The sequence below is a fragment of the Lachnoanaerobaculum orale genome (assembly GCF_003862485.1).
In the GTDB taxonomy this organism is placed as follows: domain Bacteria; phylum Bacillota; class Clostridia; order Lachnospirales; family Lachnospiraceae; genus Lachnoanaerobaculum; species Lachnoanaerobaculum orale.
Map to the genome: position 1 here is coordinate 1,139,999 of NZ_RRCM01000001.1, position 57,671 is coordinate 1,197,669.

The window sequence follows — 57,671 nt, forward strand, 5'->3', positions numbered from 1 at the left end:
GCATTTTAAGGATATTGAAAATATAAAGAATGCCACTGTGGAGGAGCTTATGAGTGTGGAAGGGATGAATAAAAAGGCGGCTGTTGCGGTAAATGAATTTTTTATAAAAGCAAAACAAAATGTCTGACTATAGGTTGACATTAAAAAATAAAAAGGAGATTTTTATGTTAAGACATATCGTAATGTGGAAGTTTAATGAGGGGATAAATATCCCGAGAGTAGGCGAGGAAATAAAGACAAGCTTACTGGCACTGTGTGAAAAGATGGATGAAGTGGTAAGAGCGGATGTTGTATACAACACGCTTCCTACAAGTACACATGATATGATACTTTCGATGGATGTATTGGATAAGGCGGCTTTGCAAAAGTATGCAACCTCAAGAGAACATGTAGAGATTGCAGATACATTGATAAAACCGAACACAAACTCAAGAGTGGCTATTGACTATATGGTATAAATAAGATTTAAAGAGACTTATATGCATGATTTTATGTGTATAAGTTTTTTTGTATTTAAAAATATGCAACAATCACTGTATTTATAGGCCTTCTCACATTTGCTATTTAAAAAATTCATGTTATAATGTTTTTTGTATACAGTGATAAGGAATTATCAATGTTGGTAGTAGTGTTGTTTGCCATAATGATTCTTTACTAAAATTGAAAAGTATATCATTGGCGGATTAGCTTAGTAATGAAGGAGAAAGTATGGGGAAAAAGGGTTTTATATTTTTACCCGGTGGATTCAATAGTGTAATTGAAGAATTATCAAAAAAGTATCGTATATATGCACCTGTGCTCAAAGAAAAGGAAGGCAGATTTACAGATACCGATGTAGTTCGATATGATTTTGTAAATGAAGTGGCGGACATTGAGCTTGAGAAGAAGTCCGATTATTCATTTAAGGAGATTTTAACTCCGCTTTCACAGACATTATTTTTCTTCACGGAAAATGATGTGAAGGAAGCAAATGTTGATGAGAGAGAGGTCTTGGTATTCTTAAGAAGTTGCGATTTGAATGCATTAAAAAGACTTGATCAGATTTATCTTAAAAACGGTAGAGAAGAAGACTATTTCTATGCCCGTATCAGAGATAAGGTGAAGTTTGTACTTATGGGTTGCGCTCACTCATATGAGGACTGTTTCTGTGTGGATATGGGTACAAACAGAGCTGATGACCTTGATTTCAGTTTTTCGGTTGACTATATTGACAACAAATTCAGATGTCAGCTTAAGGATGAGACTCTCAGTTCTATATTTGAAAATAATGCTCTTAAAGAAGAAGATGTTACACCTATGTTTGTAACAGAGAATGAGACAAGAGTTAAGTTGCCGGGAGAGGTACCTCTTTCGATATTTACATCCGATATGTGGGATGAATATACTGCAAGGTGCATAGGATGCGGAAGATGTAACTATGTTTGTCCTACCTGTACCTGCTATACAATGCAGGATGTATACTATACGGATAACGGCAAAGTCGGTGAGAGAAGAAGAGTCAATGCTTCATGTATGGTAGACGGATATACCAATGTGGCAGGCGGCGGAGAATACAGAAAGAAACACGGAGACCGTATGAGATTTAAGACTATGCATAAGATTTATGACTTTAGAAAGCGTTTCGGCTACAATATGTGCGTAGGCTGCGGAAGATGTGATACGGTATGCCCTGAGTATATTTCATTCTCAAATATTATTAACAAAGTAACAGCTAAGGTAGAGGAGGTGCAAAATGAGAACTAATCCTTATATTCCATTTCCGTCAAAAATTTTAGATGTTATTAAACATACAAAGAAAGAATACACTTTCAGAATGGAATTTCACGGTGATGTAAAGCCGGGACAGTTCTTTGAGGTTTCTATACCTAAGTTCGGTGAGGCGCCTATTTCCGTAAGCGGAATTACCGAAAACAGTGTGGATTTGACTATACGTAAGGTAGGTAGAGTTACAGATGAGGTATTTGAAAACTATGTCGGAGATACATTATTCCTTCGCGGACCTTACGGTAACGGCTTTGATGTAGATAAATATACGGACGGTGAGTGTGTGGTGGTAGCAGGCGGTACAGGTGTTTCTCCTGTTCGCGGTGTTATAAATGCTCTTGCTGCAAGTAAAGATTCTAAAGATAAGCATGTAATACTGGGATTCAGAAGCCCTTCGGATATGCTATTCAGAGATGATATTGCAGACTGGGAAAATAAGATTGACCTTATCTTAACAATGGATAAGGAAGCACAAGGTTACACCGGAAATGTCGGACTTGTAACCAAGTTTATTCCTGAGCTTAAGTTGAAGAATATTGAAACGGCACAGGCTGTAGTGGTAGGACCTCCTCCAATGATGAAATTTTCGGTAATAGAGCTTTTGAAGCTTGGATTTAAAGAGGAGAACATTTGGGTTTCTTATGAGAGAAAGATGTGTTGCGGTATAGGAAAATGCGGACATTGTAAGGTAAATGACACTTATATATGCTTGGACGGACCGGTATTTAACTATGTTGACAGTAAAGCTTTGATTGATTAGAGAGGTGAATAATGGATATAAATGTAAAAAAACTTAAGAAAAACGCCTTTCGTGTATCTAAAGTGCGTGGTGAAACAGCATCAAGAGTAAGAATGCCGGGCGGTTATATAGATGCCGAAAGTATGAAAAGAATATCTGAAATTGCCGATAAGTACGGCAACGGAAGTATATTTATAACAAACCGTCAAGGTGTTGAGATTCCGGGAATTAAGATTACAGATATGGATGCCGTAAACAAGGAAATTCAGCTCATTATCGACCATGAGGGTACAAATCAGGAAAAGAGAGATACAGGCTATGCCGCATCCGGAACAAGAAATGTGGTTGCCTGTCCGGGAAAGAGACTTTGCCCTTTTGGTAACTATGACACCACAGAGTTTGCAAGAAAGATGGAGAAGCAGATCTTCCCTAACAACCTGCACTTTAAGGTAGCTTTTACAGGTTGCTCAAACGACTGCGCAAAAGTTCGTATGAATGACTTCGGTATTATGGGAATGACGGAGCCGCAGTATAATCCTGACAGATGCGTAACTTGTGAGGCATGTGTAAAGGGATGTAAGCAAAAAAGTGTCGAGGCTTTAAGAGTAGTTAACGGCAAGATTGAAAGAAATACCGAAAAATGTATAGGATGCGGTGTATGTATTACAGTATGTCCTACAAGAGCATGGACAAGAAGTAAGGAAAAATACTACAGACTTGTTTTGCTTGGAAGAACAGGAAAGAAAAACCCGAGACTTGCAGAGGACTTTATCAAATGGGTTGATGAAGACAGCATTTTAAAGATTGTAAAGAATGCGTATGCCTATGTTGAGAGATATATTGATACAAATGCTCCTGACGGTAAGGAACATGTCGGATATATTGTAGACAGAACAGGTTTTGAAGAGTTCTATAAGTGGATTATGGAAGGTGTAACCTTAGGACCTAAGGCTGAGGTTGCAAAAACTATGTACTGGGGCGGAAAACATTACGACCACGAATAGATTTTTGTTTAAAAACAAAAACAAACCTCATTGTATGCAGAATAGTACACAAAATACAATGTTTATCATTTGCATTTATTTTTTAAATTGGTATAATGAGAATCGAAGAAATAATTATATATTATTTATTATAAACAATTACTTAGTAGGAGGAATAAAATGGCTAAGAGACAAATGAAGACCATGGATGGTAATCAGGCAGCTGCTCATGCATCGTATGCTTATACTGATGTTGCTGCAATTTATCCGATAACACCATCATCTGTCATGGCAGAGCACACCGACGAGTGGGCAACAGACGGTAGAAAGAATATTTTCGGCCACACTGTTCAAGTAACAGAAATGCAATCAGAGGCAGGTGCTGCAGGTGCAGTTCATGGTTCTCTTTCAGCTGGAGCTTTGACAACAACATATACAGCTTCACAGGGCCTTCTTCTTATGATCCCAAATATCTATAAGATGGCAGGAGAGCAGCTTCCGGCAGTTATCAATGTTTCTGCTCGTGCTATTGCAACACATGCACTTAGTATTTTTGGAGATCATTCAGATGTTTATGCTTGTCGTCAGACAGGTGCCGCAATGCTTTGTTCATCATCAGTTCAGGAAGTTATGGATTTAACACCTGTTGCTCATCTTTCAGCAATAAAGGGAAAAGTTCCGTTTATCAACTTCTTTGACGGTTTCAGAACATCACATGAGATTCAGAAAATTGAAACTTGGGATTACGCAGATCTTAAGGATATGGCTGATATGGATGCTGTCGCAGCTTTCAGAAAGAATGCACTTAATCCTAATCATCCTGTAGAGAGAGGATCGGCACAAAACCCTGATATCTTCTTCCAGGTAAGAGAAGCAAGCAATCCTTATTACGATGCATTACCTGCAATTGTTCAGGACTATATGGACAAGGTTAATGCTAAAATCGGTACAGATTACAAATTATTTAACTACTACGGTGCTGCTGATGCTGAGACAATCATCATCGCTATGGGTTCAGTTAACGATACAATAGAAGAGACAATTGATTACCTTTTAAAGCAGGGTGAGAAGGTCGGAGTTGTTAAGGTAAGACTTTACAGACCTTTCAATGCACAGGCACTTGTTGATGCTATTCCTGACAGCGTTAAGAGAATCGAAGTTCTTGACAGAACAAAGGAACCGGGATCACTTGGTGAGCCGTTATGGCTTGACGTTGTTGCAGCACTTAAGGGAACTAAGTTTGATGCTGTTCCTGTATTCAGCGGTCGTTACGGTCTTGGATCAAAAGATACAACACCTGCTCAGATAGTTGCAACATTCCACAACACAGAGAAGAAGAGATTCACAATCGGTATCAACGATGATGTTACACATCTTTCACTTGAGCAGGGTCCTTCACTTGTTACAACACCTGAGGGAACTACAAACTGTAAGTTCTGGGGTCTTGGTGCCGACGGTACTGTAGGTGCAAACAAGAACTCTATCAAGATTATCGGTGATAACACAGATATGTATGCACAGGCATATTTTGACTATGACTCAAAGAAGTCAGGCGGTGTTACAATGAGCCACTTGCGTTTCGGTAAGAAGCCTATCAAGTCAACATATCTTATTCATAAGGCAAACTTTGTAGCATGTCACAATCCTGCATATATCAGAAAGTACAACATGGTACAGGAACTTGTTGACGGCGGTACATTCCTGCTTAACTGTACATGGTCTGATGCAGAGCTTGAAGAGCATATCCCTGGACAGGTTAAGAAGTATATCTATGACCACAAGATCAACTTCTATACAATCGACGGTGTAAAGATCGGTATTGCTACAGGTATGGGACCTACAAGAATTAACACAATTCTTCAGTCCGCATTCTTTAAGCTTTCAGCTATCATTCCTGAGGATCAAGCAATTGACCTTATGAAGAAGGCTGCTGAAAAGACTTATGGAAGAAAAGGTGAGGATGTAGTTAAGAAGAACTGGGCAGCTATCGAAGAAGGTGCTAAGAACGTTCATAAGGTAGAGGTTCCTGCAAGCTGGGCTGATGCAAAGGATGAGGGACTTGATTATCCTGTACATACAGAGGGTAGAGAGGATGCAATAAAGTTTGCAAATACTATCCAGACAGCTGTAAGTGCGCAAGAGGGTAACAATCTTCCTGTATCAGCATTCGTTGACTACGTTGACGGTACAACACCTGTAGGTACATCAGCATATGAGAAGCGTGGTATTGCTGTAAATATGCCTATCTGGAACAGTGATAACTGTATTCAGTGCGGTTTCTGTTCATATGTTTGTCCTCATGCTGTTATCAGAACAGTTGCTCTTACAGAAGATGAGGCTAATGGTGCTCCTGAGGGAATGAGCGTACTTCCAATGACAGGTATGCCAAACTACAAGTTTACAGTAGCTGTATCAGCTCTTGACTGTACAGGTTGTGGTTCTTGTGCTAATGTATGTCCTGGAAAGAAGGGCGAGAAGGCTCTTACAATGCAGAGCATGCCTGAGAATGTTGAGCGTCAGAAGTGGTTTGACTATGCAACAGCTACACCTGAGAAGCCTGAGGTTATTGCCAAGTTTAAGGAGACTACAGTTAAGGGTTCACAGTATAAGAAGCCTTTACTTGAGTTCTCAGGAGCTTGTGCAGGTTGTGGTGAGACACCTTATGCAAGACTTATCACACAGCTCTTCGGTGAGAGAATGTACATTTCAAATGCTACAGGTTGTTCATCAATCTGGGGTAACTCTTCACCTTCAACACCTTATACAGTAAACGCTAAGGGACAGGGTCCTGCTTGGTCAAACTCATTGTTTGAGGATAATGCCGAGTTCGGTTACGGTATGTTCCTTGCTAACGAGGCACTCAGAAACGGTCTTAAGACAAAGGTAGAGGCAATTGCCGAGAACGGTTCAGATGAGCTTAAGGCAGCAGCTAAAGAGTACCTTGATACATTTACAGTAGGTGCACTCAACGGAAGCGCAACAGACAGACTTGTAGCTGAGCTTGAGAAGCTTAATACACCTGAGGCTAAGGAAATCCTTGACAATAAGGAATTCTTATCAAAGAAGAGCCAGTGGGTATTCGGTGGTGACGGTTGGGCTTACGATATCGGTTTCGGCGGTCTTGACCATGTAATTGCCAGCGGTAAGGATGTAAACATCATGGTATTTGATACAGAGGTTTACTCAAATACAGGTGGACAGAGTTCAAAGGCAACAAAGACAGGTGCTGTAGCACAGTTTGCTGCCGGCGGTAAGGATACAAAGAAGAAGGATCTTGCAAGTATTGCAATGAGCTACGGTTATGTATATGTAGCACAGATCGCTATGGGTGCTGATTACAACCAGACTGTTAAGGCATTAGCTGAGGCTGAGGCTTATCCGGGTCCGTCACTTATTATCGCTTATGCTCCATGTATCAACCACGGTATCAAGAAGGGTATGAGCAAGGCTATGACAGAGGAGAAGCTTGCAGTTGAGTCAGGTTACTGGAACAACTTCAGATTCAACCCTGCTGCAGAGAACAAGTTCACTCTTGATTCAAAGACACCTACAGGTGACTACCAAGAGTTCCTTAAGGGTGAGGTTCGTTACGCATCTCTTGCACTCAAGGATCCTGAGAGAGCAGCTAAACTCTTCGAGAAGAATGAGGAAGATGCTAAGGAAAGATTTACATACCTTGAGAAGCTTGTAACTCTTTATTCAAAATAAGATAAATTGATATTTTTATATAAAGTAACAGATAGATTCTGTTAAGTGTACAAACGGAAGCCGCTTTTGCGGTCAAAGGGAGTCGGTACTTTAAGTGCCGGCTCTTTTTGTATTAAAATGTTTTATTTACTTGTTATAATTGTGAACTTGGGATAAAATAGAAGTATAAAGTTAGACTGGGAGACAATATGTATAAAGATAATGAAATATGGGTGGCAAGCGACGGCGAGACCAAATTATGTATAAAGACAAATTTTGCAAACAGGCACGGACTGATAGCGGGTGCAACCGGAACAGGTAAGACAGTAACCCTAAAGGTTATGGCGGAGTCATTTTCGGATGCCGGAGTGCCGGTATTTTTCTCAGATATTAAGGGAGATTTGTCAGGTATGTGTAAGCCGGGAGAAGAAAAGGAGAGCATTACCAAGAGAGTATCTGAGCTCGGACTTGGCTCAGACTTTAATTTTAAGGCTTATCCTACCTGTTTTTGGGATATTTTCGGCAAGAGAGGGTTACCTCTTAGAACGACTATATCCGAGTTCGGACCTATGCTCTTATCAAAACTGCTTGAACTTAATCAGATACAGAGTGATATCTTAAATATAGTATTCAAGATTGCAGATGATGAGGGGCTTTTGCTGCTTGATCTTAAGGATCTCAAGAGTATGTTAAACTATGTAAGTGAGAATGCGGCAGACTATAAGGCCGAATACGGAAATATAGCACCCCAGAGTGTAAATGCGATAATGAGAGGACTTGTATCACTTGGAGATAAGGGCGGAGATATATTCTTCGGTGAGCCTGCCATAGATATAAGAGACTGGTTTGTGACAAAGGACGGCAAAGGTATGATAAATATCTTGGATGCCACAACCATTATAAACGATCCGAGCATATATGCTACATTTATGCTGTGGATGCTTGCGGAACTTTTTGAAATAATGCCTGAAGTAGGCGATCTTGATAAGCCGAAGATGGTATTTTTCTTTGATGAGGCACACCTTTTGTTTAAGGATATGCCTAAGGCACTTCTTCAAAAGATAGAACAGGTTGTAAAGCTTATAAGATCAAAGGGCATCGGTGTATACTTTATCACACAGAGTCCGAGTGATATACCTGGTGAAGTGCTTTCACAGCTTGGAAATAAGGTACAGCACGCACTTAGAGCGTATACACCTGCAGATCAAAAAGCTATAAAGGCTGCTGCAGCAAGCTATAGATCAAATCCGGATTTTGATACGGAGGAAGCTATTACAAACTTGGGCATAGGAGAGGCGGTAGTCTCATTTATAGGTGATGACGGTGCTCCTGCCATGGTCAGAAAAGCGAAAGTACTTCCGCCGCAGTCATATCTCGGAGTAATCGACGATATGCTTAGAGCAACAGTTATTTCAATGTCGGATCTTGCAGCTAAGTATAAGGATATGGTTGACAGGGATTCAGCATACGAGTTTTTACAGAGATTACAGGTGGAAACTTCAAAAAAGCAGGAAGAAGAAAAACAGGCCGAGATAGACAAAAAAGAGGCCGAAAAGCAGGCAAAGCTTGCACAAAAAGAAGCTGAAAAGCAAGCAAGAGAGGCCGAGAAGGAAGAAAAGAAGAAAAAAGACGCCATAAAGAAGGGCGTAGCAAGCGTGGCAGGAACTGCCGCAGGCACTATAGGAAGACAATTGGGTAAAACACTTGGAAAATCAGGTGGAAAGTTCGGCTCAAGTCTGGGTGGAAATCTTGGAGCAAGCCTTGGAAGGGGTATACTTTCCACACTGTTCAAATTATAAAAATATGAATATACGTGAAGATGTAGAACTTAGAGAGGAGTTGACTCTCAGTAAATATGCAGCTCTCAGTAAGAATACTTTGGGAAGAGACAGATATGAAGAGCCCTGTGGTATAAGAACCGTATATCAAAGGGACAGAGACAGGATACTTCATTCAAAGGCTTTCAGAAGATTAAAGCATAAGACTCAAGTATTTTTAGCCCCTGAGGGAGACCACTATCGTACTAGGCTTACACATACTCTTGAGGTAGCACAGATTGCAAGAACCATAGCTAAGTCACTTAGACTTAATGAAGATTTGACAGAGGCTATTGCACTTGGACATGACCTCGGGCATACACCTTTCGGTCACTCGGGAGAAGATGTATTAAATGAAGTCTGTTCATACGGATTTGCACACTATGAGCAAAGCGTAAGAATAGTTGAGTTTCTTGAAAAATCCGGAAAGGGACTCAACCTTACAAAAGAGGTAAGAGACGGCATATTAAATCACAGAACCAGTGGAAATCCGTCCACACTTGAAGGACATGTAGTCAGGTTGTCAGATAAAATCGCATATATCAACCATGATATTGACGACTCTATCAGGGCACATATATTGGTGGAAGATGATATACCCGGTGAATACAGCGATATATTGGGACATTCGGTCAGAGAGCGACTGAATAATCTTATACATGGAGTTATAGAAGAAAGTATAGATAAACCGCAAATCTCTATGAATAAAGAGAAGTATAAGGCAATGATGGGGCTTAGAACATGGCTTTTTAAGAAGGTATACCACAATGAAGTGCCTAAGTCACAGGAAGGCAAGGCAAAGGCTATGATAAAGTCACTTTTTGATTACTATATGTTGCATACAGACAAGCTTCCGGATGAATATATCTATTTTATAAAAGAGTTAAATCAGGATATGGAACTTGTAGTATGTGACTATATTGCGGGTATGACAGATTTATATGCGATTGAAAAGTTTAAAGATTTATTTGTTCCGAAGTCTTGGGATGTATATTAAGGAGGCGAGGCTTGTATTATTCAAATGATATAATAGATGAGGTCAGGTCCGCAAATGATATAGTGGATGTGATTTCAAGCTATGTGAAAATACAAAAAAAAGGTGCAAATTATATGGGGCTATGCCCCTTTCATTCAGAAAAGTCTCCTTCATTTTCGGTATCACCGAGTAAACAGCTTTTTCATTGCTTCGGTTGCGGTGTAGGAGGAGATGTAATCACATTTATCAGGCAGTATGAGAACTATTCGTTTGGCGAGGCGCTTTCACTGCTTGCAAAGAGAGCAAATATTGAACTGCCGCAGTTAAGTGACAGTGATAGAGCACAAAACGATGAAAAAAATATCATACTTGAAATAAACAAGACGGCAGCCAGATACTTCTATGATACTCTTTTTTCAAAAGACGGCAAGGAAGGGCTTGACTATTTTAACTTAAGGGGACTTGACGCTAAAGATATAACACATTTCGGACTTGGATTTTCAAAAAAGACTCCAAACGATTTATATAAATATCTGAAAGAGCAGGGCTACGATGATGCTATACTCAAAAAAAGCGGACTTATAAATATTGATGAGAGAGGTGCAAGAGACAGATTTTGGAACAGAGTAATGTTTCCTATAATAGATGCAAACTCCAGAGTAATAGGTTTTGGAGGAAGAGTGATAGGCGACGGACTTCCAAAGTATGTCAATTCACCTGAAACGATTGCATTTGATAAAAGCAGGAATCTGTACGGCTTGAATTTTGCAAAGAGAACAAAAAGAGACTTCTTTTTACTGTGTGAGGGATATATGGATGTTATAGCACTTCACAAGGGAGGTTTTGAAAACTCGGTTGCAAGTCTGGGTACCGCACTTACCCCACTTCATGTAAAGCTTTTATCAAGATATACAAAAAAAGTAGTACTTACATATGACTCTGACGGAGCCGGTATAAATGCCGCAAAAAGAGCAATTCCACTTTTAAAAGAAGAGAATATAAATGCAAAAGTACTCTCAATGGCACCGTACAAGGATCCGGATGAGTTTATCAAAAATCTTGGCAGTGAGGAATTTGAGAGGAGGATCGATGCCGCCGACAATGCGTTTCTTTGGGAAGTGGAAATACTGAAAAAAGACTATAATCTGAATGAACCGGATGAGAGAACAAACTTTTATAGAGAAGTTGCAAGGATGTTAAGTACATTCAGTGAGAAACTTGAACGAGAAAATTATACTCATGCGGTAGCAAACAGGCTGATGATTGACTACAAATCACTTTTTGATATGGTAAATTCCTACGGCTTTGCTTCAAACACATTGAAAAAAGAAGAACCGAAAGAGAAGAAAAAAACGGATGACGGATACACAAAGGCACAGGGACTGTTACTTACATGGATAGTTGAAGAAGTGGAACTTTTTGACAAGATAAGTGAATATGTTTCACCGATTCACTTTGGTGAAGGATTTTACAGAGATGTTGCAACAAGGATATTTGAAAAGATAAAACATGGAGATTTTAATTTTTCAAATATTTGTGACGACTATACAGATGATATAGAAAAGCAGAAACTGCTTTCAAAAATACTGAACACTAATCTTGGGACAAACCTCAGTGATGACGAGAAGAAGAAGGCAATCACTGAAAGTATACTAAAAATCAGACAGGCGAGCTTAGACGAGAAGAGTAAAAATGCAAAAGGAATTGAGGAGTTTCAAGAAATCATAAAAGAACAGGCGATTTTGAGAAAGCTTCGTGTGGATTTAGATTAGTGGAGGAAGTATGAGGGGGAAGAATATAGAAAATGAGTTTGAAAAAATACTCAAAAAAGATGTTGACGGAAAATTGACCACTTTGAAAATTCAAAGAATCTTCTCTGAAAATGATATCCCGAAAGAATACCTTCCGGAGTTTATAGAATTCCTTGAAAAAAAAGATATTACTGTAGAAGAAGAGGATGATAAGGAACCGACAGATTTTGACTGTGAGTCGGATCCTGAGGAGTATATACTTTTAAAGGATACTGAATTTGAAGATGAGTTTGACGAAGAAGATATCAAGGATCTGAAAGATATAGATTTGAATATTTTGGAAAGTTTGGATGACTATGTCGCAATAGAAGATCCTATAAAGATGTACCTGAAGGAAATCGGCAAAATACCTCTTCTAAGTGTGGATGAGGAGATGAATCTTGCAAAGAAAATTTGTGCTCCGGATGAGAATGTCAGAAAAGAAGCCAGAAAGAAAATGGCGGAGTCCAATCTCAGACTTGTAGTAAGTATTGCAAAAAGATATATGGGCAGAGGGATGCAGCTTTTGGACCTTATACAGGAGGGAAACCTGGGACTTTTGCGTGCTGTTGAAAAGTTTGACTATCAAAAAGGATTCAAATTTTCAACTTATGCCACATGGTGGATAAGACAGGCAATAACGAGATCTATTGCCGACCAGGCAAGGACTATAAGGATTCCGGTACATATGGTGGAAACTATCAACAGGCTTATAAAGATACAAAGAAAGCTTGTTCAGGAGCTTGGAAGAGAACCTAAGCCTATTGAGGTGGCTAAAGTCATGGGAATTCCTGTGGCTAAGGTTAGAGAAATAATGAGTTTTGCACTTGAGCCGGTATCTATGGAGACTCCTATAGGGGATGAGGATGATTCACACCTTGGAGATTTTTTACAGGACGCAAACGCCAAAATTCCTGTCAATTTTGCAATGGATGTGCTTTTACATGACCAGTTGATGGAGGTTATAAAGTCACTGACTGAAAGAGAACAAAAGGTCATACTCCTAAGATTCGGACTTGAGGACGGGAAGCCAAGAACACTTGAAGAGGTCGGAAAGGTCTTCGGTATCACAAGGGAGAGAATCAGACAGATAGAGGCAAAAGCACTCAGAAAGCTTCGCAATCCGTCAAAGGTAAAAAGATTAAAAGATTTTTTGGAATAGAGGATAAGATGAAGTTGTCAAAGAGGTTGCAGACTATTGCCGATTTTGTGAAAAAAGGTGCAGTAGTTGCAGATATAGGTACAGACCATGCACATATACCTATTTATCTTATAAAAAATAATATCATATCTAAAGCCTATGCCTGTGATATAAATGCAGGGCCGTTGGAAAAAGCAAAGGAAAATATAAATTACTACGGAGTAAAAAATATTGAACTCAGGCTTTCAAACGGCCTTGAAAAACTTAAAACAGATGAGGCTGATACATTTATTATAGCGGGTATGGGAGGAGAACTTATTATTGATATTTTAGATAGAGGACAAGGTTTCTTCGACAAGAAAAATACTTTTATACTTTCACCCCATACAAAAATAGAAGAAGTAAGAAATTACCTTTTAAGAAAAGGTCTTAAAATACTGAAAGAAGATATGTGTATTGACGAGGGCAAGTTCTATACCGTTATGGAAGCCGTATATATGGGTAAGACTTTTTCTTATACAAAGGGTGAACTGCTTTTTGGAAAATATCTGATTGATAATAAAAATCCTGTCCTTTTTGAGTATCTCAAAAAGGAAAAGCAAAAGTACTTAAGTATCATTTCAGCTGATGGCATAAATGATACAAGAAGAAGGGAACTTAAAGACAGACTTGACATAATTGAGGAGACAATAAATGAAATGCAGTGAGATTTTTGAATATTTAACTAAGCTATATCCTCTTGAGCTTGCTATGGACTGGGATAATTCAGGATTTTTACTTGGAAAAAGTGATAAAGAGGTAAGAAATGTCTTGGTAGTACTTGATATTACAAATGAAGTACTTGACTACGCCGGAGCAAAGAGTATTGATTTGATTGTGTCACATCACCCGATTATTTTTTCAGATATAAAGAGAATTACAGATGACACACTCCTTGGAAACTATATTTTAAAGATACTTAAAAATGATATTTCTGTGATTGCAATGCATACAAATTTTGATATTGCAAAGGGCGGCATGGCGGATATCTGCAGTGAGAGGCTTGGACTGAGCAATACCTGTGTATTTGAAATAACAAATATATGTGACGGAGAAGAGCTTGGTGTAGGTAAAATAGGCGACTTAAAAAAAGATATGTCACTTGATGAACTTATCGAACTTGTAAAGGCAAAGTTTAATTTGAAGCATGTAAGTGTCTTTGGAAGGGAAAATATAAACTCTAAAATAAGAAGAGTTGCAATAAGCCCGGGCTCAGGTAAGGGAATGTATAAGTACGCTATAAAAAGAGCGGATGTCCTTATAACAGGTGATATTACACATCATGAAGGACTTGATGCAGCCAATGACGGGGTCTGCATTATAGATGCAACACATTATGGACTTGAGCATCTTTTTGTAGAAAAAGTAAAATCAGATTTGATTAGGCTTAATAATATAGAGATTTTTGAGTATAAGAATACAAATCCGATTGAGATAGTGTAGGGTATGTAAAAATACTACCGTAAAAAATCCGGTAGTATTTTTAAATTTTTCTATTTAAAAATTTATAGACATATGTTATATTGGATACAATATAAATTGTTAGAGGGAGGTGAGTAGGAATTTTAAATTTTATATATAAACATTTCAAGAAGATCTTAGCGGTCTTTTTTGTATGTTTACTTGCTTACCTGTTTAAAGATACACTTGCAAATATAGCAACACCGTCAAACTCCGAGTTTAGGGATATGGTGATAACACCTGACGGCACAGTGGCAACACCGACAAATGCCGGAAGGTATGAGGTAAATCTTGACGGTATAAGTGTAATAGTCAGTGCACCTGAAGGAAGTTTTGACAGAGAAGTTTTTCTTAAGGCATCCAGAGTGGATGATAACGAAGATGTAAAGAGATTACTTTCAAAAAATTTAAATATTGATACGGATTCAAAAGAAACACTCACCGAGTCTGAAGATAAAGAAAGCGAAAATACCGAAGAAAATATAGATAATGTAGAAAACTCGGCTACCGAGGAGCCTTTTACAGATGAAGGAAGTTTAGACAGCGATGTGACTGAGGGTGAAGAATATGTAGACAGCACCATATCTTTAGATATTCATTTTGAAGATGAAAGCGGTAGTGAGGTGGAACCGCTAAAACAGGTGTATGTAAATATAAAGCTTGACAGCGGACTGATACCTAAAGGAATAAATCCTGAGGATGTGCAAATATATCATATAAAGGATGATGAGAGTATAAGTAAAGTAGATGATATTGCTCTTACCAAAGATAAGGATGATGACAGTATCACCACTAATTTCAGTACCGACAGCTTTTCAACATTTGCATTACATTGGGGATCGGCAAACAGCAGATTCTATGTAAATGTAAAATATGTCGATACAAACGGAAATGAGATAACCGCAGATCCGAGTAAGCTTGAACTGTTTAAAAACAATAATAACGGAGTATTCGGCAATGACAATGATAAAATAACCCCGAGAGAACTTGATACCGGCATTGTCGGTATGAGGTATAAATATGCCAGGGTTGTAATGTCAAACGGAACTGTAGTAAATAATGTACTGCAAATAGAAAGAGAAACAAGCCTTATAAAGGGACTCAGGTATACGGTGGACGGTACCAATTGGGTAGTATTTTCATCCACTGAAATGAGAAATCTTGAACTTGTATATGAGCCTGAAAGCAGGACTATTTCAAACCGAAGAATAAGGACTGATATAAGCAAAACTGTAGAAGATCCGGATAAGGACGGAATCTATGACCTTACACTTACAATAAATAATCAGACCGGAAGTACCTCAAACAGAACGAATATGGATGTACTGTTCTTACTTGATACTACAAGCAGTATGAGTGAGGGTATCTCAGGCAGCGGTACGGATCCTAAAATATCTTCAGTTTACAGTGTACTTAGAAACGTAATAAGAAATAATTATTTTGACAGCAGTAAATATAATGTTAACTATGCATTGGTAGGAATTGACAGTGATCCGCATCTTTATCAGAACTGGACAAGTAACGGAAATACACTTATAAGTAAAATTCCTGTAAGTCCGAATAATGTAAGCAGAATAAATTATGAAAAGGGATTTGTTAAGGCAAACGAGATTTTTAGAAACGGTAGAAGCGATGCGCAAAAGGTTCTTATCTTTATTACGGACGGAAACCCTACTTACTATACCAATCATAATACAGGTTGGAATGAAGGTCATGTAATTAACAGATACAGTACAATGGCGATGCTTCACGGACAGTTCGCATTGTATGCTATAGATTTGGACTATTTCTTTTCAATAGGTCTTGGAAATCAAGGAGATTATGATAAGCTCAAATTATTGACAAATTCAAATGACTCTGACAGTCCTGTAAGAGGATATAAGGGTATCACCCTGCCTACTCCGGGAGTGGAGGTAGGTGCAAGTCCATATTCGGCAGGAAGTAAAAATGATTTTTTAAACAGGATGAGGGAAATAGTCAATGTTTTAAAAAATCCGAGGGTGAGTAATGTTGTATTGGAGGATAAACTGAGTCAATATGCAATGATTGCCAAAGATCCTTCAGGTAATCCGTATCCGCTTGAGATAGAAGTGTTGGGACCGACAGGTATACATACCGGTAATTATATAGCTACAAATATGTACAGACTGTTTTCTACTCCGAGAAACAGCCTCGCCGATATTGTATCGTCATATAATGCTTCTACAAAGACTATAAGACTTGAGTTTCCGTATGCTTATACCTTGGAGACCGGGTATACATATATGATTAAGGCGAAGATACAGACTACACAGCAGGCAAATGCCATATACTCAAGTACAGGACATTTCCAAAAAAAACAGTAACGGAAGTGATGTGGTGGGAGACCCGGGAACAGGTTCAAAGTCATCAAATCAAAAAGGATTTTATTCAAACGATTTGGCCACACTTACATATAAATATAAGGACAAGGAAATAGTTGAGACGTTCAAAAAGCCTGTTATACAGCCATATATCAAACCTGTACCTACAGGGGTCTCATTCAAGATGACTTATGCTATAATATTCATATCAGCGTCAATTTTTTCTGTTCTAATATTCTTCTTTAGAAGAAAGAGAGATTAGTACATAAATAAAAATATAAAAAGATTGGAGGATTTTATATATAGAGGAAAAGGAAAAAATCAAAAAAAGAAGTATGGCGGAGCTGAAGTCTTTTATTTTAAGACTGATAACACTTGCTGTGATGATTTATGTACTGATATTCATTATATTCGGTGTAAGGATTTCACCGAATAATGAGATGTTGCCAAGAGTCAGAGCGGGAGATTTGCTGTTTTTCTATAGACTTGAAAATAAGTTCAAGTCGGGGGATGCCGTCTGTTATAAAGTAGACGGTGAAAAGTATGTTGGAAGAGTGGTAGGTGCTTCCGGAGACAGTATTGATATAGACGACAACGGAAATGTTATATTAAACGGGGCAGTACTGGTAGAGAATGATATCAAAGGCAGCACAGGAAAATACGACACAAATGTTACATATCCGATAGTGCTTGGAGAAAATGAATACTTTATACTTGCAGACAACAGAACACTTGCAAAGGACAGCAGGTATTTCGGAGTTATAAACAAGAAGAGTATTGAGGGTAAAATAATTATTGTTATAAGAAAGGATAATATATGATGTTAAAAAGAATTATGACTTTTGCGGCGGTGTCCGCCATGACAGTTGCATTGGCAGGCAGTGCCATGGCAGCAGAGACAACAAAGCAGTTAAAGCCTGCAACAGGTGTACCTAATAAGATTAAGTTCACCAAGGAAATGAAAATATACAATGTAGACGACACTACAGGCGGTAGTGCAAAGGCACCTGATGTAAAGTATACATATACTATCACAGGAAGTAACGGCGGTGGCGGAAAGACTCCTGTCAGCGGTACAGACGGCGGACTTACCGTTATTCCGGGAACAGCAATGCCTACCATTTCATCAGCCGAGTTCAGTCACAATGATACAATTACAAACCACCTTATTAAAAAAGATGTTACTGTAGACTTTACAGAGCAGTTCAACGAAGACGGTATTGACGATATAACTGTACCGGGTATCTACAGATATGAGATTACAGAGACAGGTGATTTTAACCTTACTGCAAGCCAGCATGACTATACAGGAGATGTGAGCCAGCTTACAGGAGGTAAGGAGAAGAGATATCTTGATGTATATGTAGGATACAATGCGGCAGGAAAGCTTGAAGTAAAGACAGCCGTTATGATGAAAAAGGATACTACAGTTACAGATAACTCAAAGACTACAGGTTATATTGATGATTTAAGCGGTGCGCTTACAACAGATAACAAGGATGATGTAAGTACATTCAAGACAAGAGATATTATCCTTCAAAAGGATGTTGCAGGTAACATGGGTTCTACGACAGAAGAGTTTAAGTTTACTATCGACCTCAGCAATATCGGTGTAGGTATGGACTATGCGGTATCTTCTACAAACGCTTCAAACCCTACATCTATCACCGGTGTTACAGCCAATACTTATTCTTTGACAAATGTTAAGTTAAAGAGCGGTCAGACTATAAAGATTTCAGGTCTTCCTTCTACAGCCAAGTACAAAGTTACTGAGGATGTGAGTGTTGTAGGACCTGCAGGATATAAGACAACTCACGGTATCAATGTTGCAAGAATTACAGCGCCTACATCTACCGCTCAGTATGCAAATGTGGCAGCTGTGACTGCAGTTACTCCTGTAAAGGCTGATGATACCGTTGCAGATACAATATTCTTCTTAAACTATCGTGATACACCTACACCTACAGGTGTTGTAATGAGCATTGCACCGTTTGCAATCATGATCGGAGCAGGCATCTTATTTATTCTTGTATTCTTTAGAAGAAGAAAAAGAGAAGAAGAGAACTAAGAATGAATGTTATAGGAAAATGTGCATACATAGGAAATAGGATTATAGATATAATCGTTATTCTTATGGCGGTGATAATGTTCTTATTCGGTGCATACTCACTCTATGATGTTTTCCATGTGTACAAAGGGGCATCTCTTTCAAGTGAAATATTAAAGAATGCCCCCGGTACCGCCGGAAATGAGAATGATGCCGTAAATGTGGAAGCATTATTTGAAAAATATCCGGATATGAGGGCGTGGCTGAACATCTTTGATACAAATATAAACTATCCGGTAGTTCAGGGTGTCGATGATGCCGAGTATCTGAATAAGGATATAGACGGCAACTTTTCACTTGCAGGGTCTATTTTCTTAAGCAGTCTGTGTGACGGTGCTTTAAATGAGCATTATTCCTTGGTTTATGGACATCATATTGATAACGGTTCCATGTTTGGAGATGTGGAAAAGTTTTTGGACAAGAAATTTTTTGATACACATATCAACGGAATTTTATATACCAGGAAAGAAATATACGATGTCAAGGTGTTTGCCGTAATGCATACGGATGCCTACAATGAGAAGCTTTATTTTCCTTATTTTGCCAATAATGATAAAGATGCTTTCTATAAGTATCTGAGTGAAAATGCGGTAAATATAAGAGATGTAGACAGGAATAATAAAGTCATTGCTATGTCCACATGTACAGAGTCCTATACTAACGGTAGAATCGTACTTTTTGGTGAACTGATAAGGAGATGATATGAAAAAAATCGTATTTTTCCTTTTGACACTGTATTTTATACTTGTGCCGAGGGACGCCTTGGCTGCAAATGTAAAATTGCCGATAAATATAAATGTATCGGGCTTAAATCCTATCTATTACAGATATGAGATAAATGTGAGCAGACTGGATTCTCATAACAATGTGGTTTCAAACAGTGTAATTCCTGTGTATTTGAGAAAAAACGCTACATTGACATATGATTTTGGAGAATTTGATGATGTAGGAGAGTATAAGTACAGTATATCGCTTGCAAATGCGGATAATGAGAAGTTCAACTTTGACAGAAAAAATTATATTGTACATATACAGGTGCTGACAAACGGAAGAAGTCTGTATACAAACACTTATCTTGAAGACCCGTTGGAACCAGCAAAGCCTGCATCAGTAGATTTTAATGTAAAATATCTTGTAGAAATAAAATATCCGAATCCTAATGATAAGGGATATAATGACGGCTCAAGCAGCAGAGACGAAATAAGACAAAAAAAGAATACGGAAAATAATAAAAATGAGACTAAGGAGAATGTCGCACCTACTATTGAGATTGACGAGCCTTACAATAAGCCTCCTATAAAGCCTTCGGATTCCAAGAATGCCGGAACAATTGTAAAGGTTGTAAAGAGAATGAAAAAGGCGATAGTAAAGACGGCGGATGAGAGCGGTATCGAGTTTTATATAACACTTTTTATTGTCTCACTATGTGTTTTCATATTATTGTTTTTTAGGAAAAGGAAAAACCACCTGTAAGCATAACTTTACCGGGTGGTTTTTTTGGCAAAAATCTTATTAGTATTTACGAATGCATAATTGTAGAATATAATAGACATAACAGGGGGAAGTTTTCCCAAAATGATAGTGTTATCCACCGTGGGATTATAGAGATTTTCGTGGTGGAGATAGAATTGAAATAAGGAGAGAACATGATTTTAGAGGCTTGTATTGAAAATGTTACTTATTTGAAAGATGTGATTCATGCAGGGGCAACAAGGATTGAGCTTTGTGACAATTTGGCAGTGGGCGGTACTACCGTAAGTATGGCGGTAAGAGACTATGCAAAGTTTATCTGCGACAGCAATGATGTTGAGCTGGCTGTTATGATAAGAGTCAGAGGTGGAGACTTTGTATATAACAATATAGAAAAATCCATTATGTACAACGATCTTAAAGAGATGGCCAAGCAGGGTGTAAAAAGAGCCGTTATAGGTGCCGTCACAGAGAGCGGTGAGCTTGATAAGGACTATATCAAGGAACTTATAGGTGCACCTAAGTTTTTCAGAAAAGAGATGAATTTTACTTTCCATATGGCATTTGATCGTATCGGTGAAGGACTTGAGACTGAAGAGGCTCTTGAAAAGAGACTTGAAGCTATAAAGACTTTGTCAAAGCTTGGAGTGGATACAATCCTTACACATGGAAGTGCCGAAAATAATGATATTTTCGATAATATAGACACTCTGAAAAAATATATCTCCTTTGCAAAGAAGTACAATGTGAATATAATGCCTGGCGGAGGAGTAACCTTTGAAAATGTAGATAAGCTGCTCAAAAAGCTTCCAAGCATTACCGCCGTACATGGCACAAGGATAGTAAAGCTGTAAAGTATACAGATACATAAAATAAATCAAGAAAAGACTCCGGGTGTGCGGAGTCTCTTTTGTTATGTTTATATTATCAAAATTTTTGTGATTTGTCCTTGACATAAAAGATTTTTTTTGTACAATATATGAAGTTATTTAAAAATATAACCGACAAAAAAGAAGAGGAGTGTATTATGAATTTTTCCAATACAACTGCTGAGGTTACTTCAAATCTCATAGCTGCCGGTGAGGCTAAAGTAAAGCGTCCGCTGCATAAGATGATTATCCTTGGAATATTTGCAGGTATGCTTATTGGTGCAGGTGCTATGGCAAGCAGTGTAGCTATGCACGATATTGCAAATGTAGGACTTGCAAGACTTGTTGCCGGACTTGTGTTCCCTATAGGCTTCGTTATGATGGTATTATTTGGCGGAGAGCTTTTCACAGGTGCCTGCCTTATGATTATGGGACTGTTAAAAGGAAAGTACAATGTTGCAAGCATGATAAGAGTGCTTATCACTATATTTATTTCAAACCTTATAGGTGGAATTATCCTTGCAATACTTGTTGCATACAGCGGACAGTTTAAGCTTGGTGACGGTGCAATGGGTGCTTTTACAATAAAGCTTGCACTTTCAAAGGCAAATATTTCATTCGGAAGTGCCTTTATCTCAGGTATACTTTGCAATTTCTTTGTATGTTTCGGCGTTGTTATGGCGGGACTTTCAAAGGATATCTCAGGTAAGGTTTTAGCCAGCTTTTTGCCTATAATGACTTTCGTTACCGGAGGATTTGAGCACTGTGTTGCAAATATGTTCTATATTCCTGCAGGTATCTTTGCGGCAGGCAATGCAAAGTTTGCTGAAGTCGCTATGACAAAGTACGGTATAACAGCTGAAAAGCTTGCTACACTCAACTGGCAGAATTTCTTTATAAAAAATGAACTTCCTGTTACTCTCGGAAATATTGTAGGCGGTATGCTCTTTATCGGAGTTGCACTGTTTATTTTATACGCAAGAGAAGACTGATAAAAAAAGCAACGATCTGTGATATTACAGATTGCTGCTTTTTTTTGTACGAACCGATGAGGTGGATTCTCTTATAATAAGTTTTGAATGTAATAAAAATGTGCTTATGGGTATATCATTTAACAGACTTGAAAGTGCAAAGAAACCGCTTTTTCCAAGTTCAATTCTATCCTGTATTACGGTGGTAAGTTTAGGTGAAGTGGAGGTTGCAATCGGTAAATCATCAAAACCTACAATACTTATATCTTCAGGCACTTTGTAGCCAAGCTGCTTACACTTTGTGACTGCCGCGGAAGCTATATTGTCATGGCTGCAGACAACTGCAGTTATACCTGATTCAAGAAATTTTGGAAGATATTTTTCTGTGCATTCTGAAATATAGTAAGAACATCCTATATTTTCAAAGTCTGTCACAAGTCCGTAGTGATGCATGGCACGCACAAAAGCGGAGTGTCTTGCCTTAAGCACATAAGAACCTAAAGAGCCGCTAAGATAAGCTATTTTTCTGTGGCCCAGACTTGTGAGGTGAGAGAGCATCAAATCCATACCTTCATCATTGTCAATACCTACATATGCTGTTGACGGATTTCCTGTTATATGGTTGTCAAAAAGTGCGGTAGGTGTTTTACTGTTATCAAAATCCTTCAGCCAGGGATCATTGAGTGAGAATCCAAGCACAAAGGAACCTACATAGTCGTGTTCAAGCATAAATATGTCATATGCCGTATTTTTTTGAAAAGCGGTATCAACAGCTACAGTTTCGACTTCAAAGCCTGCAGGCTCCGCAAGCTGGCGAAAGCCCATGATTATATCATATGCAAAATGATGGGGCTTTTCATACTCAATATTTTCTTTTTCGATTAAAACACAGATTTTTTTGACCGGTTTTTTATATCGTCTAAGCTTCGTATAATCCAGTGCAACCGCAGTTTCTAAAACTTGTTTACGTAATGCTTCACTAACATCAGGTGCGTCGTTTAATGCTTTTGACACAGTACTCTTGGAAATGCCAAGTTTGTCAGCAATATCCTGTATTGTTGTCATAATTTAATATCCTTTCACATAAAAGAGAATCACTTTTATACTATTATAAAGAATAAAATTGTAAAAAGCAACGAATAACATCACTATAAGGTATGTTTTAAATTATCTTTGAAAACCGAATAATGGATATTACATAAATACTTTAAAATATGTTGAACGTATTTTATGAAAACATGGAGAATACATGAAAATTGATTGACTAAAAATTAAAAAAGTTATATATTTACATTAACGAAACAATACGAAAATTCAATCAGGAGGTAGTAAGATTATGGGAAGAAGTCTTAAGAGATTTCTGGCAGGAATCATGGCTTTGACTCTTGGTGCCGGTCTTACAGGTTGTGGTAACAGTAAGAGTGCCGCCGGAGCTGAAAAGGTCAGACTGATGGTATGGTCACCGTCTGAAGACCAGTCGAAAGAAAGCGGTGAATGGCTTCAGACAATGTGCAAAAAATTTGCAAGTGAACATCCGGAGTGGGATATCACATTTGTCTACGGAGTTGCGGATGAGGCAACAGCTACAGACCAGGTGTCACAGGACCCGGATGCCAGTGCGGATGTGTTTATGTATGCAAACGATCATTTGACTAATCTTATAGATGCAAAAGCTATAGTAAAGTTTGGCGGAAAGTACAAAGAAGAAATCGAGTCGACAAATTCAAAAGAGCTTTTGAATTCACTGACAGTAAATAATGAAATCTACGGTGTTCCGTTTACAACAAATACATGGTATATGTTCTATGACAAGTCGGTATTTTCTGATGATGATGTGAAAAATCTTGATACAATGTTAAAAAAGGGTACGGTTTCTTTCCCGCTTGTCAATTCATGGTATCTCCCGGCATTCTATCTGGGAAACGGATGTACATTGTTCGGAAACGAAAACGACGAGTCAAAGGGTGTAGACTTTGGAGGAGACAAGGCTGTAGATGTTACAAACTACATTATAGACCTTGCCTCCAATCCGAACTTTAAAATTGATGCTGACGGTTCGGCACTTGCAGGACTTCGTGACGGCAGCGTGAGTGCAATGTTTACAGGTTCATGGGATGCCAATGCCATCAAAGAAGCACTTGGAGATAAGATGGGTGTTACTTCACTTCCTACATTTAATATAAATGGTGGACAAAAGCAGATGCTTGCATATGCAGGTTCAAAAGCAATAGGCGTAAATGCACACAGTGAACATATGGAGCAGGCGGTTGCACTTGCGGTATACCTTGGAAGTGAGGAAGCACAAAAATCTCACTATGAGCTTAGAAACGTTATCCCTTGTAATACCGAACTGCTCAAAGAGCCTGAGGTTGCGGCAGATGCGCTTGTTGAGGCACAGAATGATACTTTTAACAATACTTCAGTACTTCAGCCTTTTGTAGCGGCGATGAGTAACTGTTGGACTCCGGTTGAAAACATGGGTAAGGGAATCAGAAACAAGAGCGTGACACATGATAACGCCAAAGAACAGACAGAAGCGATGAATGCGGCAATGAACAGTAACGGATTAAATTAAGGGGTAAATGTTATGGGTTTATTAAAAAAAAGAGTTAATGAATTTCCGACTCCATACACTTGCACCAATGCAATAAAAGAGGGCGGATTATCAACGAAGCTTTCCATGATCCTGATGGGATTTGGAAATATAGTAAACGGACAGGTTATAAAAGGACTTATATATCTTTTTATAGAGATCGCATATCTTGTCTTTATGTTTGTAAACGGAATCGGCTTTATAGCGGGTCTTAAAACACTTGGAAGCGTAGAGCAGCAGGAAATATGGGATGAGGCAAAGCAGATTTATACCTATACAAAGGGTGACCAGTCCATACTTATATTGCTGTACGGTGTGGCCGCGATTTTAATTACCGTTCTTATGATAGTTATTTGGAGAGGTACATTAAAGAGTGCATACAAGGCTGAATGTCTTCGCAAAGAAGGTAAGCATGTAAATAACTTTTCAGAAGATTTGAAAACACTTTTAAATGAAAATTTGTATCGTCTGTTTATGACACCGCCTACAGCATTTGTATTTATATTTACAATACTTCCTTTAGTATTTATGATCTGTATGGCATTTACAAACTACAGCCGTATAGACAACCATTTAATGCTGTTTGATTGGGTGGGACTTGATAATTTCAAGACTTTGTTTGATTCAAAAAGTATTCTCGGAAGTACATTCTGGTCGGTGCTTGCATGGACAGTTATCTGGGCGTTCTTTGCAACATTCAGTAACTATATTTTCGGAATGATTTTATCACTCCTTATAAACAGAAAAGGAACAAGGGCAAAGGGATTTTGGAGATTTTGTTTCGTACTTTCATGTGCGGTTCCTATGTTCGTATCACTTCTTATAATGCGTACAATGTTACAGCCTGAAGGTGCGGTAAACGTACTTCTCAGAAACTTAGGTCTTATAGCAAGTGATAAGAGTCTTCCTTTCTTTACTGATCCTACATGGGCAAGAGTGACCGTTATTATAATAAATATCTGGGTAGGCGTACCGTATACCTTGCTTCAGCTTACAGGTGTATTGCAAAATATCCCTGAGGATCTTTATGAGGCTGCAAGAGTTGACGGAGCAAATGCAATACAGACATTTACAAAGATTACATTGCCTTACATGCTCTATGTTACAACACCTTATTTGATAGTTACATTTACAGGTAATATCAACAACTTCAATGTTATCTACCTCTTGTCGGGAGGAGATCCTGTTACAGACCTCTCTTCAACAGCAGGTAAGACAGACCTTTTGGTTACATGGCTTTATAAGTTGACAATTGACAAGCAGTATTACAATATCGGCGCGGTTATCGGTATTATGACATTTGTTATTTTGGCAATCGGTGCACTGTTCACATACAGAAACAGTAAATCATATAAGGAAGAGGGAGGATTCTAATTATGGCAAAGCAATTTCAGTCTGCAAAGAAAAATAGAATGATAAACAACACTATTGTACATATCGTTCTTGCTATATTGGCCGTTATTTGGCTTTTCCCTATATTCTGGGTAGTTTTAACAAGCTTCAGAGCGGAAAAGGGATCATATGTATCAACCTTCTTACCAAAGGCGTTTACACTTGACAACTATGCAAAGCTGTTTAGTGATACAACTATTTTGAACTTCCCGCAGATGTTTATGAACACCTTGTTTATCGCAATATGTTCATGTATATTGTCGGCATTTTATGTACTTGCAGTTTCATACTGCCTTTCAAGAATAAAGTTTAAACTCAGAAAGCCTTATATGAACATGGCAATGGTACTTGGACTCTTCCCGGGATTTATGTCAATGATTGCAGTATACTTTATATTAAAGGCAATGGGACTTACAGAAGGAAATCTTATCAAATTGGCACTTATTTTATGTTACTCCGGAGGTGCGGGGCTTGGATTCCAGATAGCAAAGGGATTTTTTGATACAATTCCTGCAGCGATAGATGAGGCGGCACTTTTGGACGGATGTACCAGATGGCAGATTTTTTATAAGATTACTTTACCGCTTAGTAAACCTATTATTGTATACACTGTCTTAACGTCATTTATGGGACCATGGCTTGACTTTATTTTTGCGAGAGTTATATGCAGAGCAAACTCTGACCAGTATACAATAGCCATAGGACTTTGGAAGATGCTTGAAAAAGAATATATCGACAGCTGGTACACAAGCTTTGCTGCCGGTGCAGTTCTTATTTCCATTCCGATTGCACTCTTATTCTTATTCATGCAGAAATACTATGTAGACGGCATTTCAGGTGCTGTTAAGGGATAATAATGGAAAATATAATTGAACTTAAAAAATATTACTCATCAAAGGAGTTTCTTGAAAACTATATTTATGAAGGAAACGACCTAGGTGTGGAATGTAATGAAAACGGGACCACATTCAAACTGTGGTCACCGGGTGCAAAGAGTGTATTACTAAATCTTTATGAAGCAGGAGACGGCTGTAAGGCTTATGAGCAGATTCCTATGGAAAAAGAGGATAAGGGAGTTTGGAGTTATCACTCAGATAAAGAGCTTCATAAGGTGTACTATGACTATTTGATAAAAAGAGACTCTAAAGAAGTCTTAAATGCGGACCCGTATGCAAAAGCCTCCGGAGTCAACGGTATCAGAAGTATGGCGGTAAACTTAAAAAAAACCGACCCTAAAGGATGGGAGAATGATAAGACACCGCAAAAGGATAAAGAAAGAGTTGTGTATGAGCTTCATGTAAAAGAATTTTCCTTTGACAAGTCGGGAGGTTTTCCTTTAGAGTATCGCGGAAAGTATAAGGCTTTTACCTGCAAGCACACAACATTAAATAATGACGGTATTCATCCTACAGGACTTGATTATCTGAAAGAACTCGGTGTGACACATATTCAAATAATGCCGATGTATGATTACGGCTCTGTGGATGAAACCAAGGACTCTGAGTTCAACTGGGGATATGACCCTGTCAACTACAATGTACCTGAGGGTTCGTATGCTACAGATGCATTTCACGGTGAGGTTCGTATCACAGAGATGAAGGAGATGATACAATCTATCCACGAAGCCGGGTTTGGCGTAATTATGGATGTGGTATATAATCATACTTACTCACTTGATTCATGGTTTCAAAGAACTCTGCCTTGGTATTTTTACAGAGCATTTAGTGACGGTAAGGTATCTGACGGTTCCGCCTGCGGCAATGATGTGGCAAGTGAGAGAGCCATGTGTTCAAAATATATTCTGGAGTCTGTACTTTACTGGGCAAGGGAGTATCATATTGACGGATTTCGCTTTGATTTGATGGGACTTCTTGATACTGATTTGATGAACAATATCAGAAAAGAACTTGATATCATATACGGTAAGGGCGAAAAGATAATCTACGGTGAACCTTGGTCTGCAACGGATACAGCCATAGAATATAATAAGAAAGTTGCCAACAAAGACAATATTGCTCTTTTAGATGAAAATATAGGAGCGTTTTGTGACAACACCAGAGATTCTATAAAGGGTTCCGCTCTCAGACCTAAAGAAGCCGGATTTGTAAACGGAGGCATGGAAAAAGAAGACGATATACTCTCAAGTGTAAGTGCATGGTGTGATCCTAAATACAACAAAGAGTTTGAAGGTGTGAAAGCACCGTCGCAGATAGTTTCATATGTTTCGGCACATGACAATCAGACACTTTGGGATAAACTAAGTGATACGGCCGGTAAAGATGAGGTAATGAGATTAAACAAGCTGGCAGCCGCAATTTATATGACTTGTCAGGGAACTTTGTTTTTCTTATCAGGTGAGGAGTTTGGCAGAACAAAGGGCGGACTTGACAACACCTACAATATGCCAATCTCAGTAAACAAACTTGACTGGGAACTTGCGTATAAGAATACTGACCTTGTCGACTACTATAAAGGCCTGATTGCACTTAGAAAAGAGATTTCGGGTCTTTGTGATAAATCCAAAAACAGCTATAAACATATCACCGATATGTGGAAACAAAAGCAGGTAGTAGGATTTAGTGTAAATAATGATAAGGATTCTTTATGGAGTCAGGTTAAAGTCATTTATAATGCTTCAAAGAAGGACTTTGAAGTTGAGTCTTTAGACGGAGATTTTGAAGTACTTTGTGACGGCAATAACAGTATGCTTTGGAAAAAGAATATAACTGCAAAGGCTCCTATAAAAGTAGGAAAACAAAGTGTATTGATACTTGGTAAGAAAAGAATAGAGGAGATATAATGGAATTTACCGGTGTATACCATAGAACATCAGAACAGATGAGTTATCCTATAGATGAGGACAGACTTATTATAAATTTAAAAACAGGATATGATGTTAAGCAGGTTTTTATCCACTATGGTGATCCGTTTGAAGCCGGAATACTTGGCGGAAGCGAGAAGTGGACCGGAAAAAGAGAAGAAATAGTATACAAAAAACGATTATCAAATCAGTTGTGGTGGACTACAACTCTTACTCCGATATATAAAAGATGTAAGTATTTCTTTGAACTGCATACAGATGACAGTGTCTGGTATTATTTTGAAGACGGATTTTTAACAGAAGAACAGTTCCATATGGACGGCAGGATGTTGCAGTGCTTCATTATGCCGTGGATGAATCCGTCGGATATAAATATTACACCTGCGTGGGTAAACGACACCATATGGTATCAGATATTTCCCGACAGATTTTGTAACGGCACTCCGGAGAAAAATACAGAAGATATTCTGCCTTGGAGAGATCATGGAAGTGTTACCAATTATGAGAAATTCGGCGGAAATTTGGAAGGAATCAAAAGCAAACTTGATTACCTTTATGACCTTGGAATAACAGGTATTTATCTGAATCCTATAATGGAGGCCGAATCAAATCATAAGTATGATACAACCGATTATACAAAGATAGATCCTTCTTTTGGAGACAGTGATACCATGAAGTCACTTTGCAAAGAAGCGCATGACAAGGGTATTCGTATCATGGTGGATGCGGTGTTTAATCATTGTGGGAGAAAATTTAAGCCATGGCTTGATGTGCTTGAAAAAGGTAAATCCTCAAAGTATGCGGAATGGTTTATGGTGGAAAACTGGGAAGATATTGCAAAAAGAGGTGATACAAGGGATAAAAGGTATTATACTTTCGCTTTTACGGACGGTATGCCGAAACTAAACACCAACAATGATGAGGTTATAGACTATTTTTGTAAAATCTGTGAAGATTGGATAAGAGAGTTTGATATAGACGGTATTCGTTTTGATGTGGGCAATGAGGTGTCACACAGGTTTTTAAAAAAGATAAGAGAACATCTAAAAGCTATAAAGCCTGATATATATCTGCTTGGAGAAATCTGGCATGATGCAATACAGTGGCTACAAGGTGATGAATATGATTCTGTGATGAATTATCCTCTGCTTAGCGGAATTCATGATTTTTTCCTTGATAAGACAATGAAAAAGCATGAGTTTGAGTACATGGTAAACCGCTGTTATACAATGTATATGCAGCAGAGTAATAATGTATTATTCAATCTGCTTGATTCGCATGACACGGAAAGACTTATAAACAGATTCCATGATTTGGATAAGTTTTATCAGCAGCTTGCAATTCTTTTTACCCTTCCGGGAAGTCCATGTATCTATTACGGTACGGAGATAGCCATGGAAGGTGCACATGATCCGGATTGCAGAAGATGTATGCCGTGGAGTGAGATTAACAGCAGTGAAAATGTAGAAAAGATTTCTACTATGAGAAGCCTTATAATGTTAAGGCGAAATGAGAAGATGTGCAGAAGTCCGTATTTCCACTTTCCACATAACTATGAAAATGAAAGATGTGTGGAATATATCAAAATTGATGAATATGGAAATAGGATGGAAGTTCTTATCAACGCTTCAGATGAGCCTATCAAAGTAACTTCGGGAAAAGATGTCTTATTTTCAAGAGAATTTGACGGGGAAACACTTGGAGCTAACGGAACTTTAATCCGCAGGATTTAATATAAAAAGGAGAATAAAGGTATGTCATTAGAAGAGATGTTAAAGAAAAAGCTTGGTAAGGAAATTGCGGCAGCTTCAGATGCGGAAATTTATACAGCACTTTTGAAAATTACAAAAGAGAAGATGGAAGGCATGGAGCATAATACAGGAAACAGAAAGCTCTACTATATTTCAGCGGAGTTCCTTATCGGAAAGCTTTTATCAAACAACCTTATAAATCTTGGTTTATTTGATGAAGTAAGAGATATTCTTGACAAGAATGGTCACAATATAACAGCCGTTGAAGAGGTCGAGCCGGAGCCTTCACTTGGAAACGGTGGTCTTGGACGTTTGGCTGCATGTTTCCTTGACTCTATCGCAACACTTGGATTAAATGGTGACGGTGTAGGATTAAACTATCACGACGGACTTTTCTTACAAAAGTTCATTGATAACAAGCAGTATGAGGATAAGAATCCTTGGATAACAGATAACAGCTGGCTTACAAGAACAGATGTAAGCTTTGAAGTTCCGTTCAAAGATTTTACATTAAAGTCAACTATGTACGATATAGATGTTCCGGGATATCATCAGAGCAAATGTAATAAATTACATCTTTTTGATATTGACAGTGTGGACGAGTCTATTATCAGAGACGGTATAAATTTTGATAAACATGACATCGGTAAGAACCTTACATTGTTCTTGTATCCGGATGACAGTGATGAGGCGGGACAGCTACTTAGAATCTATCAGCAGTACTTTATGGTAAGCAATGCGGCACAGTTAATTATAAGAGAGGCTGAAGGAAGAGGTGTAGATCTTTACAGACTTCATGAGCATGTATGTGTTCAGATCAATGATACTCACCCAACCATGGTTATTCCTGAGCTTATCCGTATCTTGACACAGCAAAAGGGCTTTAACATGGATACAGCCATCGATGTGGTAAGAAAGACCTGTGCTTATACCAATCATACAATACTTGCAGAGGCACTTGAGAAGTGGCCAATCAGCTATTTGGAGAAGGTAGTACCACAGTTATTGCCTATTATTTATGAGCTTGATGCAAGGGTAAGAAAAGAGTTTAGTGATGAGAGAGTGTATATAATAGACAATCAGAACCGTGTACATATGGCACATATTGATATTCACTTCGGATATGCAGTAAACGGTGTTGCAGCTCTACATACAGAGATTTTGAAAAACTCGGAGCTTAAGCCTTTCTATGATATCTATCCTGAGAAGTTCAACAATAAGACAAACGGTATTACATTCCGTAGATGGCTCATTCACTGCAATCATGAGCTTTCAGAGTATTTAAACGAGCTTATCGGACCTGAGTATATGGATAATGCTGAAAATCTTGAAAAGCTTTTGGCTTACAAGGACGACGAGAAGGTGTTAAAGAAGCTTAGAGAAATCAAAAAGGATGCCAAGATCGAGCTTAAGAAGTATTTAAAGCAGACTCAGAACATTGATATTGACGAGAACTCTGTATTTGATATTCAGATAAAGCGTCTGCATGAGTACAAGAGACAGCAGATGAATGCACTCTATGCTATTTACAAATATAAAGAGATCAAGAAGGGACATTTACCTAAGCGTCCGATTACTATGATCTTCGGAGCAAAGGCTGCACCTGCATATACTATTGCAAAGGATATAATTCATTTGATACTTTGCCTGCAGCAGTTGGTGGAGAATGATCCGTCTGTAAGTCCATACCTTAATATAGTTATGGTGGAAAACTACAATGTTACAAAGGCTGAAAAGCTTATCCCTGCTTGTGATATTTCCGAGCAGATCTCACTTGCATCAAAGGAAGCTTCAGGAACAGGAAATATGAAGTTTATGTTAAACGGTGCTGTAACACTTGGTACAGAGGACGGTGCCAATGTAGAGATTCATGAGCTTGTAGGCGATGACAATATCTATATCTTCGGTAAGAAGTCTGAAGATGTAATAAAGCTTTATGAAACAGCTTCATATCGTTCTGCCGATATCTATGATAACGACCCTGAGGTGGAGGAGTTGGTAGACTTCATTATCAGCAAAGAACTTATCCGTATCGGAGATCCGATGAATCTGTGCAGACTTTATAAGGAAATTGTAGGTAAAGACTGGTTTATGGCACTCCTTGATGTAAAGGATTATATAAAGACAAAAGAGCAGATGTTAAATGACTATGAGGACGAGATGTCTTGGTCAAAGAAGGCTCTTGTAAATATAGCAAAGGCAGGATTCTTCTCATCAGATAGAACTATTGCAGAGTACAATAAGGATATCTGGCATTTATAAGGAGTATTGAATGAAAAAAACAGGAATTTTAATGCCGGTTTCAGCTCTCCCTTCCACAACAGGCGTGGGAGAGCTTGGATGGGCTTCCTATCAGTGGATTGATATAATGAAGGAAAACGGGGTAAAGATCTGGCAAATTTTACCTTTAAACCCTGTCGGATTTGGAAACTCTCCTTATCAGCCATACTCCTCATGTGCAGGTGATGAGCTTTATATCAGTCTTGACTTACTTTTTGAAGCCGGATTGCTTGATAAGAAACCTGATAAATTTAGAGAAAATGCTAAAAGAGTTGATTATACAGCTGTAAGAGCTTTTAAAGAGAGTTACTTGAGAGAAGCCTTTGAAAAGTTTGTAGCCGGAGACGGACAAAAAGATCCTGCATATGTAGACTTTATGTCACAGGATTGGGTATATACCTATGGCGTATTTCGTGCTCTAAAGCTTGACAACAATGGTGATTGCTGGAATGATTGGAAGGCTGATTACAAGAATTGGTCAGGAGATAAGAGTGTACTTTCTGAGAATGTAGAAAAAGAAGCAAGATACCAATGCTTTATTCAATATATTTTCTATACTCAGTGGATGGCTGTAAAAAAATATGCCAATGAAGCAGGCATTGAAGTCATGGGTGATGTGCCTTTCTATGTCGGACTTGATTCTGTAGATGTATGGTCAGGTAAGGATAATTTCTTACTTGATACCGACGGAAGACCTATATTTATCGCCGGAGTTCCCCCTGATTATTTCAGTGCTACAGGACAAAGATGGGGAAATCCTATCTATGACTGGGACTACTTAAAGAAAAACAAATATAAGTTCTGGGTAGATAGAATAGGATATAGCAATAAATTGTTTGATATCATTCGTATCGACCACTTTAGAGCATTTGATACTTTCTGGAAGATACCGGCTTCATGCCCTACCGCTATTGACGGAGAGTGGATTGAGGCTCCGGGATATGAAGTGATAGATACCTTAAATAAGGAACTGCCGGGTGTAAATCTTGTTGCTGAGGATTTGGGAGAATTGCGTCCTGAGGTATTGGAGCTGAAGGATCACTATCACCTAAAGGGAATGAGAATTCTTCTATTCTCTATCAATACAAAAGGAAAGTATGCAAGAGATATATCAAATGATATAGAGAATGTTATTTTCTATACAGGAACTCATGACAATGATACTCTAATGCAGTGGTATGACGGTTTGACTGTAGCTGCAAAGAGAAAGGTCAGAGAGTTTTTAAAGAAGCAGGGTATAAAGGCAGGCAATATAAAGGACAGACTTTTGACATATGTGCTAAAGAGCAAGGCAGAGTATGCCATTATACCTTTGGCGGATATAATAGGACTTGGTAAAGAAGGTCATATCAATACACCTGGAACAGTCGGAAGCCCGAACTGGGAATGGCATATGGTAGATTTTAACAAGGCCAAGGAAGAACTGGCAAGATATAAAAATTTGATAATGAACAGATAATAGAAAGTGTCAAGACTCTTTAAAGTTGAAGGGTTTTGACACTTTTTTAATAATCTACATCATAAAAATAAAAATACATAATGTATTTATTTTTACAAAATATTATGTTATTCTAATAATGTAGGAGGTTATAAAGTATGAAGGATAGATTTTTATTAAATTATAGAGTAAGCGGTATTAAGAATTTAACAGATGAGGTATCTCTTTCTTTTTATAAAAAGACCATAACTGCTCCTATACATACTGAAGAGTATAATATAAAAGGTATATATGGGGTAAACGGTTCAGGAAAATCTGCTATTTTAGAATCTGTGAACATAATGAGAAGCCTTATGACTGATAGCAATTATTTAAATGATCCAATGGTACAAAAAAATTTAAATGAAATAATAAACAAGAAGATAAGTAGGCTGTCGATAAGTGCAGATTTTTTAGTAAAAGATTTTTTTTTAAATGGTAGTAAAAACATATATTTATTCAGATATAATATAAACCTGATAAAGAATGCAGCGGAAAGATATATTATTGATGAAGAAAAGCTGTTATATAAAAGAGCTACATCCAGGAAAGATGTATTGGATACTTTGATTCATATAAAGGATGGTGAAGTTATTGAAATATACAATGAAGAAGATGATTTAAAGGAATATTTTATAAAGAAAACAATGAATCTGCTTTCAAACTCTTCTGCACTAGCATCATATCTGGAAGTAATGTCAAATTCAGATAAATTTAAAAACAGACTGGTCAGTTCTCTTGGAATGTGTATTTTAGCATTGAATATAGTTGCAGAAAATATATATATTTATATGGATCAATCTGATAATCATATAAATTATTTTTTGGGTGATATATTATTAGGGGAAAAAGAATTAGATTTTACCACAATAATAAATCAGGCGAAAAGATTAAATGCAAACAGGCTAAATATATTCCATACTAATTTTGATACGGTAGAGAAGAATGCTTATAGTAAATATGAGAGTATTGTCAAAAGATTATGTAATTTTATAAAAATATTTAAACCTGAACTGTCCGGTATTGATATTGACAGAAAAGAAAATGGAGATATGTATGTATGTAGCTTAAATATGGTCTATGATAATTATTCTATCAGTACAGAATTTGAAAGTACAGGAATTAAAAAACTCATAAAATTGTTTATATACTTAGATATTATGACAAAGGGTGGAATAGTATTTATAGATGAATTGGATTCAAATCTCCATGATGTATATTTATGTGCGTTGCTTGAGTATTTGATGGATTTTGGAAGAGGTCAGTTATGTTTTACAACACATAATGTAGGTCCGATGGATATATTAAAAAAACACAAGAAATCTATTGATTTTCTGTCGGTTGACAATAAAATATATTCATGGACAAGCAATGGAAATTACTCACCGTCAAAGTTATACAGAACCGGAATGATTGAGGGGTCACCATTCAATATTGATTCAATCGATTTTATTGGTATATTTGATACTGATGAGGAGGATTAGTATGGGATTACAGTTGATTTTTGCTGTTGAGACAAATAAGACATGTAAATCAGATTGGATATATATAAAGGATACAATAAGCAGATTCTATACAATTGATCAAGCTCATATCAAATTATCGACGGTATATATGGATGGAAAGTCAAATTATACCAAAAAGCAAAAAGAAGTTAAGTCTTTAGTTTCTCAATATCTTAATGTATCAAAGAATAACAAAAGCCAAGTTATATACTGTTTTGACTGTGATGAATATGATAATAAACAAGAAGATATGCAGTTTCTTGAAAAGGCAAGGTGCTTTTGTAAAGATAATGAATATGAGTTTGTATGGTTCTGTAAAGATATTGAAAGAGTGTATTTAGGAAAAAAGGTGAATGACGGCAAGAAGAGAGAAGAATCTGCAAGATTTAAAAGCAGATGCATGATTAATAATATAAAAGAGCAGGACTTATCAGTATTGGAGTATAGGCACAATACAAGTAATATATTAGTTGTGTTAGATAAGTTTATTGGACGTAAGTAAATATCTGTAGATATCATAACAGAGAAAATGAAGAAGAGTTTGTTAAGACAGACTTGAAACTAAAAAGAGGTAAAGTATGTATATATCAAAATATTGGGGAGACTTTATCGGTGGTTCTGATGACAGCTTGAGTCTCGTAGAGTTTTTAGATGGCCTGAATAAAGAAGAGATTTCACTTAAAGAAATATTTACAGGTATAGGACTTGATAGGCAGAATATGGATTTTAGGCAAACAGTCGATAATCTCAAGTTTACCAATTCGATTAGACTTGAAATATACTTTAATTATGCGATAGATATTGTTACAGATCTTGCCGCTATTTTGTTGGAATGTAAAAATAACGGACACGTAAACATTGGAGAATTGTATGGCAATGAAGATGAACAAAATCGATTCATACGAGTTGTTGCAACAGAAGAAGAATATACAGCTATAAAAGTTGCGTTGGAAGATTTTGTAAAAGATCCGAAGTCATATGATTTATATGAAATTATAGGTGATGATATCATAGAGATGGCGGAAATTGTAAAAGAGCTGAGAAAAGAGTTGCTGCAATATGAGATATAGTAAGTTTTGGAGATTGCTATGAGCATTGGATTTACTAAAGGTATTGATAAAGATAATATTTTACTTTTATGCAAGTGGTCAAATGAAAGAGGAGAGATATTTCAAGAGCAATGGATGGGAATAGAAGTTTCTTTTCCGCTAACTTATGAAAAAATAGAAAAATTGGAAAACAAATTTTCGATTTTTAATGGTGAAGAGTTTATCGGAATGATACAAGAGGTGCGAGTCGAAGATGATAACATTCACATAGGTAGATTTGTATTAAACCCTTTAAAAACAGGAGCCGGTCTTGGAACAAAGGCTTTGAAAGAATTTATAGATTTTATCTTTAAAGATGAGAATATTCAAAGTATCTCTTTAACTGTGTTTGACTTTAATAAAAGTGCAAAGAGAGTTTATGATAAGCTTGGATTTGAAATTTATGAAGTGATTGAAACACCAAAGCTGAAGTATATTATGAAAAAGTTCAGATAATTAAATGGACTTAGCAAAGATAAGATAGTGGCATTAACTCAAGTTTTTTAAGAACACTTAGAATACGGTATGAAAATAAAGAATTTACGGAGATAAAATTGAAAGGTATAGATGTTATATACAAGAAACAGATTTTAACACTCACAAGATTTTGGGGTGATAACAGATTATGTTTATTCGCGAAAAACCCAAGCCAAATTCATATTCCCAAAATGGAATTTGTCGGTGGATATCCTAATGAATGGTGTATTTTTATTGATAACCTTACTGATGATGAAAAGGCTGAGATTACAGATTTAAATGGAAGAAATATCAGCTTACAGGAAATAGGCATATAAATCTAGGATTTAAAAAAATTTAAGCTACATACCAAAAAGGTCGGAATGAGTAGTTATTTTAAACAATGAGAAAGTCACAGAATAGGAATGTAGACTCCTATTTTGTGACTATTTTTTAACTCATATTTATTTTAATGCTTACATAATCTCGGCTATTTTGTCTGCAAAATCAAAAGCATATTTTATATTCCTTGCTGCTTTTTCTATACTCCATGACCTGAGGCTATCTTTGTTCCTTGGTGCTGCAAAAAGCCGCTTATTATTATAAGCTGCAATATAAATTCGAGATTCGGTGCTGTATAGAGAAAGTCCACAGTCCGAAGTACTGTTGTTAAACAGGTCAATAACAGCAGGAGTTAAGAACATCCTTGCTGATTGTTCGTCAGTACAGTAGATGTTGTAGTGCTCGCCTTGCCATAAATCGTCTACATTAATTTTCTTTCCGCCTGACATATTACCAAGATAGCCCCCTTGAGTCTTGATATTAAGGAAATGCTTTGTCGGAATAATTCGCAAATTTCCTTTTAAAGAGTGTGTATTCTTAATAGAGTAAACTTGTCCGATAAAGCCCGTAATCTCACGAAGGTTCTTTATCTCATCCTTTCCTGTTGCCAATCCTTTTGTGACAGTATATGCATATAAATCCACTATTTCAATATCTTTTTCATTATTTAGCTTAAGTATCCCTGATTGGACATAGTATTTTGCAGCAGGGACTACCTCTGCTACATTACTTGGTGAAATATCATGTTCCGTATCGATTTTGGCTAAAGGATAAAGTGATTGCAGTATCGGTTCAAGAATTTCACTCTCATAAAGCACGCGCAGTCTGCTTCTTTGCTTTTCTTCAAAGCCCGGACCCAATAAGCTATAAACCAGGACACTTATGATTTGTAGTGCTATAAGAAATAGAATAAGTCTTGCGATGAACTTCATAAGTTTGTCTATCAAAACACTGTCCGGAAGGATGCCTTGTTCTTCTAAAAAGAAAAGGCCTATACCGACAATAATGCTTATAAATATAAGAATAATATTCCTAACAAAATAATTCGTAACATTATCTTTACAATTGACTATATTTTGTACGGCTCTCCAACTACGCTGAAATCGTGAGGTTTTCCATAGATTATTTATTTTCTGTATTTCTTCAGGGTTTAAATTCATTTCCATTAGTATTTCCCTTCTTTTTATAAGATAATTTCACTTTCCAGCTCATATTATAACAAATGGAATCCAAATATATAATAGAATAATGTATAATAATTATAATAAATTGCAGATTAAAGATAAGTAGACAGTAGAGTTAAAAAATTCTGCTGCTATAGATTCATTCAGGAGTAAATCATGGACAAAAATATAAATAAATTTATATATGACAGGCAAAGCAATATCATTTGCAGCCTTAACGGCAGCAGAGTAAAGGAACTTAAATTCCATAATAAAATGCTTACTCTAAAGGTTGATTCCTTATTTCAATATGTAAACAATGAAGAAGTAGAACATGAGGGTGAAGTCTGTTTTAAAGATTGTGATTTAAGGCTTTGCAGTGTGTTGATTTTTAATAAAACCTTAGGTAAAGGTCATTTTACCGGAGATGCTATTTTTTTAGAGGAATTTATGGATGTTCATAGAAATTGTGAGTTTGAAATTATTACAGAAGGCTACTTTGGAAATTCAACTACTTACTCAGGATGGCTTTGGGAAGAAGGGAAAAACCCTGTATCAGCTATTATGTATATTTGGAACAGTGGGGATATGGAGTATTCTATCATGAGTGAGTCTATGAGAGATGAATTTCTTGAAAAGGAATTTGATTTTAGTAAAGCTATAAAAAATCCATACATTAAAGAGCTTAAGAAGTAGGTAACCATAAAGATATCGTCAACAGTTATAGACTGTTTTGAAGAAGAAGCTTGATATCAGCCGGAAATAGTTATTTGATTTTATATCATTATAAAAATCTACAATTTTGACATCTGAGCCGCTATGGTAGAACCCCTTTTAAACGGTCAAAATATTATCAGCATTTGCCTTAAAATGACTATCTATTTAGAAGAAATAATATATAATATATTTTAGGACTTTTACTTAGTTAAAGTTATAGTGCATATGAAGGGATAATGGGGAAGTAAAATGAATAAACAACAGCTTGCGGCAAAGATTTGGGAGTCTGCAAATCAAATGAGATCAAAGATTGAAGCCAATGAATATAAGGATTATATATTGGGCTTTATTTTTTATAAGTATCTTTCAGACAAAGAAGAGCAGGACCTGTATAATAGAGGATATGATGCGGATAATATCAAGGAATATGTTAATGAAGAGGCGGATGACAGTTACTCAAGTATGTCAAGTCTAAAGCAGGATTTGGGATACTTTATAGCATATAAGGACTTGTTTTCAACTTGGATAAATATGGGATCTGATTTTTCGGTTGACAATGTTCGAACAGGATTATCATCGTTTAGTAGAAATATATCGCCGTCACATAAAAAGCTGTTTGAAGGTGTATTTACAACACTTGAAACAGGTCTTTCAAAGCTTGGTGCAGATACAAAGTCACAGACAAAGGCAGTAAGCGATCTGATTCAGCTTATAAATGAAATCCCTATGAACGGAAAACAGGACTATGATGTTTTGGGATTTATCTATGAATACTTGATTTCCAACTTTGCAGCAAATGCAGGAAAAAAGGCGGGAGAATTTTATACACCTCATGAGGTGTCTCTTTTGATGTCTGAAATTATAGCGGAACATTTAAAAGGTCGTGATACAATTAAAATATATGATCCGACGTCGGGAAGCGGAAGTTTGCTTATAAATATAGGAAAAACTGCTGCAAAGTATATGGATGATGCCAACAGAATACAGTATTATGCGCAGGAGTTGAAATCTAATACATATAACTTAACAAGAATGAATCTGGTAATGCGTGGTATACTTCCTGCAAATATATTGACAAGAAATGGAGATACTCTGGAAGAAGATTGGCCATACTTTGATGAGTCCGATCCTCATAGTACATATGAACCGCTGTATGTGGATGCTGTAGTATCAAATCCTCCTTATTCTCAAAGATGGGATTCTACAGGTAAGGACAGTGATCCAAGATATGTGAGATATGGAATAGCTCCAAAGTCAAAGGCTGACTATGCCTTCCTTTTGCATGACCTTTATCATCTGAAGCCGGATGGAATAATGACAATAGTGCTGCCACATGGTGTACTTTTTAGAGGTGGTGAAGAAGGTAATATTAGAAAAAATTTGATAGAACAGAACAATATAGATGCCATAATCGGACTACCGGCAAATATTTTCTTCGGAACAGGTATACCTACTATAGTGATGGTACTTAGACAAAAGAGAGAAAATACAGATGTATTGATAATAGACGCTTCAAAAGGATTTATAAAAGAAGGTAAGAACAATAAGCTGCGTGCATGTGATATAAGAAAAATAGTCGATACGATAAAGTCAAGAAAGGATATAGAAAAATATTCAAAAGTAGTAAGTCTTGAAGATATTCGTGCCAATGACTACAATTTGAATATTCCTCGTTATGTGGATTCGTCTGAAGCGGCAGAAAGCTATGATATATATGCTTCAATGTTTGGTGGAATTCCTGAAACAGAGCTTGGAAAGTTTGATAAATACTGGGAGGTATTTCCTTCACTCAAAGGAGAACTTTTTGCCGGAGAAGAGTATTTATCGTTAAAGTCTGAGAATATAAGGGAGACGATAAAAAACAATAAGGATGTATTGCAATTTAAAAAAAATCATATGTTGAGATTTGGTGATTTGGGAGCATACTTGGATAGTATCCTAATAGCCAACGCGACAACTATAAATATACCGAAGACTCAGGAGATTATTGCCAATAATATCTTTATGCGATTTGTAGATATCACATTGATAGATCCGTATGGAGCATATGAGATATTTGAAGATAAATTCACTGAAATATCGGGAGATTTGGAGCTTATACAGACAGAGGGGATAAAAGCTGTAACACAGGTAGACCCGAATATGGTCATAAAGAAAAAGAACGGCAAGGATGTAGAAGTACAGGAGGGATGGAAAGGACATATACTGCCATTTGATTTGGTACAGGAAATATGTCTTTCTGAAAGAAAAAGAGATTTAAAAGAGAAACAGGAAAAGTTGGCTGAAATACCGTCTTCATATGAGGAGATTCTGGAATCATTAAGTGAAGATGATAAGGAAATTATAACGGAAGCATTAAATGATACCAATGACGCTTTTGTATTCAAGAATATAAAGGCTGTTATAAAGTCTTTAAAGGCTGACGGTGAGTCAAAAGAGCTTATAGAATCCTTAGAAAAAGCTGAAAAACTTAATAATGAAGAGAAAAAGCTGAAGACTGAAATAAAACAGGGTGAAGATGAACTTCATTTGGAGACAAAGGCTAAGATAGAGAGCTTATCAGAGGAAGAGGTAAATAATCTTTTGCACGAAAAATGGTCAAGCCCTATTTATAACGGAATACTTGATTTATCAGATGATATGCTAAAAGTCTTCACAAAGGATGTAGAAGCACTTTCTACAAAATATGCTGTAACCATGGATGATCTTGAAAAAGAAATCAAAGAAACAGAAAAGTCACTTGCAAGTATGCTCTCAGAACTTACCGGATCAGAGAGAGATATGGAAGGCATCAATGAGCTGATAAAGCTCTTGGGAGGTATAGATGAGTAGAGTACCAAGGATAAGATTTAAAGGCTTTGAAGAAGATTGGGAACAGCGTAAGTTGGTAAGACTTTGCGAAAAGTTCACAGATGGAGATTGGATTGAATCTAAAGACCAAAGTAATTTTGGGGTTCGACTTATTCAAACTGGAAATATTGGATTGGGTGAATACATTGATAAATCAAATAATAAAAAATGGATTTCAGAAGAAACTTTTGGAAGGCTAAATTGTGAGGAAGTTTTTGCTGGTGATATATTGATTTCTCGTTTGCCTGAACCTGCTGGAAGAGCATGTATAGTGCCAAGTTTAGGAACGAAAATTATAGCAGCAGTCGATTGCACCATAGTTAGAGTGGCAACTCAAATCAACTCAAAATACTTGCTACAGTACCTGTCATCGCAATCATATTTTGATGATGTAAATACTTGTCTCGCTGGCGGAACTCGACAAAGAATAAGTCGTAGCAACCTTGCAGATTTCAATATTCCAATACCAGCAAATTACGAAGAACAAAAAGCTATTGGAGAATTTCTTTTTTGTCTCGACCACCTTATCACCCTTCATCAACGAAAGCTTGAAAAACTAAAAATTATTAAAAAATCAATGCTTGAACATCTTTTTTCAAAAAATGGAGAAAAAACTCCAAAAATAAGATTTTCAGGATTTACTAAAGATTGGGAACAGCGTAAGCTGGGGGAGATAGCAGATAAGGTAGTAGAAAAGAATTTTCAATTACAAGAAAGAGATGTATTTACAAATTCAGCTGAATTTGGAATTATAGATCAGAAGGATTTTTTTGACCATGAAATAGTAAATAAAAATAATATAGGTGGATATTATATAGTCAGTCCTAATGATTTTGTTTATAATCCAAGGATTTCTGTTACTGCACCTGTTGGTCCAATTAACAGGAATAAACTTTGCAAAAGGGGCATAATGTCACCATTATACACAGTATTTCATCCACGAAACATGAATGAAACATTCCTAGAATTCTATTTTAAAACGAATAAATGGCATAAATTTATGGAATATAATGGGGATTCAGGTGCTAGATCAGATCGTTTTAGTATTAAAACAGAATTATTTTATGCAATGACAATTCCATTTCCATCACGTGAAGAGCAATCAAAAGTTGGAATATGTTTTGAGTCTATCAATCACCTTATCACCCTTCATCAAAGTAAGTTGGAAAAATTGCAAAAAATAAAGAAATCCATGCTAGAAAGTATGTTTGTGTAGCTTGCTAAGTAGAATGGTTAAGTATATAAAGTGTTTTAGAGAAGAAAAACTATAACTTTAACCAACATTAAGTCATATAAGTTTTATTTCCTGTTAATTCATTAAAATAACATGAAATATTTTTTATAAAATACATGATATATTGGGAACAGCGTAAGCTAGGGGAGATAGTTGATGTATGCAATGGTAGAGATTACAAACATCTCTTAGAAGGTGATATACCTGTTTATGGAACGGGTGGATATATGATTAGTGTAAATAAAGCTTTGTCTTATGATAGAGATGCAATTGGAATTGGAAGAAAAGGTACAATTGATAAACCATATATCTTGAATGCACCATTTTGGACTGTAGATACACTATTTTATGTTATTCCAAAAGATAAGATTGCATTGATTTTTGCTTTTGGTATATTCCAAAATATCGACTGGGAAAAGAAAGATGAGTCTACAGGTGTTCCGAGTTTATCAAAAGCAGCTATAAATGAGATTGATGTTTTAATTCCTAAATACGAAGAACAAAAAGTGCTTGGACTATTTTTTAATGGTCTCGACCACCTTATCACCCTTCATCAACTGGAGCCTTTTCAACTTATTTTCAAGGCAATAGCTTATAGAATTATAGATTACGCTAAGAGTAAGCCTCCAAGGCATACAAAATATGAAATTATAATATCATTTATAAAATACTATCTATGAAAACTGCGTATATACGCAATATATTTACATGTATTCCTTGAAATTATATTATATCAAGGATATAATACTGTTGATGAAAAGTGCGTATATATGCAAAATTATAATATAAAATAGGAGGCGGTATGGAGATTAAAAGGGATCATTACTTGGAGCAGCTGATTAGCAAGATGCACAACGGCTTGGTCAAGGTAGTGACAGGTATGAGAAGATGTGGAAAATCATATCTCTTGTTTAATATATTTAAAGAACACCTTATTTCCGAAGGAATAGACAAAAATCATATAATAGAAATATCATTTGATACTTTTGAAAGTAAAAAATTCTGTGATCCTAATGTTTTATATCCACATCTGAAAGAGTCTATAAAAGATGAAAAGATGTATTATATATTGTTGGATGAGGTACAATTGCTGAGTGATTTTGAGGCTGTCTTAAACAGTCTTATCAGAATGAAAAATGTAGATGTTTATGTTACAGGAAGTAATGCACGTTTTCTCTCTAAGGATGTTATTACCGAATTTAGAGGTAGAGGTGATGAAATACATATGTATCCGTTAAGCTTTGCAGAGTTTATGTCTGTATATCAGGGTGAAAAGCTTGACGGTTGGAATGAATATATGTTATACGGAGGTATTCCTTTGGTATTGAATATTTCAAGCCCCGAACAAAAGGTTGCATTCCTAAAATCCTTATTTGAGGAGACTTATATATCGGATATTATCGGTAGACATAATGTAAGAAATAAAGCCGAACTTGAGGATTTATTAAATATAATTTCTTCAGCAATAGGTTCACTTACTAATCCGGAGAAATTGTCAAAAACTTTCAAGTCGGTAAAAAATAAAAATATAAGCAGCAATACTATTAAACGCTATATTGAGTATCTCAGTGATTCTTTCCTGATTGATACTGCATTTCGTTATGATATAAAGGGAAGAAAGTATATAGGCAGTCCGGTAAAGTATTATTTTAATGATATGGGATTAAGGAATGCAAGACTTAATTTCAGGCAGATTGAAGAAACTCACAGTATGGAGAATATTATATATAATGAATTAAAAATCCGAGGTTACAATGTGGATGTAGGGGTGATTGTACAAAACGGCAAAGATGAAAACGGAAGCAGCATTCGCAAGCAACTTGAAATTGATTTTGTATGTAATAAGGCTTCGAAGAGATATTATATACAATCGGCATATGCTATACCTGATGAGGCTAAACTGATGCAGGAACAGAGGCCGTTGATGCTTACAGGAGATTTCTTTAAACGAATTATAATAACAAGGGATACGCCTGTGCCACATTACAGTGAGTCGGGAATACTTAACATGAGCATATACGATTTTTTACTGAATAAAAACAGCTTGGATATTTAGTTTTACAATAAATATTATTGGAGTAAATATGGATTATTTTACAAAAGAAGCAGACTTTGAAAGTGCAGTTATTGCCCTGTTGCAAAACTACGGCTGGGAGCAGAATGTACTTAAAAATTATACTGAAAAAGACCTTATAAGAAACTGGGCTAATATACTGTTTGAGAATAATAGAAATATTGACAGGTTAAACAATATTCCTCTAATAGATGAGGAGATGGATGAACTGATAGAAAAAATCAGAGAGCTTAAGACTCCGTTGGCACTTAACAGTTTTATCAATGGAAAAACTGTATCAATCACAAGAAAGAATCCTGAAGATAAGCTTCATTTCAATAAAGAGGTCAGTTTAAAAATTTATGACAGAAATGAGATAGCGGCAGGACAGAGCAGATATCAGATAGTGCAGCAGCCCAAGTTTTTTAGAAAGGACAGCGTTCGTCAGGACAGGCGTGGAGATTTGATGCTTCTTATAAACGGTATGCCTGTTTTTCATATTGAGTTGAAAAGATCGGGTGTTCCTGTAGCGGAGGCGGCAAATCAAATCAAAAAGTATGCCTATGAGGGTGTATTCACAGGATTATTTGCACTTGTTCAGGTATTTGTAGCTATGAATCCTGATGAAACACTCTATTTTGCAAATCCGGGACCGGATGGTGATTTCAAGCCTGATTTTTATTTCCATTGGGCTGATGCAAATAATGAACCGATTAACTATTGGAAAGATGTTGTGGAAAGGCTTTTGTCAATTCCTATGGCACATCAGCTTATAGGATTTTACACTGTAGCTGACGGAGGTGACGGTGTACTTAAGGTAATGCGCAGTTATCAGTACTATGCATCAAATAAGATCTCCGACAGAGTATCAAGGAATGATTGGAAGGATAATAATCAAAGAGGCGGATATATTTGGCATACTACAGGTTCAGGAAAAACTATGACATCTTTTAAGTCGGCACAGCTTATAGCTAATTCAAAAGATGCCGATAAGGTTGTATTTTTAATGGATCGTAAGGAACTGGGTTCGCAGTCTTTAACAGAATATCAAGGATTTGCAGATAATGTAGATGACGTTCAAGGGACTGATGATACAAATATGCTTATCTCAAAGCTGAAGAGTACAGATCCTAAGAATACTTTGATAGTTTCATCTATTCAGAAGATGAGTAGAATCAAGGAAGATGAGATTGGCAGGATGCGCGCCAAGGATATTGAAGATATGCGAAATAAAAGGTTGGTATTTATTATTGATGAGTGTCACCGTTCCACATTTGGAGACATGCTTATAACAATAAAGAATACTTTCCCCAATGCACTGTTCTTCGGTTTTACAGGAACGCCGGTATTTTCCGAGAATGAAAAGAGCTTGAGCACCACAACGGATATCTTCGGTGACGAACTTCACAGATACAGTATCGCAGACGGTATTCGTGATAAGAATGTACTTGGATTTGATCCTATTATGGTGTGTGTATATCCTGATATCGAAATTAGAAAAAAGGTGGCTATAGAAGAGGCCGGCGCAAGTTCCGAGGTGGAGGCTATATCAGATCCGAAGATGCAAAAGATATATTATAGGTTTATGACAGTATCAGAAGTACCTATGGCAGGAAGATTACTTGAAGACGGCACATATCAAAAGGGTATCGAAGATTATATAAAGAAAGATGCCTGGGAAAATGACAAGTATCAGTACAGTATAGTTGATAATATAAAGGAAAATTGGCTTAGATTGAGTCGAAATAATAAGTTCCATGCCATATTTGCAACTTCAAGCATACCTGAAGCTATAAGTTATTACAGGAAGTTTCGTGAAAAATATCCTGAATTGAAGGTAACGGGTCTGTTTGATCCGACTATTGATAATGCAAGCGGTGACAAGGCTTTGGAAAAAGAGGACGGTATTGTAGAAATGCTTAATGATTATAATAATTGGTATTCTACAAACTGGGATATTGCAAGATATGCAAAATTTAAGTTGGAGGTATCAGAAAGACTTGCTCACAAGGGACAGTTTGTCCGCATGAAAGCGGAATCTCAGCTTGATTTACTGATAGTTGTAAATCAAATGCTTACAGGCTTTGATTCTAAGTGGGTAAATACATTGTATCTTGATAAGATTTTGGAGTATCAAAATCTTATACAGGCATTTTCAAGAACAAACAGACTTTTTAATATAAATGAAAAACCTTTCGGCTCTATAAAATACTATAGAATGCCGCATACAATGAAAAATAATATAGAAAACGCCATGAAGCTTTATTCCGGAGACAGGCCTCAAGGACTTTTTGCGGATCATCTGCCTGATAATATAGAGCATATGAATATATCATTTAAGGATATGGAGGCTGTTTTCAAGCAGGCAAATATTGCAGATATGCAAAAGCTTCCTGATGATACGGAGTCAAAGGCAAAGTTTGCAAAGCTTTTCAGAGAATTTTCTACATATTTACAGGCTGCAAAAATACAGGGATTTAGCTGGGATATAAAAGAATATTCCGTCAAGATTGATGATGAGGATAATCATACAGGCAGTATCTCAGTAATTCCAAGTGAAGAAGATTATAATATACTTTTACAAAGATATAAGGAATTAAGTAAACCTACAGATTCTACAGACGGAGATGATAATGCGGTTACGTTTACTGTCGATCCGTATTTGAGTGAGCAAAATACAGGTATTATAGATAATGATTATATGAATTCCAGATTTGAGAAGTGGCAAAAACAGCTTTATGATTCTAATGTAAGTAAGGAAGAGAGAGAGGCTACACTGGAGGAGCTTCATAAATCTTTTGCAATGCTTTCTCAGGAAGAACAAAAGTATGCAAATATTTTTCTTCATGATATACAATCCGGAGATGCAAAGCTTGGCAAAGATATGACTTTTAGAGATTATATAGTGATGTATGCAAAGAATAAGGAAATGTCACAAATAAAAAAGTTTGTAAAATATCTGGGTGTTGAAGAAGGTCTGCTTGTAGAAATCAAAAAGTCCAAGGTAACAGAGTCAAATCTTGATGAGTTCGGAAGATACGATGCATTGAAAAAATCTATAGCAAATGAGCCTGCAACGGAATATTATACTAAGCTTGAGGGAAAGAAGCTTCCTCCGTTTGTAGTCAGAAATAATGCTGAAAAATTATTGAGAGACTATATTTTATATGATGTAGATATTAAAGATCCTGACGGTGAAGACCCAACTTAATATCAAATATTTATAGTATCCTTAGACAGGTCCTTCATCGGTAGGAAGGAGAAATATGCCTAAGGATTTTCAATCAACAGATCTATTGAAGGATTTTTATAAGGAATGGATAGCAATATATAAGGAAGGTGCTATCAGGGATGTAACTTTGTCAAAGTATAAGATGAGTCTTATATGGGTGGAGAAACTGGCTCCAACTCTTCGTCTATGTGATATATCAAGGGTTGAATATCAGCAGATTATCAATGATTATGCCAAGGAGCATGAGCGTCAGACGACTATGGATTTTCATCACCAGCTAAAGGGAGCTATACTGGATGCTGTGGATGAGGGGCTTGTTCCAAGAGATCCTACAAGGAAGGTTATTATCAAGGGGAAGATTCCGTCAAAAAAGAAAGTTAAGTATTTGAACCAATTTGAACTTCACAGTCTTTTAAAGAGCCTGACTCTTTCAGATGAAGTGAGTTGGGATTGGTTCATTTTACTTTTGGCAAAGACAGGAATGAGATTTTCTGAAGGACTTGCGATTACACCGAATGACTTTGATTTTGCACATCAGACAGTATCGGTGAATAAGACTTGGAATTATAAGGAAGGCGGTGGTTTTTCACCTACAAAAAATAAGTCGTCAGTGCGAAAGATACAGATTGACTGGCAGGTAGTGATGCAATTTGCCACACTTGTAAAGGATCTTCCGGCAGATAAGCCTATATTTGTAAGGGACAATAATGTCTATAATTCTACAGTTAACGATATTTTGGTGAGGTATTGTAAGAAGCTGAATATTCCGGTTATCTCTGTGCATGGGCTTCGTCATACACATGCTTCTATTTTGCTATATGCAGGAGTATCTATCGCCAGTGTAGCAAGAAGGCTCGGACATGCAAGTATGACTACCACACAGAAAACATATTTACATGTGATACAGGAGCTGGAAAATCAGGATATTGACCTTGTGATGAGGTCGCTTTCAAATCTTTTATAGAGAAAGTATTTGTTAGGCGTATAGGAGTGCATGTAATATAGTTTTGTGACCGATGGAGGACCATGGATAAATTTATCAGACAAAAAAATATTGTTTTCAGCCTTAACGGCAGCAGAGTAAAGGAAATAAAATTCCATAATAAAATGCTTAACCTTAAGGTTGATTCATTATTTCAATATGTAAACAGTGAAGAAGTAGAACATGAGGGTGAAGTCAGGCATAGAATAGAATTCGATATAAGCATTAGATACAATAAAATAATGGGGTATAATATAGATGTATAAGAGAAATTCAAATCTTATACATCTATTTTTATACAAGAAATTCGCAAAGAAAGGGGCTTTTTATTATGAGTAAAAAATTAGTGGCATTTTTCAGTGCAAGTGGAATAACAAAAAAAGTAGCAGGGATGATTGCAGAGGAAGCAAAAGCTGATTTATTTGAGATTGAGCCGAAAGTTCCGTATACAAGGGCTGATCTTGACTGGATGGATAAAAAATCCCGAAGCAGTGTGGAAATGAGTGATAAGAAATACAGACCAGAGATTATGAAGAAAGAGATAGATATGGCTTCTTATGACGAGATCCTTCTGGGATTTCCTATCTGGTGGTATGTAGCTCCAACAATTATCAATACATTTTTGGAAGCCTATAATTTCAGCGGTAAAAAGATCGTCCTTTTTGCAACATCCGGTGGAAGTGGATTCGGTAATACTGTAAAGGAATTGCAGCTATCCGCACCGGATGCGGTGATCACAGAAGGCAGCCTGTTAAATCGTGGAACAAAACAGGAAATCAGTGAGTGGGTGAAATCTTTATAAATAACAGTGCTATGGAGGTATACAGAATATGGAAAAATAGTACAGACAGCAGGACGAAATGCACTTGGTGAATTTGAACCGGAGTTTGCGCATTTTAATGATGATGTGCTTTTCGGTGAAAACTGGAACAACCGGGATATTGATGTAAAAACAAGAAGTATCATTACAGTGGTTGTTCTGATGGCTTCCGGAATTACGGATTCTTCTTTAAAATATCATCTTCAAAATGCAAAAAATCATGGTGTGACACAAAAAGAGATTGCTGCAGTGATTACACATGTCGCATTCTATGCAGGATGGCCAAAAGCATGGGCTGTTTTCAATCTTGCAAAGGAAGTGTGGGAGACAGGTGAAGGAGATTTACCATACGAAGAGGAAGCAATGCGGGCGCATGCAAAAGAGATGGTATTCCCAATTGGTACACCAAATGATGGCTTTGCACAGTATTTTTCCGGCAGAAGTTTTCTTGCACCGATCTCCACTTCTCAGGTTGGAATTTTCAATGTGACATTTGAACCCGGATGCAGAAATAACTGGCACATCCATCATGCAAAAAGTGGAGGTGGGCAGATCTTAGTATGTATTGCCGGAAGAGGATATTATCAGGAAGAGGGAGAAGATGCTGTAGAAATTAAGCCTGGTGACTGTATCAATATTCCGGCAGAAGTGAAACACTGGCATGGTGCCGCACCGGATGAATGGTTTTCTCATCTGGCAATTGAAGTGCCGGGTGAAGAGACATCGAATGAGTGGTGTGAGCCGGTTGACTACGAAATATATAAATTGCTCAGATAACTTCCGGTTTGTAGACCTAAAACAGAATACCGTTCCTTACATAGCAGTCATGCGCTTCGGTGCCTGGCTGCTAATTTTTTTTGCGAAAGGAGCAGTATCGAATGAAACATGAACCCGGCGTTTGTACCGAGTGCATTTTCTTACTTTCCAAATAAATCGCTGTGCGTTCCTGTTCGGGATAATGTCAAGACGAGCAAATCATTTTCAATCCGATAGACCAATAGCCAATCCGGCTGAATGTGGCACTCACGATGACCGCCCCAGTTTCCGGTTAAAGCGTGGTCTTTATTCTTTTCCGGAAGCTGTTCGCCACTTGCCAATTTGCGAATGATGTCGTCCAGAAGGTCAATATCAAGATGACGTTTCATCGCCAGCTTGTAGTCCTTCTTAAATTGATTTGTCCAAACAATGTCTAAATGTTTACTCATTCTTTTAACGCCCTCAATGCTTCCTCTACATCAGAGTAGCGTTTTACAGACGGATCACGGGCAATGCGTTCTGCTTCCAGCATTGCTGCCATCGTTTCCTTGTTCGGTTGCTCCATGCGAACATCAAAAGGAAAACCGCCGACACGGAGCGACTGGCGAAGAAATACATTGATAGCGGTAGTAAGGTTGATGCCTAATTCACCATACAGCGCTTCGCACTGTTTCTTGATGTCGCTGTCCATACGGACACTGAAATTAGTTGTGGTAGCCATAAATTTCAACTCCTTTCCTTGCTATTGCACTTATATTATATATTAGGTGCATTGCATAATCAATCTATTAGACGCAAAATTTACAGAAAAGATTATAATTATTTTTGGAAAGAATAATAATTTAATTTTAAGTATTTCAATTGTGTAAAATTAGGTGTATAATAATCTAAAATTATAATGAAAAGGAGTTAAGCTATGAAAGCTGATTATGATATAGTTGTTATAGGTTTCGGCAAGGCGGGAAAGACACTTGCGGCTAAGTTCAGTAAATCAGGTAAAAGTGTTGCTTTGATTGAGAAAGACAAAAATATGTATGGAGGTACTTGCATAAATGTAGGTTGTATTCCTTCAAAGCGACTTATAACGGATGCAGCCAAATCTACAACCGGAGAGTTTGACAAAAAAGCACAGTACTATAGGGAGGCGGTTGCTGAAAAGAAGAAACTTACAGCCGCTCTTAATAAGGCTAATTATGACAAGATAGCAAGTGCAGGTGTGGATATTATTGACGGAACAGCGTCATTTAAGGATAATCATCATATTATTGTTTCAACTAAAGACGGAAATGTGGAGATTAAGGCTGAGAAGTTTATTATCAATACAGGCTCTGTTACTGTAATACCGAAGATTGAAGGAGCTGACAGTAAGGGTGTGTATACATCAGAGTCTATTATGAATCTTGAGGAATTACCTAAAAGACTTACTATTGTAGGTGGCGGTTATATAGGACTTGAGTTTGCTTCAATGTATGCAGATTTCGGAAGTAAGGTAACTGTAGTTCAGGACGGAGATGTATTCTTGCCTAGAGAAGATGAGGATATCGCAAAAGCTATCCGTGAAGTATTGGAAGCAAAATCTGTAGAGATAGTTACAGGTGCAAAGGTGACCAAGGCCGAAGAGGGTAAGTTATATTATGAGGTTGCAGGAGAGGCAAAGACTTTGGAATCTGATGCGATTTTACTTGCTGTAGGTCGTAGACCGAATACTGACGGTCTTGGATGTGAAAATGCAGGTGTTAAGCTCACTGACAGAGGTGGTGTAGTTACCGATGAGCATTTAAAAACAAGTGCAGATAATATCTGGGCGGCAGGTGATGTTTGCGGTAAGCTCCAGTTTACATATATTTCACTTGATGACAGCAGAATTATCTGGGATGAGATAATGGGAGAGGATAAGAGAACTACTGAGAATAGAGGAGCTTTCTCTTATTCGGTATTTATAAATCCTCCGTTCTCAAGAGTGGGAATGAGCGAAAAGGATGCAAAGGCTGCAGGAGTGGAATACAAAGTCTTAAGCCTTAGTGCCAATGCTATACCAAAGGCTAAGGTTTTAAGAAAAACGGACGGTTTGTTAAAGGCTTTGGTTAAAGCGGACGGCACTATCTTGGGTGCGGAGCTTTTCTGTGAAGAGTCTTATGAGATGATTAACTTTATAAAGCTTGCAATGGACCACGGTATCAAAGCAAAGGATATAGCAAACTTTATATTCACACATCCTACAATGTCTGAAAGTTTAAATGATTTGTTTGCAATGTAATATAGATATTTTTAAATTTGTACTTGCAATATAAAAAAATTCCTGTATAATATTACACAGCTAACAACTCAGTTTGCTATGAATGATATTTATTTCTTGGATAGAATGCTCAAAGGCGAGTCTTGGGAGCATTCTATCTTTTTTAATACTAAGGCATTCTGGTTGATATTAAATGAAAGGATTTGCCCGAATAATTTATTTGGTTGAGGGCCGGTGAGAAAATGATAAGAATAGGTATTTTGGGATATGGAAACCTTGGAAGAGGAATCGAGTGTGCTATAAAGCATACAAAGGATATGAAGTTGGTAGCGGTGTTTACAAGAAGAGATCCTTCAAGTGTTAAGATTCTTACATCCGAGGCCAAGGTGGACAGTGTTGAAAATATTTTAAGTTATCAGGATGATATAGATGTTTTGGTACTTTGCGGCGGCAGTGCGACAGATTTACCTGTACAGACACCTGAATATGCCAAGTATTTCAATGTTATCGACAGCTTTGATACTCATGCAAATATTCCTGAGCATTTTGCAAAGGTTGACGATGCTGCAAAGGCAACAGGTCACTTCGGTCTAATATCTGTAGGCTGGGACCCGGGTATGTTCTCACTTAACAGAGTATATGCAAATGCAATCCTTCCAAACGGTGCGGACTATACTTTCTGGGGTAAGGGAGTAAGTCAGGGACATTCGGATGCTATCAGAAGAATTGAAGGTGTTGTAGATGCAAGACAGTACACAGTACCTGTAGAGTCAGCTCTTGAAGCTGTCAGAAGCGGTAAAAATCCTGAGCTTACTACAAGACAAAAGCATACAAGAGAGTGCTATGTAGTTGCTGCAGACGGTGCGGACAAGGCAAAGATTGAAGAAGAGATAAAGACAATGCCTAACTACTTTGCAGACTATGATACAACAGTTCATTTCATCACAGCTGAGGAGATGAAGAAGAATCATTCAAAGCTTCCACACGGCGGATTTGTTATCAGAAGCGGAAAGACAGGTTGGGAGGATGAGAACAATCATGTTATCGAGTATCGCTTAAAGCTTGATTCAAACCCTGAGTTCACAGCTTCCGTAATTATTGCATATGCAAGAGCCGCATATCGTATGCACAAAGACGGAAAGATCGGAGCACATACGGTATTTGATGTGGCACCGGCTTATCTGCTTGATATGAGTGCCGATGAGATAAGAGCGCATCTGCTGTAATATAACAATGTTTAGGGGCTGTGAAATAAGTCCCCAAAAGAAATAGGACCATTCGCTCATGCGAAAGGTCCTATTTTTGTGGTAAAATTAACTTGGAATGAAAAATTTNNNNGTTTAGGGGCTGTGAAATAAGTCCCCAAAAGAAATAGGACCATTCGCTCATGCGAAAGGTCCTATTTTTGTGGTAAAATTAACTTGGAATGAAAAATTTACCCAATACCTATTGTAATTCAAAACAAGAATATTTTCCACTGTTTCTTTCAGATTGTTTGGATCTGATGGATCCTGTTTTAACATTTGACAGATTGATAGGAGGAATCGATTTAAACAAGTATCTGACGGATATTCCGGAGTACACAACCGGACGACGCAGATATAATCCGGTCAACATGTTAAAGACAGTACTTTTCGGATTTATGACTAGCGGTTACTGCTCTCTGAGAAAACTTGAAGACAACTGCAAAGTTAATATCAGGTTCATTTATCTCATGGATTACCGGACTCCGTCATACAGAACCTTTGGATATTTCATCAATAAAATACTTAAAGATAAGATTGAAAACATTTTTAACGATATCAATCATGCTATCTTTAACGAGGAGCATGTAGATCTGCAACATCTCTACATCGACGGCTCCAAGTTTGAAGCAAACGCAAACAAGTATACCTGGGTATGGAAGAAGGCTACCGAAAAGTTCCGTTACAAGCTTTACGAAAAAATCACTGCGGAGATTGAGGAAATTAATGCAGAAATCGCATGGAGTGGGGTGCAGATCACAACAAACACAGAGTATGTACCGGATTATCTGAATGAAATCGTTGAGCAGCTGGTACTTTTATGGGAACTGGATACAAGTACATTCGTTTAAGGAAGCGGAAAGCGAAAATCCAAAGAACAGCGTCATTATGAACACTTAACTACTTTCTGTCAAAAACTTCAAGAATACATACAAAAAATTGAAATCTGTGGTCCTGACCGAAATAGTTACTCTAAAACAGATAGCTCAGCTACCTTTATGCGTATCAAAACTGATTACATGGGCAATGATCAGCTTCTGCCGGCATATAATGTACAGATTGGTGTAGCAGATGAATATATTGCAGTTGTTGACGTTAACCATTATCGTTCAGATATGGATTGTTTCGTTCCTATGATGGATCACTTCAAACAAACTTATGGATTCTATCCCAAATATCCTGTGGCAGATGCCGGATATGGCTCATACAATAATTATATTTTCTGTGAACAGAACGGAATTGAAAAGTATATGAAATTTCCAATGTTTAAAAAGGAAACTAAGGATCGGAAATATCATGAAGATCCATTTCGTGCAGTTAACTTCAGAATTGATGAACAAGGAGTCATGAGATGTCCTAACGATAAAGCATTCCATTTTTTATGCAGAAAAGGTGTGAGGGGAAATCAGTACGGACGCAAGGAAGAACTGTATGAATGCGAAGACTGTAGCGGATGTCCATATGCAAAGAAATGTAAGAAGACAGATAAGAATCGAACTGTTCGGATCAATCAGGAACTAACTTCCATGCATAAGGAAGTAATAGAAAACCTTGAAAGTATCCACGGTGCGTTATTGAGAATGAATCGTTCGATACAAGCAGAAGGTACTTTCGGAATTATGAAAAGCGACCGTTGGTACAAGAGAATTGTCCGAAGAGGTATTCATTCAGTCAAACTGGAAGTTTTACTCGTGGCGATAGGCCATAATTTATATAAATATCAGAAAAAAAGACAAGAAACAGAACTGCCGCATAGATTTAAAAAAAGAATTTCTATGGGGTAGGGAAAGTGCGCTTTTCTTGCGTATGATTTCAGTCATTTATACACAATAATTACAAAAGGGAGATGCGAAAAAACTCTATAGAGTTTTTTCACACCCCCTATTTTTAATGTAAAGACTATGATTTTATGATATAATTTTTATAAATTATCCGGTTTATTTTAGTAGTAAATAATTTTGTGGGGTGTGTATGGAAGAGATTTTGAAAAAGGTATTTATTGAGAAATATAAATACAGTATCGTAATAGCGATATCATATTATATATTGCCGTTTTTGGTTTATATAGTACCGGTAGAAGACCCGTTTGACAGAGCCATTCTATTTGCTTATATCGTAATAGCCGCTATACCGCTTATTTTACTTGTTTTATCTATAATATTTGCAATGAGTAACAGGTTTCATTGGTACTTTTCATTTAGGATATTTATTTTATGTTTGGCTTATATGCTGTTTACCGGTATCGGTATACTTATGTTTTGTGTAGGATATTTTATAGTAAGCGTAATAGGACAATGCATAGGAGCATTTATTAGGGATCATAAACTGTAATAAACAGGCATCCATATCGTGATTTTCTCCATTGACATTGCCTTAGGGTTTTGGTATTATGGAGTGGCAGTAACGCCTATACATGAGATATGGATACTCCAACCTTACCTTATGTATACGGTAAGATTTATTTAAAGGAGAAAGAAAATGATTACAAAAGAGAAAAAGACAGCTATCATGGAAGAGTATGCA

The 57,671-nt window shown here is 37.0% G+C and carries 49 protein-coding genes and 2 pseudogenes (2 of these 51 running past the window's edge); 47 read left to right on the top strand and 4 right to left on the bottom strand.

Going from position 1 to position 57,671, the window contains the following annotated elements:
- The 20 genes from uvrC to EHW90_RS05650 form a co-directional block, all read left to right on the top strand.
- A protein-coding gene (uvrC, locus tag EHW90_RS05560; protein WP_124951886.1) for an excinuclease ABC subunit UvrC crosses the window boundary here: on the top strand, positions 1 to 127 show its 3' end. It extends 1,718 nt beyond the left edge of the window; the window shows 127 of its 1,845 coding nt (coding positions 1,719-1,845); its start codon lies beyond the left edge, outside the window; the stop codon is at positions 125 to 127.
- A 37-nt stretch (positions 128 to 164) separates the two neighbouring features.
- A complete protein-coding gene (locus EHW90_RS05565; protein ID WP_124951888.1) occupies positions 165 to 458 on the top strand; it encodes a Dabb family protein in 294 nt (97 codons plus the stop codon).
- A 250-nt stretch (positions 459 to 708) separates the two neighbouring features.
- On the top strand, positions 709 to 1,743 hold the full coding sequence (gene asrA, locus EHW90_RS05570) for an anaerobic sulfite reductase subunit AsrA (RefSeq protein ID WP_124951890.1): 1,035 nt from the start codon (positions 709 to 711) through the stop codon (positions 1,741 to 1,743).
- Positions 1,733 to 2,524: an anaerobic sulfite reductase subunit AsrB gene (asrB, locus tag EHW90_RS05575; protein ID WP_060931509.1), complete on the top strand. Its 792-nt coding sequence runs from the start codon at positions 1,733 to 1,735 to the stop codon at positions 2,522 to 2,524. The genes asrA and asrB overlap by 11 nt, the downstream gene beginning before the upstream one ends.
- 11 nt (positions 2,525 to 2,535) lie before the next feature.
- Entirely contained in the window at positions 2,536 to 3,507 is a 972-nt protein-coding gene (asrC, locus tag EHW90_RS05580; protein WP_009446168.1) for a sulfite reductase subunit C, read from the top strand.
- Between the two features lie 159 nt (positions 3,508 to 3,666).
- Positions 3,667 to 7,194 carry a pyruvate:ferredoxin (flavodoxin) oxidoreductase gene (gene nifJ, locus EHW90_RS05585; RefSeq protein ID WP_124951892.1) on the top strand — a complete coding sequence of 1,176 codons (3,528 nt, stop codon included), beginning with the start codon at positions 3,667 to 3,669 and terminating at the stop codon, positions 7,192 to 7,194.
- A 188-nt stretch (positions 7,195 to 7,382) separates the two neighbouring features.
- Entirely contained in the window at positions 7,383 to 8,972 is a 1,590-nt protein-coding gene (locus tag EHW90_RS05590; RefSeq protein WP_124951894.1) for a helicase HerA-like domain-containing protein, read from the top strand.
- Positions 8,973 to 8,976: 4 nt separating this feature from the next.
- Positions 8,977 to 9,987 carry a deoxyguanosinetriphosphate triphosphohydrolase gene (locus tag EHW90_RS05595; protein ID WP_124952643.1) on the top strand — a complete coding sequence of 337 codons (1,011 nt, stop codon included), beginning with the start codon at positions 8,977 to 8,979 and terminating at the stop codon, positions 9,985 to 9,987.
- 11 nt (positions 9,988 to 9,998) lie between these two features.
- Positions 9,999 to 11,738 (top strand): DNA primase, encoded by a 1,740-nt coding sequence (dnaG, locus tag EHW90_RS05600; RefSeq protein WP_124951896.1) that lies wholly within the window; start codon positions 9,999 to 10,001, stop codon positions 11,736 to 11,738.
- 10 nt (positions 11,739 to 11,748) lie between these two features.
- On the top strand, positions 11,749 to 12,918 hold the full coding sequence (gene rpoD, locus EHW90_RS05605) for an RNA polymerase sigma factor RpoD (RefSeq protein WP_124951898.1): 1,170 nt from the start codon (positions 11,749 to 11,751) through the stop codon (positions 12,916 to 12,918).
- A gap of 8 nt (positions 12,919 to 12,926) precedes the next feature.
- The gene (locus tag EHW90_RS05610; protein WP_124951900.1) at positions 12,927 to 13,604 is read left to right on the top strand and encodes a tRNA (adenine(22)-N(1))-methyltransferase; all 678 of its coding nucleotides are present in this window, start codon (positions 12,927 to 12,929) and stop codon (positions 13,602 to 13,604) included.
- Positions 13,591 to 14,379 (top strand): Nif3-like dinuclear metal center hexameric protein, encoded by a 789-nt coding sequence (locus EHW90_RS05615; RefSeq protein ID WP_124951902.1) that lies wholly within the window; start codon positions 13,591 to 13,593, stop codon positions 14,377 to 14,379. Before EHW90_RS05610 ends, EHW90_RS05615 begins: the two co-directional genes overlap by 14 nt.
- 245 nt (positions 14,380 to 14,624) lie before the next feature.
- Positions 14,625 to 16,742: a vWA domain-containing protein gene (locus EHW90_RS05620; RefSeq protein WP_243113922.1), complete on the top strand. Its 2,118-nt coding sequence runs from the start codon at positions 14,625 to 14,627 to the stop codon at positions 16,740 to 16,742.
- The gene (locus tag EHW90_RS13460; protein WP_243113923.1) at positions 16,699 to 17,001 is read left to right on the top strand and encodes a DUF7604 domain-containing protein; all 303 of its coding nucleotides are present in this window, start codon (positions 16,699 to 16,701) and stop codon (positions 16,999 to 17,001) included. Before EHW90_RS05620 ends, EHW90_RS13460 begins: the two co-directional genes overlap by 44 nt.
- Before the next feature lie 73 nt (positions 17,002 to 17,074).
- A complete protein-coding gene (lepB, locus tag EHW90_RS05625) occupies positions 17,075 to 17,560 on the top strand; it encodes a signal peptidase I (RefSeq protein ID WP_124951904.1) in 486 nt (161 codons plus the stop codon).
- The gene (locus EHW90_RS05630) at positions 17,557 to 18,807 is read left to right on the top strand and encodes a DUF7601 domain-containing protein (protein ID WP_124951906.1); all 1,251 of its coding nucleotides are present in this window, start codon (positions 17,557 to 17,559) and stop codon (positions 18,805 to 18,807) included. The genes lepB and EHW90_RS05630 overlap by 4 nt, the downstream gene beginning before the upstream one ends.
- A 2-nt stretch (positions 18,808 to 18,809) precedes the next feature.
- Positions 18,810 to 19,547, top strand: coding sequence for a class B sortase (gene srtB / locus EHW90_RS05635; RefSeq protein WP_124951908.1), 738 nt, complete (start codon positions 18,810 to 18,812; stop codon positions 19,545 to 19,547).
- Position 19,548: 1 nt separating this feature from the next.
- Positions 19,549 to 20,319 carry a sortase B protein-sorting domain-containing protein gene (locus tag EHW90_RS05640; RefSeq protein WP_124951910.1) on the top strand — a complete coding sequence of 257 codons (771 nt, stop codon included), beginning with the start codon at positions 19,549 to 19,551 and terminating at the stop codon, positions 20,317 to 20,319.
- A 173-nt stretch (positions 20,320 to 20,492) separates the two neighbouring features.
- A complete protein-coding gene (locus tag EHW90_RS05645; protein WP_009446183.1) occupies positions 20,493 to 21,170 on the top strand; it encodes a copper homeostasis protein CutC in 678 nt (225 codons plus the stop codon).
- 173 nt (positions 21,171 to 21,343) lie between these two features.
- The gene (locus EHW90_RS05650; RefSeq protein WP_124951912.1) at positions 21,344 to 22,177 is read left to right on the top strand and encodes a formate/nitrite transporter family protein; all 834 of its coding nucleotides are present in this window, start codon (positions 21,344 to 21,346) and stop codon (positions 22,175 to 22,177) included.
- A 24-nt stretch (positions 22,178 to 22,201) separates the two neighbouring features.
- On the opposite strand, the gene EHW90_RS05655 is transcribed toward EHW90_RS05650, so the two are convergent.
- A complete protein-coding gene (locus EHW90_RS05655; protein WP_124951914.1) occupies positions 22,202 to 23,221 on the bottom strand; it encodes a LacI family DNA-binding transcriptional regulator in 1,020 nt (339 codons plus the stop codon).
- 271 nt (positions 23,222 to 23,492) lie between these two features.
- Here EHW90_RS05655 and EHW90_RS05660 point away from each other — a divergent pair, with 271 nt between their 5' ends.
- The 12 genes from EHW90_RS05660 to EHW90_RS05715 all read left to right on the top strand — a co-directional run bounded on the left by EHW90_RS05660 (position 23,493) and on the right by EHW90_RS05715 (position 37,857).
- Entirely contained in the window at positions 23,493 to 24,731 is a 1,239-nt protein-coding gene (locus tag EHW90_RS05660) for an extracellular solute-binding protein (RefSeq protein ID WP_124951916.1), read from the top strand.
- A 12-nt stretch (positions 24,732 to 24,743) separates the two neighbouring features.
- Positions 24,744 to 26,123: a carbohydrate ABC transporter permease gene (locus EHW90_RS05665; RefSeq protein WP_124951918.1), complete on the top strand. Its 1,380-nt coding sequence runs from the start codon at positions 24,744 to 24,746 to the stop codon at positions 26,121 to 26,123.
- Between the two features lie 2 nt (positions 26,124 to 26,125).
- The gene (locus EHW90_RS05670) at positions 26,126 to 26,995 is read left to right on the top strand and encodes a sugar ABC transporter permease (protein ID WP_124951920.1); all 870 of its coding nucleotides are present in this window, start codon (positions 26,126 to 26,128) and stop codon (positions 26,993 to 26,995) included.
- A 2-nt stretch (positions 26,996 to 26,997) separates the two neighbouring features.
- Positions 26,998 to 28,941, top strand: coding sequence for a type I pullulanase (gene pulA / locus EHW90_RS05675; RefSeq protein WP_124951922.1), 1,944 nt, complete (start codon positions 26,998 to 27,000; stop codon positions 28,939 to 28,941).
- Positions 28,941 to 30,695, top strand: a complete 1,755-nt coding sequence (locus EHW90_RS05680) for a glycoside hydrolase family 13 protein (RefSeq protein WP_124951924.1) — start codon at positions 28,941 to 28,943, stop codon at positions 30,693 to 30,695. The genes pulA and EHW90_RS05680 overlap by 1 nt, the downstream gene beginning before the upstream one ends.
- Positions 30,696 to 30,716: 21 nt before the next feature.
- A complete protein-coding gene (locus EHW90_RS05685; protein WP_124951926.1) occupies positions 30,717 to 32,975 on the top strand; it encodes a glycogen/starch/alpha-glucan phosphorylase in 2,259 nt (752 codons plus the stop codon).
- Between the two features lie 10 nt (positions 32,976 to 32,985).
- The gene (gene malQ / locus EHW90_RS05690; RefSeq protein WP_124951928.1) at positions 32,986 to 34,452 is read left to right on the top strand and encodes a 4-alpha-glucanotransferase; all 1,467 of its coding nucleotides are present in this window, start codon (positions 32,986 to 32,988) and stop codon (positions 34,450 to 34,452) included.
- A gap of 137 nt (positions 34,453 to 34,589) precedes the next feature.
- On the top strand, positions 34,590 to 35,954 hold the full coding sequence (locus tag EHW90_RS05695; protein ID WP_124951930.1) for an AAA family ATPase: 1,365 nt from the start codon (positions 34,590 to 34,592) through the stop codon (positions 35,952 to 35,954).
- Position 35,955: 1 nt separating this feature from the next.
- Positions 35,956 to 36,477, top strand: coding sequence for a hypothetical protein (locus EHW90_RS05700; protein ID WP_124951932.1), 522 nt, complete (start codon positions 35,956 to 35,958; stop codon positions 36,475 to 36,477).
- 76 nt (positions 36,478 to 36,553) lie between these two features.
- On the top strand, positions 36,554 to 37,045 hold the full coding sequence (locus EHW90_RS05705; protein ID WP_124951934.1) for an imm68 putative immunity domain-containing protein: 492 nt from the start codon (positions 36,554 to 36,556) through the stop codon (positions 37,043 to 37,045).
- A gap of 18 nt (positions 37,046 to 37,063) precedes the next feature.
- Positions 37,064 to 37,519 carry a GNAT family N-acetyltransferase gene (locus EHW90_RS05710; RefSeq protein ID WP_124951936.1) on the top strand — a complete coding sequence of 152 codons (456 nt, stop codon included), beginning with the start codon at positions 37,064 to 37,066 and terminating at the stop codon, positions 37,517 to 37,519.
- A 98-nt stretch (positions 37,520 to 37,617) separates the two neighbouring features.
- The gene (locus tag EHW90_RS05715) at positions 37,618 to 37,857 is read left to right on the top strand and encodes a hypothetical protein (RefSeq protein ID WP_124951938.1); all 240 of its coding nucleotides are present in this window, start codon (positions 37,618 to 37,620) and stop codon (positions 37,855 to 37,857) included.
- Positions 37,858 to 37,995: 138 nt separating this feature from the next.
- Here EHW90_RS05715 and EHW90_RS05720 read toward each other — a convergent pair whose 3' ends face one another.
- A complete protein-coding gene (locus EHW90_RS05720; protein ID WP_207667034.1) occupies positions 37,996 to 39,027 on the bottom strand; it encodes a DUF3137 domain-containing protein in 1,032 nt (343 codons plus the stop codon).
- Positions 39,028 to 39,201: 174 nt separating this feature from the next.
- On the opposite strand from EHW90_RS05720, the pseudogene EHW90_RS05725 reads away from it, so the two are divergent.
- From EHW90_RS05725 to EHW90_RS05775, 10 genes and pseudogenes are all read left to right on the top strand, one after another.
- Positions 39,202 to 39,627, top strand: a pseudogene (locus tag EHW90_RS05725) (hypothetical protein); the annotation flags it as partial.
- A 363-nt stretch (positions 39,628 to 39,990) separates the two neighbouring features.
- Positions 39,991 to 42,573 (top strand): type I restriction-modification system subunit M, encoded by a 2,583-nt coding sequence (locus EHW90_RS05735; protein WP_124951939.1) that lies wholly within the window; start codon positions 39,991 to 39,993, stop codon positions 42,571 to 42,573.
- Complete coding sequence (locus EHW90_RS05740; protein WP_124951940.1) at positions 42,566 to 43,807, top strand: restriction endonuclease subunit S; 1,242 nt, start codon at positions 42,566 to 42,568, stop codon at positions 43,805 to 43,807. Before EHW90_RS05735 ends, EHW90_RS05740 begins: the two co-directional genes overlap by 8 nt.
- 134 nt (positions 43,808 to 43,941) lie before the next feature.
- On the top strand, positions 43,942 to 44,505 hold the full coding sequence (locus EHW90_RS05745; protein ID WP_124951941.1) for a restriction endonuclease subunit S: 564 nt from the start codon (positions 43,942 to 43,944) through the stop codon (positions 44,503 to 44,505).
- Positions 44,506 to 44,627: 122 nt separating this feature from the next.
- Complete coding sequence (locus EHW90_RS05750; protein ID WP_124951942.1) at positions 44,628 to 45,881, top strand: ATP-binding protein; 1,254 nt, start codon at positions 44,628 to 44,630, stop codon at positions 45,879 to 45,881.
- Between the two features lie 28 nt (positions 45,882 to 45,909).
- Positions 45,910 to 49,089, top strand: a complete 3,180-nt coding sequence (locus EHW90_RS05755; RefSeq protein ID WP_124951943.1) for an HsdR family type I site-specific deoxyribonuclease — start codon at positions 45,910 to 45,912, stop codon at positions 49,087 to 49,089.
- Between the two features lie 55 nt (positions 49,090 to 49,144).
- A complete protein-coding gene (locus EHW90_RS05760) occupies positions 49,145 to 50,074 on the top strand; it encodes a site-specific integrase (protein WP_124951944.1) in 930 nt (309 codons plus the stop codon).
- A gap of 62 nt (positions 50,075 to 50,136) precedes the next feature.
- A complete protein-coding gene (locus tag EHW90_RS05765; protein ID WP_124951946.1) occupies positions 50,137 to 50,358 on the top strand; it encodes a hypothetical protein in 222 nt (73 codons plus the stop codon).
- 65 nt (positions 50,359 to 50,423) lie between these two features.
- Complete coding sequence (locus tag EHW90_RS05770; protein ID WP_124951948.1) at positions 50,424 to 50,894, top strand: flavodoxin; 471 nt, start codon at positions 50,424 to 50,426, stop codon at positions 50,892 to 50,894.
- Between the two features lie 6 nt (positions 50,895 to 50,900).
- Positions 50,901 to 51,689, top strand: a complete 789-nt coding sequence (locus EHW90_RS05775) for a carboxymuconolactone decarboxylase family protein (protein WP_124951950.1) — start codon at positions 50,901 to 50,903, stop codon at positions 51,687 to 51,689.
- 140 nt (positions 51,690 to 51,829) lie between these two features.
- Here the strand turns inward: EHW90_RS05775 and EHW90_RS05780 are convergent, their stop codons facing one another.
- Together EHW90_RS05780 and EHW90_RS05785 are read right to left on the bottom strand one after the other, a co-directional pair.
- Positions 51,830 to 52,117, bottom strand: coding sequence for a type II toxin-antitoxin system YafQ family toxin (locus tag EHW90_RS05780; protein ID WP_124951952.1), 288 nt, complete (start codon positions 52,115 to 52,117; stop codon positions 51,830 to 51,832).
- Complete coding sequence (locus tag EHW90_RS05785; RefSeq protein WP_124951954.1) at positions 52,114 to 52,389, bottom strand: type II toxin-antitoxin system RelB/DinJ family antitoxin; 276 nt, start codon at positions 52,387 to 52,389, stop codon at positions 52,114 to 52,116. The genes EHW90_RS05780 and EHW90_RS05785 overlap by 4 nt, the downstream gene beginning before the upstream one ends.
- 195 nt (positions 52,390 to 52,584) lie before the next feature.
- Between EHW90_RS05785 and EHW90_RS05790 the strand changes: the two genes are divergently transcribed.
- The 5 genes and pseudogenes from EHW90_RS05790 to rpsO form a co-directional block, all read left to right on the top strand.
- On the top strand, positions 52,585 to 53,925 hold the full coding sequence (locus EHW90_RS05790; protein ID WP_124951956.1) for an FAD-dependent oxidoreductase: 1,341 nt from the start codon (positions 52,585 to 52,587) through the stop codon (positions 53,923 to 53,925).
- 221 nt (positions 53,926 to 54,146) lie between these two features.
- Positions 54,147 to 55,130: a diaminopimelate dehydrogenase gene (locus EHW90_RS05795; RefSeq protein ID WP_124951957.1), complete on the top strand. Its 984-nt coding sequence runs from the start codon at positions 54,147 to 54,149 to the stop codon at positions 55,128 to 55,130.
- A 200-nt stretch (positions 55,131 to 55,330) separates the two neighbouring features.
- A pseudogene (locus EHW90_RS13930) lies at positions 55,331 to 56,904 on the top strand (IS1182 family transposase).
- Positions 56,905 to 57,119: 215 nt separating this feature from the next.
- Positions 57,120 to 57,479 (top strand): hypothetical protein, encoded by a 360-nt coding sequence (locus EHW90_RS05805; protein ID WP_124951958.1) that lies wholly within the window; start codon positions 57,120 to 57,122, stop codon positions 57,477 to 57,479.
- Positions 57,480 to 57,626: 147 nt separating this feature from the next.
- Positions 57,627 to 57,671 carry the 5' end (the start) of a 30S ribosomal protein S15 gene (gene rpsO / locus EHW90_RS05810; protein ID WP_009444716.1) on the top strand. 222 nt of this gene lie beyond the right edge of the window, so 45 of the gene's 267 nt are visible here — the first part of the coding sequence; its start codon is at positions 57,627 to 57,629; the stop codon falls past the right edge of the window.

What these genes read in the sequence shown, in the direction of transcription:
- EHW90_RS05565 (WP_124951888.1), top strand. Translation starts at nt 165, where the DNA reads ATGTTAAGACATATCGTAATGTGGAAGTTTAATGAGGGGATAAATATC.
- asrA (WP_124951890.1), top strand. Translation starts at nt 709, where the DNA reads ATGGGGAAAAAGGGTTTTATATTTTTACCCGGTGGATTCAATAGTGTA.
- asrB (WP_060931509.1), top strand. Translation starts at nt 1,733, where the DNA reads ATGAGAACTAATCCTTATATTCCATTTCCGTCAAAAATTTTAGATGTT.
- asrC (WP_009446168.1), top strand. Translation starts at nt 2,536, where the DNA reads ATGGATATAAATGTAAAAAAACTTAAGAAAAACGCCTTTCGTGTATCT.
- nifJ (WP_124951892.1), top strand. Translation starts at nt 3,667, where the DNA reads ATGGCTAAGAGACAAATGAAGACCATGGATGGTAATCAGGCAGCTGCT.
- EHW90_RS05590 (WP_124951894.1), top strand. Translation starts at nt 7,383, where the DNA reads ATGTATAAAGATAATGAAATATGGGTGGCAAGCGACGGCGAGACCAAA.
- EHW90_RS05595 (WP_124952643.1), top strand. Translation starts at nt 8,977, where the DNA reads ATGAATATACGTGAAGATGTAGAACTTAGAGAGGAGTTGACTCTCAGT.
- rpoD (WP_124951898.1), top strand. Translation starts at nt 11,749, where the DNA reads ATGAGGGGGAAGAATATAGAAAATGAGTTTGAAAAAATACTCAAAAAA.
- EHW90_RS05610 (WP_124951900.1), top strand. Translation starts at nt 12,927, where the DNA reads ATGAAGTTGTCAAAGAGGTTGCAGACTATTGCCGATTTTGTGAAAAAA.
- EHW90_RS05615 (WP_124951902.1), top strand. Translation starts at nt 13,591, where the DNA reads ATGAAATGCAGTGAGATTTTTGAATATTTAACTAAGCTATATCCTCTT.
- EHW90_RS05620 (WP_243113922.1), top strand. Translation starts at nt 14,625, where the DNA reads ATGGTGATAACACCTGACGGCACAGTGGCAACACCGACAAATGCCGGA.
- EHW90_RS13460 (WP_243113923.1), top strand. Translation starts at nt 16,699, where the DNA reads ATGCCATATACTCAAGTACAGGACATTTCCAAAAAAAACAGTAACGGA.
- lepB (WP_124951904.1), top strand. Translation starts at nt 17,075, where the DNA reads ATGGCGGAGCTGAAGTCTTTTATTTTAAGACTGATAACACTTGCTGTG.
- EHW90_RS05630 (WP_124951906.1), top strand. Translation starts at nt 17,557, where the DNA reads ATGATGTTAAAAAGAATTATGACTTTTGCGGCGGTGTCCGCCATGACA.
- srtB (WP_124951908.1), top strand. Translation starts at nt 18,810, where the DNA reads ATGAATGTTATAGGAAAATGTGCATACATAGGAAATAGGATTATAGAT.
- EHW90_RS05640 (WP_124951910.1), top strand. Translation starts at nt 19,549, where the DNA reads ATGAAAAAAATCGTATTTTTCCTTTTGACACTGTATTTTATACTTGTG.
- EHW90_RS05645 (WP_009446183.1), top strand. Translation starts at nt 20,493, where the DNA reads ATGATTTTAGAGGCTTGTATTGAAAATGTTACTTATTTGAAAGATGTG.
- EHW90_RS05650 (WP_124951912.1), top strand. Translation starts at nt 21,344, where the DNA reads ATGAATTTTTCCAATACAACTGCTGAGGTTACTTCAAATCTCATAGCT.
- EHW90_RS05655 (WP_124951914.1), bottom strand. Translation starts at nt 23,221, where the DNA reads ATGACAACAATACAGGATATTGCTGACAAACTTGGCATTTCCAAGAGT.
- EHW90_RS05660 (WP_124951916.1), top strand. Translation starts at nt 23,493, where the DNA reads ATGGGAAGAAGTCTTAAGAGATTTCTGGCAGGAATCATGGCTTTGACT.
- EHW90_RS05665 (WP_124951918.1), top strand. Translation starts at nt 24,744, where the DNA reads ATGGGTTTATTAAAAAAAAGAGTTAATGAATTTCCGACTCCATACACT.
- EHW90_RS05670 (WP_124951920.1), top strand. Translation starts at nt 26,126, where the DNA reads ATGGCAAAGCAATTTCAGTCTGCAAAGAAAAATAGAATGATAAACAAC.
- pulA (WP_124951922.1), top strand. Translation starts at nt 26,998, where the DNA reads ATGGAAAATATAATTGAACTTAAAAAATATTACTCATCAAAGGAGTTT.
- EHW90_RS05680 (WP_124951924.1), top strand. Translation starts at nt 28,941, where the DNA reads ATGGAATTTACCGGTGTATACCATAGAACATCAGAACAGATGAGTTAT.
- EHW90_RS05685 (WP_124951926.1), top strand. Translation starts at nt 30,717, where the DNA reads ATGTCATTAGAAGAGATGTTAAAGAAAAAGCTTGGTAAGGAAATTGCG.
- malQ (WP_124951928.1), top strand. Translation starts at nt 32,986, where the DNA reads ATGAAAAAAACAGGAATTTTAATGCCGGTTTCAGCTCTCCCTTCCACA.
- EHW90_RS05695 (WP_124951930.1), top strand. Translation starts at nt 34,590, where the DNA reads ATGAAGGATAGATTTTTATTAAATTATAGAGTAAGCGGTATTAAGAAT.
- EHW90_RS05700 (WP_124951932.1), top strand. Translation starts at nt 35,956, where the DNA reads ATGGGATTACAGTTGATTTTTGCTGTTGAGACAAATAAGACATGTAAA.
- EHW90_RS05705 (WP_124951934.1), top strand. Translation starts at nt 36,554, where the DNA reads ATGTATATATCAAAATATTGGGGAGACTTTATCGGTGGTTCTGATGAC.
- EHW90_RS05710 (WP_124951936.1), top strand. Translation starts at nt 37,064, where the DNA reads ATGAGCATTGGATTTACTAAAGGTATTGATAAAGATAATATTTTACTT.
- EHW90_RS05720 (WP_207667034.1), bottom strand. Translation starts at nt 39,027, where the DNA reads ATGGAAATGAATTTAAACCCTGAAGAAATACAGAAAATAAATAATCTA.
- EHW90_RS05735 (WP_124951939.1), top strand. Translation starts at nt 39,991, where the DNA reads ATGAATAAACAACAGCTTGCGGCAAAGATTTGGGAGTCTGCAAATCAA.
- EHW90_RS05740 (WP_124951940.1), top strand. Translation starts at nt 42,566, where the DNA reads ATGAGTAGAGTACCAAGGATAAGATTTAAAGGCTTTGAAGAAGATTGG.
- EHW90_RS05745 (WP_124951941.1), top strand. Translation starts at nt 43,942, where the DNA reads ATGATATATTGGGAACAGCGTAAGCTAGGGGAGATAGTTGATGTATGC.
- EHW90_RS05750 (WP_124951942.1), top strand. Translation starts at nt 44,628, where the DNA reads ATGGAGATTAAAAGGGATCATTACTTGGAGCAGCTGATTAGCAAGATG.
- EHW90_RS05755 (WP_124951943.1), top strand. Translation starts at nt 45,910, where the DNA reads ATGGATTATTTTACAAAAGAAGCAGACTTTGAAAGTGCAGTTATTGCC.
- EHW90_RS05760 (WP_124951944.1), top strand. Translation starts at nt 49,145, where the DNA reads ATGCCTAAGGATTTTCAATCAACAGATCTATTGAAGGATTTTTATAAG.
- EHW90_RS05765 (WP_124951946.1), top strand. Translation starts at nt 50,137, where the DNA reads ATGGATAAATTTATCAGACAAAAAAATATTGTTTTCAGCCTTAACGGC.
- EHW90_RS05770 (WP_124951948.1), top strand. Translation starts at nt 50,424, where the DNA reads ATGAGTAAAAAATTAGTGGCATTTTTCAGTGCAAGTGGAATAACAAAA.
- EHW90_RS05780 (WP_124951952.1), bottom strand. Translation starts at nt 52,117, where the DNA reads ATGAGTAAACATTTAGACATTGTTTGGACAAATCAATTTAAGAAGGAC.
- EHW90_RS05785 (WP_124951954.1), bottom strand. Translation starts at nt 52,389, where the DNA reads ATGGCTACCACAACTAATTTCAGTGTCCGTATGGACAGCGACATCAAG.
- EHW90_RS05790 (WP_124951956.1), top strand. Translation starts at nt 52,585, where the DNA reads ATGAAAGCTGATTATGATATAGTTGTTATAGGTTTCGGCAAGGCGGGA.
- EHW90_RS05795 (WP_124951957.1), top strand. Translation starts at nt 54,147, where the DNA reads ATGATAAGAATAGGTATTTTGGGATATGGAAACCTTGGAAGAGGAATC.
- EHW90_RS05805 (WP_124951958.1), top strand. Translation starts at nt 57,120, where the DNA reads ATGGAAGAGATTTTGAAAAAGGTATTTATTGAGAAATATAAATACAGT.